The organism is Georgenia sp. H159 (assembly GCF_035607575.1).
Classification (GTDB): domain Bacteria; phylum Actinomycetota; class Actinomycetes; order Actinomycetales; family Actinomycetaceae; genus Oceanitalea.
Genome location: NZ_JAYDZY010000019.1, coordinates 1 through 50678 on the forward strand (window position 1 = coordinate 1; position 50678 = coordinate 50678).

Annotated in this window: 56 protein-coding genes and 1 riboswitch; of the genes, 36 read left to right on the plus strand and 20 right to left on the minus strand. The window is 73.1% G+C overall.

Features of this window, described 5'->3' with window-relative positions:
- The first annotated feature begins 242 nt into the window (after positions 1-242).
- Together metK and VR894_RS18375 are read left to right on the plus strand one after the other, a co-directional pair.
- Positions 243-1448 (plus strand): methionine adenosyltransferase, encoded by a 1206-nt coding sequence (gene metK, locus VR894_RS18370; RefSeq protein ID WP_324653886.1) that lies wholly within the window; start codon positions 243-245, stop codon positions 1446-1448.
- Between the two features lie 75 nt (positions 1449-1523).
- The gene (locus tag VR894_RS18375; protein ID WP_324653887.1) at positions 1524-3554 is read left to right on the plus strand and encodes a primosomal protein N'; all 2031 of its coding nucleotides are present in this window, start codon (positions 1524-1526) and stop codon (positions 3552-3554) included.
- Positions 3555-3754: 200 nt separating this feature from the next.
- On the opposite strand, the gene VR894_RS18380 is transcribed toward VR894_RS18375, so the two are convergent.
- On the minus strand, positions 3755-4825 hold the full coding sequence (locus tag VR894_RS18380; protein WP_324653889.1) for a YeiH family protein: 1071 nt from the start codon (positions 4823-4825) through the stop codon (positions 3755-3757).
- Between the two features lie 115 nt (positions 4826-4940).
- On the opposite strand from VR894_RS18380, the gene VR894_RS18385 reads away from it, so the two are divergent.
- The 9 genes from VR894_RS18385 to VR894_RS18425 all read left to right on the plus strand — a co-directional run bounded on the left by VR894_RS18385 (position 4941) and on the right by VR894_RS18425 (position 12839).
- A complete protein-coding gene (locus VR894_RS18385; RefSeq protein ID WP_324653891.1) occupies positions 4941-5582 on the plus strand; it encodes an HAD family phosphatase in 642 nt (213 codons plus the stop codon).
- 53 nt (positions 5583-5635) lie between these two features.
- On the plus strand, positions 5636-6577 hold the full coding sequence (fmt, locus tag VR894_RS18390) for a methionyl-tRNA formyltransferase (protein ID WP_324653894.1): 942 nt from the start codon (positions 5636-5638) through the stop codon (positions 6575-6577).
- Positions 6574-8253 carry an RsmB/NOP family class I SAM-dependent RNA methyltransferase gene (locus VR894_RS18395; RefSeq protein ID WP_324653896.1) on the plus strand — a complete coding sequence of 560 codons (1680 nt, stop codon included), beginning with the start codon at positions 6574-6576 and terminating at the stop codon, positions 8251-8253. Before fmt ends, VR894_RS18395 begins: the two co-directional genes overlap by 4 nt.
- Before the next feature lie 59 nt (positions 8254-8312).
- The gene (gene rpe / locus VR894_RS18400) at positions 8313-8972 is read left to right on the plus strand and encodes a ribulose-phosphate 3-epimerase (protein ID WP_324653898.1); all 660 of its coding nucleotides are present in this window, start codon (positions 8313-8315) and stop codon (positions 8970-8972) included.
- 94 nt (positions 8973-9066) lie between these two features.
- A riboswitch (FMN riboswitch) is annotated at positions 9067-9190 on the plus strand.
- 84 nt (positions 9191-9274) lie between these two features.
- The gene (locus tag VR894_RS18405; RefSeq protein ID WP_324653900.1) at positions 9275-10138 is read left to right on the plus strand and encodes an ABC transporter permease; all 864 of its coding nucleotides are present in this window, start codon (positions 9275-9277) and stop codon (positions 10136-10138) included.
- A gap of 31 nt (positions 10139-10169) precedes the next feature.
- Positions 10170-11177, plus strand: a complete 1008-nt coding sequence (locus VR894_RS18410; protein WP_324653902.1) for an ABC transporter substrate-binding protein — start codon at positions 10170-10172, stop codon at positions 11175-11177.
- An 85-nt stretch (positions 11178-11262) separates the two neighbouring features.
- Positions 11263-11526: a phosphoribosyl-ATP diphosphatase gene (locus VR894_RS18415; RefSeq protein WP_324653904.1), complete on the plus strand. Its 264-nt coding sequence runs from the start codon at positions 11263-11265 to the stop codon at positions 11524-11526.
- Between the two features lie 21 nt (positions 11527-11547).
- Positions 11548-12390, plus strand: coding sequence for an ATP phosphoribosyltransferase (gene hisG, locus VR894_RS18420; protein WP_324653906.1), 843 nt, complete (start codon positions 11548-11550; stop codon positions 12388-12390).
- Positions 12387-12839, plus strand: coding sequence for a PH domain-containing protein (locus VR894_RS18425; RefSeq protein WP_324653907.1), 453 nt, complete (start codon positions 12387-12389; stop codon positions 12837-12839). The genes hisG and VR894_RS18425 overlap by 4 nt, the downstream gene beginning before the upstream one ends.
- 111 nt (positions 12840-12950) lie before the next feature.
- On the opposite strand, the gene VR894_RS18430 is transcribed toward VR894_RS18425, so the two are convergent.
- Positions 12951-14066: a DUF3866 family protein gene (locus VR894_RS18430; RefSeq protein ID WP_324653908.1), complete on the minus strand. Its 1116-nt coding sequence runs from the start codon at positions 14064-14066 to the stop codon at positions 12951-12953.
- Between the two features lie 242 nt (positions 14067-14308).
- Here VR894_RS18430 and VR894_RS18435 point away from each other — a divergent pair, with 242 nt between their 5' ends.
- The 9 genes from VR894_RS18435 (at position 14309) to VR894_RS18475 (ending at position 24256) form a co-directional block, all read left to right on the plus strand.
- Positions 14309-15280, plus strand: a complete 972-nt coding sequence (locus tag VR894_RS18435) for a helix-turn-helix transcriptional regulator (RefSeq protein ID WP_324653910.1) — start codon at positions 14309-14311, stop codon at positions 15278-15280.
- Positions 15273-16244, plus strand: coding sequence for a helix-turn-helix transcriptional regulator (locus tag VR894_RS18440; protein WP_324653912.1), 972 nt, complete (start codon positions 15273-15275; stop codon positions 16242-16244). Before VR894_RS18435 ends, VR894_RS18440 begins: the two co-directional genes overlap by 8 nt.
- The gene (locus tag VR894_RS18445) at positions 16241-16567 is read left to right on the plus strand and encodes a hypothetical protein (RefSeq protein WP_324653914.1); all 327 of its coding nucleotides are present in this window, start codon (positions 16241-16243) and stop codon (positions 16565-16567) included. Before VR894_RS18440 ends, VR894_RS18445 begins: the two co-directional genes overlap by 4 nt.
- A 29-nt stretch (positions 16568-16596) precedes the next feature.
- Positions 16597-16914 (plus strand): twin-arginine translocase TatA/TatE family subunit, encoded by a 318-nt coding sequence (gene tatA / locus VR894_RS18450; protein WP_324653916.1) that lies wholly within the window; start codon positions 16597-16599, stop codon positions 16912-16914.
- Between the two features lie 9 nt (positions 16915-16923).
- Positions 16924-17724 (plus strand): twin-arginine translocase subunit TatC, encoded by an 801-nt coding sequence (gene tatC / locus VR894_RS18455; RefSeq protein WP_324653917.1) that lies wholly within the window; start codon positions 16924-16926, stop codon positions 17722-17724.
- Complete coding sequence (locus tag VR894_RS18460; RefSeq protein ID WP_324653919.1) at positions 17721-18653, plus strand: diacylglycerol/lipid kinase family protein; 933 nt, start codon at positions 17721-17723, stop codon at positions 18651-18653. The genes tatC and VR894_RS18460 overlap by 4 nt, the downstream gene beginning before the upstream one ends.
- Positions 18650-21604, plus strand: a complete 2955-nt coding sequence (locus VR894_RS18465; protein WP_324653920.1) for a DEAD/DEAH box helicase — start codon at positions 18650-18652, stop codon at positions 21602-21604. Before VR894_RS18460 ends, VR894_RS18465 begins: the two co-directional genes overlap by 4 nt.
- A 352-nt stretch (positions 21605-21956) precedes the next feature.
- Positions 21957-23501 (plus strand): apolipoprotein N-acyltransferase, encoded by a 1545-nt coding sequence (gene lnt / locus VR894_RS18470; RefSeq protein WP_324653922.1) that lies wholly within the window; start codon positions 21957-21959, stop codon positions 23499-23501.
- Positions 23498-24256, plus strand: coding sequence for a polyprenol monophosphomannose synthase (locus tag VR894_RS18475; protein ID WP_324653924.1), 759 nt, complete (start codon positions 23498-23500; stop codon positions 24254-24256). The genes lnt and VR894_RS18475 overlap by 4 nt, the downstream gene beginning before the upstream one ends.
- A gap of 135 nt (positions 24257-24391) precedes the next feature.
- Here the strand turns inward: VR894_RS18475 and VR894_RS18480 are convergent, their stop codons facing one another.
- A complete protein-coding gene (locus VR894_RS18480) occupies positions 24392-24742 on the minus strand; it encodes an RNA polymerase-binding protein RbpA (RefSeq protein ID WP_324653926.1) in 351 nt (116 codons plus the stop codon).
- A 153-nt stretch (positions 24743-24895) separates the two neighbouring features.
- Here VR894_RS18480 and VR894_RS18485 point away from each other — a divergent pair, with 153 nt between their 5' ends.
- Positions 24896-25846 carry an aldo/keto reductase gene (locus tag VR894_RS18485; protein ID WP_324653982.1) on the plus strand — a complete coding sequence of 317 codons (951 nt, stop codon included), beginning with the start codon at positions 24896-24898 and terminating at the stop codon, positions 25844-25846.
- 133 nt (positions 25847-25979) lie between these two features.
- Here the strand turns inward: VR894_RS18485 and VR894_RS18490 are convergent, their stop codons facing one another.
- Positions 25980-26513, minus strand: coding sequence for a hypothetical protein (locus VR894_RS18490; RefSeq protein WP_324653928.1), 534 nt, complete (start codon positions 26511-26513; stop codon positions 25980-25982).
- Between the two features lie 202 nt (positions 26514-26715).
- On the opposite strand from VR894_RS18490, the gene VR894_RS18495 reads away from it, so the two are divergent.
- The 4 genes from VR894_RS18495 (at position 26716) to VR894_RS18510 (ending at position 30492) form a co-directional block, all read left to right on the plus strand.
- On the plus strand, positions 26716-27045 hold the full coding sequence (locus tag VR894_RS18495) for a single-stranded DNA-binding protein (protein ID WP_324653929.1): 330 nt from the start codon (positions 26716-26718) through the stop codon (positions 27043-27045).
- Between the two features lie 179 nt (positions 27046-27224).
- Positions 27225-27674: a helix-turn-helix transcriptional regulator gene (locus VR894_RS18500; protein ID WP_324653931.1), complete on the plus strand. Its 450-nt coding sequence runs from the start codon at positions 27225-27227 to the stop codon at positions 27672-27674.
- A gap of 5 nt (positions 27675-27679) precedes the next feature.
- Positions 27680-28093, plus strand: a complete 414-nt coding sequence (locus VR894_RS18505; protein WP_324653933.1) for a VOC family protein — start codon at positions 27680-27682, stop codon at positions 28091-28093.
- Between the two features lie 23 nt (positions 28094-28116).
- Positions 28117-30492 (plus strand): excinuclease ABC subunit UvrA, encoded by a 2376-nt coding sequence (locus VR894_RS18510; protein ID WP_324653935.1) that lies wholly within the window; start codon positions 28117-28119, stop codon positions 30490-30492.
- 148 nt (positions 30493-30640) lie between these two features.
- On the opposite strand, the gene VR894_RS18515 is transcribed toward VR894_RS18510, so the two are convergent.
- The 3 genes from VR894_RS18515 to VR894_RS18525 form a co-directional block, all read right to left on the minus strand.
- On the minus strand, positions 30641-31270 hold the full coding sequence (locus VR894_RS18515; protein WP_324653936.1) for a hypothetical protein: 630 nt from the start codon (positions 31268-31270) through the stop codon (positions 30641-30643).
- 113 nt (positions 31271-31383) lie between these two features.
- Complete coding sequence (locus VR894_RS18520; RefSeq protein ID WP_324653938.1) at positions 31384-31758, minus strand: hypothetical protein; 375 nt, start codon at positions 31756-31758, stop codon at positions 31384-31386.
- A gap of 184 nt (positions 31759-31942) precedes the next feature.
- Entirely contained in the window at positions 31943-32236 is a 294-nt protein-coding gene (locus VR894_RS18525; protein WP_324653939.1) for a DUF4287 domain-containing protein, read from the minus strand.
- Positions 32237-32314: 78 nt separating this feature from the next.
- Here VR894_RS18525 and VR894_RS18530 point away from each other — a divergent pair, with 78 nt between their 5' ends.
- Positions 32315-32950 (plus strand): TetR/AcrR family transcriptional regulator, encoded by a 636-nt coding sequence (locus tag VR894_RS18530; protein WP_324653940.1) that lies wholly within the window; start codon positions 32315-32317, stop codon positions 32948-32950.
- A 10-nt stretch (positions 32951-32960) separates the two neighbouring features.
- Here VR894_RS18530 and VR894_RS18535 read toward each other — a convergent pair whose 3' ends face one another.
- On the minus strand, positions 32961-33200 hold the full coding sequence (locus tag VR894_RS18535; protein ID WP_324653942.1) for a PspC domain-containing protein: 240 nt from the start codon (positions 33198-33200) through the stop codon (positions 32961-32963).
- A gap of 190 nt (positions 33201-33390) precedes the next feature.
- On the opposite strand from VR894_RS18535, the gene VR894_RS18540 reads away from it, so the two are divergent.
- On the plus strand, positions 33391-34320 hold the full coding sequence (locus VR894_RS18540) for a GNAT family N-acetyltransferase (RefSeq protein WP_324653944.1): 930 nt from the start codon (positions 33391-33393) through the stop codon (positions 34318-34320).
- Positions 34321-34413: 93 nt separating this feature from the next.
- Here VR894_RS18540 and VR894_RS18545 read toward each other — a convergent pair whose 3' ends face one another.
- The 3 genes from VR894_RS18545 to VR894_RS18555 all read right to left on the minus strand — a co-directional run bounded on the left by VR894_RS18545 (position 34414) and on the right by VR894_RS18555 (position 36823).
- Positions 34414-34935 (minus strand): hypothetical protein, encoded by a 522-nt coding sequence (locus tag VR894_RS18545; protein WP_324653946.1) that lies wholly within the window; start codon positions 34933-34935, stop codon positions 34414-34416.
- A gap of 407 nt (positions 34936-35342) precedes the next feature.
- Positions 35343-36107, minus strand: a complete 765-nt coding sequence (locus VR894_RS18550; protein WP_324653948.1) for a DUF3626 domain-containing protein — start codon at positions 36105-36107, stop codon at positions 35343-35345.
- Between the two features lie 137 nt (positions 36108-36244).
- Positions 36245-36823 carry a CGNR zinc finger domain-containing protein gene (locus VR894_RS18555; RefSeq protein WP_324653950.1) on the minus strand — a complete coding sequence of 193 codons (579 nt, stop codon included), beginning with the start codon at positions 36821-36823 and terminating at the stop codon, positions 36245-36247.
- 112 nt (positions 36824-36935) lie between these two features.
- On the opposite strand from VR894_RS18555, the gene VR894_RS18560 reads away from it, so the two are divergent.
- Positions 36936-37127, plus strand: a complete 192-nt coding sequence (locus tag VR894_RS18560) for a hypothetical protein (protein ID WP_324653952.1) — start codon at positions 36936-36938, stop codon at positions 37125-37127.
- A gap of 87 nt (positions 37128-37214) precedes the next feature.
- On the opposite strand, the gene VR894_RS18565 is transcribed toward VR894_RS18560, so the two are convergent.
- From VR894_RS18565 to VR894_RS18605, 9 genes are all read right to left on the minus strand, one after another.
- On the minus strand, positions 37215-38657 hold the full coding sequence (locus tag VR894_RS18565; RefSeq protein WP_324653954.1) for a DUF2510 domain-containing protein: 1443 nt from the start codon (positions 38655-38657) through the stop codon (positions 37215-37217).
- Between the two features lie 99 nt (positions 38658-38756).
- Positions 38757-39275, minus strand: a complete 519-nt coding sequence (locus VR894_RS18570; RefSeq protein ID WP_324653984.1) for a MerR family transcriptional regulator — start codon at positions 39273-39275, stop codon at positions 38757-38759.
- Positions 39276-39532: 257 nt separating this feature from the next.
- Positions 39533-40003, minus strand: coding sequence for a bifunctional nuclease family protein (locus VR894_RS18575; RefSeq protein ID WP_324653956.1), 471 nt, complete (start codon positions 40001-40003; stop codon positions 39533-39535).
- 73 nt (positions 40004-40076) lie between these two features.
- Positions 40077-40745, minus strand: coding sequence for a MerR family transcriptional regulator (locus VR894_RS18580; RefSeq protein WP_324653958.1), 669 nt, complete (start codon positions 40743-40745; stop codon positions 40077-40079).
- Between the two features lie 83 nt (positions 40746-40828).
- Positions 40829-41278 (minus strand): FHA domain-containing protein, encoded by a 450-nt coding sequence (locus VR894_RS18585; RefSeq protein ID WP_324653960.1) that lies wholly within the window; start codon positions 41276-41278, stop codon positions 40829-40831.
- Positions 41279-41378: 100 nt separating this feature from the next.
- Positions 41379-42191, minus strand: coding sequence for a DUF881 domain-containing protein (locus tag VR894_RS18590; protein WP_324653961.1), 813 nt, complete (start codon positions 42189-42191; stop codon positions 41379-41381).
- Positions 42188-42520 carry a small basic family protein gene (locus tag VR894_RS18595; RefSeq protein WP_324653962.1) on the minus strand — a complete coding sequence of 111 codons (333 nt, stop codon included), beginning with the start codon at positions 42518-42520 and terminating at the stop codon, positions 42188-42190. Before VR894_RS18595 ends, VR894_RS18590 begins: the two co-directional genes overlap by 4 nt.
- 62 nt (positions 42521-42582) lie before the next feature.
- A complete protein-coding gene (locus tag VR894_RS18600; protein ID WP_324653964.1) occupies positions 42583-43428 on the minus strand; it encodes a DUF881 domain-containing protein in 846 nt (281 codons plus the stop codon).
- Entirely contained in the window at positions 43425-44030 is a 606-nt protein-coding gene (locus tag VR894_RS18605) for a CDP-alcohol phosphatidyltransferase family protein (RefSeq protein WP_324653966.1), read from the minus strand. The genes VR894_RS18600 and VR894_RS18605 overlap by 4 nt, the downstream gene beginning before the upstream one ends.
- An 87-nt stretch (positions 44031-44117) precedes the next feature.
- Here VR894_RS18605 and VR894_RS18610 point away from each other — a divergent pair, with 87 nt between their 5' ends.
- From VR894_RS18610 to VR894_RS18645, 8 genes are all read left to right on the plus strand, one after another.
- Positions 44118-45107, plus strand: a complete 990-nt coding sequence (locus tag VR894_RS18610) for an LLM class F420-dependent oxidoreductase (RefSeq protein WP_324653968.1) — start codon at positions 44118-44120, stop codon at positions 45105-45107.
- 352 nt (positions 45108-45459) lie between these two features.
- Positions 45460-46380: an ectoine/hydroxyectoine ABC transporter substrate-binding protein EhuB gene (gene ehuB, locus VR894_RS18615; RefSeq protein WP_324653970.1), complete on the plus strand. Its 921-nt coding sequence runs from the start codon at positions 45460-45462 to the stop codon at positions 46378-46380.
- A gap of 13 nt (positions 46381-46393) precedes the next feature.
- Positions 46394-47116, plus strand: a complete 723-nt coding sequence (gene ehuC, locus VR894_RS18620; protein WP_324653971.1) for an ectoine/hydroxyectoine ABC transporter permease subunit EhuC — start codon at positions 46394-46396, stop codon at positions 47114-47116.
- The gene (ehuD, locus tag VR894_RS18625) at positions 47113-47763 is read left to right on the plus strand and encodes an ectoine/hydroxyectoine ABC transporter permease subunit EhuD (RefSeq protein ID WP_324653972.1); all 651 of its coding nucleotides are present in this window, start codon (positions 47113-47115) and stop codon (positions 47761-47763) included. Before ehuC ends, ehuD begins: the two co-directional genes overlap by 4 nt.
- Positions 47750-48529 carry an ectoine/hydroxyectoine ABC transporter ATP-binding protein EhuA gene (gene ehuA / locus VR894_RS18630; protein WP_324653974.1) on the plus strand — a complete coding sequence of 260 codons (780 nt, stop codon included), beginning with the start codon at positions 47750-47752 and terminating at the stop codon, positions 48527-48529. Before ehuD ends, ehuA begins: the two co-directional genes overlap by 14 nt.
- A 58-nt stretch (positions 48530-48587) precedes the next feature.
- Complete coding sequence (locus VR894_RS18635; protein WP_324653976.1) at positions 48588-49286, plus strand: MSMEG_4193 family putative phosphomutase; 699 nt, start codon at positions 48588-48590, stop codon at positions 49284-49286.
- A 1-nt stretch (position 49287) separates the two neighbouring features.
- A complete protein-coding gene (locus VR894_RS18640; RefSeq protein ID WP_416380872.1) occupies positions 49288-49848 on the plus strand; it encodes a DUF3090 domain-containing protein in 561 nt (186 codons plus the stop codon).
- Positions 49845-50609, plus strand: coding sequence for an SCO1664 family protein (locus VR894_RS18645; protein WP_324653980.1), 765 nt, complete (start codon positions 49845-49847; stop codon positions 50607-50609). The genes VR894_RS18640 and VR894_RS18645 overlap by 4 nt, the downstream gene beginning before the upstream one ends.
- Positions 50610-50678: the final 69 nt, after the last annotated feature.

Sequence of the window (50678 nt, forward strand, 5' to 3'; positions counted from 1 at the left end):
CGAGCAAGCCCACTACGCTGCAGTCAACCAAGAGCCGCAACCCGCATAGAAGCGGCAGAGAAGCCGTGACGGTTCATACTTCCACGACCGCAACGGCTGGCTCCTCACCGCCCACGGCCCCGACTGACCCTGACCCACCCTCCAGGGCACACCCCTGCCCACCGACAGGAGAACCGTCCACGACCAGCGCGGCCGGCGACGTGCCCGCGGGACGCCCACTGCATGGCCATTAGGATCGGGCGGTGACCTCCAACCCACGCCTCCGCCTGTTCACCTCCGAGTCGGTGACCGAGGGCCATCCCGACAAGGTGTGCGACCGCATCTCCGACTCCATCCTCGATGCGATCCTCCGGGAGGACCCGGACGCCCGCGTCGCCGTCGAGACGCTCGTGACGACCGGTCTGGTGACGGTCGTCGGTGAGGTCACCACCTCCGCGTACGTCGAGATCCCGCAGATCGTGCGCGCCGAGGTCAACGCCATCGGCTACACCTCGTCCTCGATCGGTTTCGACGGCCACTCCTGCGGGGTGCAGGTCTCGATCGGCCAGCAGTCGCCCGACATCGCCAGCGGCGTCGACAAGTCGTGGGAGAACCGTGCAGGGGAGGGGCGCGACCAGTTCGACGAGCAGGGCGCCGGGGACCAGGGCTTCATGGTCGGCTACGCCAGCGACGACACCCCGCAGCTCATGCCGCTGCCCATCTGGCTCGCCCACCGCCTCGCGGAACGCCTCGCCCGGGTACGCAAGGAGGGGATCGTCCCCGGCCTGCGCCCGGACGGCAAGACCCAGGTGACCATCGGCTACGACGGTGACCGGCCGGTCGCACTCGACTCTCTCGTCGTCTCAACGCAGCACGACGCGGACGTCACCGCGGAGTGGCTGCGGTCCGCCGTCGCAGCCGAGGTCGTCGCACCTGTGCTCGAGGAGCACGCGGCCGAGCTCGACACGGCCGGGCACACGCTCTACGTCAACCCGACCGGCCAGTTCGTCGTCGGGGGACCGATGGGCGACGCCGGCCTGACGGGACGCAAGATCATCGTCGACACCTACGGCGGCATGGCACGTCACGGCGGTGGGGCGTTCTCCGGCAAGGACCCATCGAAGGTCGACCGTTCGGCGTCCTACGCCACCCGATGGGTCGCCAAGAACGTCGTCGCTGCCGGCCTGGCCCGGCGCTGCGAGGTCCACGTCGCCTACGCGATCGGCAAGGCCCACCCCGTGGGGCTGTACGTCGAGACCTTCGGCACCGAGACGGTCCCCGTCGAGCGGATCAACGCCGCGATCGGTGAGGTCTTCGACCTGCGGCCCGCCGCTATCGTCGACGCCCTCGACCTGCTGCGCCCCATCTACCGGGACACCAGCGCGTACGGCCACTTCGGTCGCGAGCTGCCGAGCTTCACCTGGGAGCGGACCGACCGCGTCGAGGAGCTGCGCCGCGCCGTCGGCTGAGCGGAACCGGCAGGGCCTGTGGACGGCACCCGTGTGTCACCGGCGAGTGGTGGGATGGGAGCGGAGGTGAGACAGGTGCACCAGCCGACACTCCTCGACGGCACGTCCGGCGTGCGCACGGTCTCCGGGGCCGAGGCCGCCGGCGTCGAGCTGCCCGTCGCCCGGGTCGCGGTCGACGTCCCGCTGCCGCACCTCGACCGTCCCTTCGACTATCGCGTCACGCCCGAGCACGACGACGCCGCCCAGCCGGGCACCCGCGTGTCCGTCCGGTTCGCGGGCAAGGACCGCGCCGGCTACGTCCTCGAGCGGGCGGCCACCACCGACCACCACGGCACCCTCGCGCCGCTGCGTCGCGTCGTCTCCTCCGTCCCCGTGCTCAGCCCCGAGGTCGCCACTCTGTGCCGCGCCGTCGCCGACCGGTACGCGGGCACGCTGATGGACGTCGTCCGGCTCGCGGTCCCACCTCGCCACGCCACCACCGAGAAGGCCGTCCTCGACGCAGCGGCCGCCGACCGCACCGGGATGACCGCCGCACACCTCCCGGGCACAGCGTGGGACGACTACGTCGGCGGCCCCGCTTACGTCCGCCGGCTCGCGGCAGGGGAGTCGCCCCGAGCGGTGTGGTCGCCACTGCCCCAGCACGGCTCCGGTGCCCCGGACCGGTTCGCCGCCATCGCCGAGGCCTGCGCCGCAACTCTCGCCTCGGGGCGTGGAGTCCTCATCGTCGTCCCGGCCGCGCCCGACGTCGAGGAGATCGTCGACGTGCTCAAGGGCGAGCTGCCGGGGGAGCCGGTCGTCGCGCTGCAGGCCGACCACGGCCCCTCCCGGCGGTACCGCGCCTTCCTGCGAGCGCTGACGGGCCAGGCCCGCGTCGTCGTCGGGACCCGCGCAGCGGCATTCGCCCCCGTGAAGCGGCTCGGGCTGCTCGTGTGCTGGGACGACGGCGACGACCTCCTGGCCGAGCCACGCGCCCCCTACCCGCACACCCGCGAGGTGCTCACCCTGCGCTCGGCGCAGGAGCACGCGGCACTCCTGCTGGGCGGGTGGTCACGCAGCGTGGAGGCCGGACTCCTCGTCGCGACGGGCTGGGCCGCATCGGTCATGGCGTCCCGTGACACGGTCCGGGCCCGCACGCCGCGTGTGGAAGCGCCAGGGGAGCTCGACCTCGCGCGTGAGGGACCGGCGGCCGCAGCGCGCATCCCGACGCCCGCGTGGCGCCTGGTCAACACCGCTCTGGAGAACGGGCCGGTGCTGGTCCAGGTGCCGCGGGCCGGCTACCTGCCCGTCGTCGCCTGCCAGACGTGCCGGGAGCCCGCCCGGTGCCGCGAGTGCCACGGGCCCATCCAGCTCTCCGGGCGCAGCAGCGTGCCGTCCTGCCGCTGGTGCGGACGCCCCGACCGAACCTGGGCCTGTCCCACCTGCGGCGGCAGCACCCTGCGGGCCGCCCGCGTCGGCTCGGCGCGTACCGCCGAGGAGCTCGGACGCGCCTTCCCGAAGGTCCCGGTGGTGCTGTCGGGGGCGCGAGCCGACCACGGCGTCGTGCGCGAGGTGGACGACCGGCCCCGCGTCGTCGTCGCCACGCCCGGTGCCGAGCCGATCGCTCGCGGCGGCTACCAGGGTGCGCTCCTCCTCGACGCGGCCGCCGTGTCCGGCCGGCAGGAGCTCGCCGCCCCCGCCGAGGCGCTGCGTCGCTGGATGGCCGCCGCCGCATTGGTGCGCCCCGCATCCGCCGGGGGCAGGGTCATGCTCCTCGGGAACCCGGCCCCCATCCCGGCGCAGGCCTTCGTCAGGTGGGACCCCGCGGGGTTCGCCGAGCGTGAGCTGGCCGAGCGTCAGGAGCTGCAGCTACCTCCCGCGACCCGGATGGCGGCGATCCGCGGGACCTCCCGGGCCGTGGCAGGCCTGTTGCGGCACCTCGAACGCCCGGACGGTGCCGAGGTCCTCGGCCCCGTCCCGTGGTCGGAGGAGGAGGTCCAGGCGCTCGTCCGCGCGGATCTTGCGCAGGGCAGCCGGCTCACCCGTGCGCTGGCCCAGGCCGCCGCGGTGCGCAGCGCCCACAAGGAGCCCGACTCCATCCGCATCCAGGTCGACCCCACCGAGCTCTGAGCACCGCCCGCCCCCATGTGTCGCCGACAGCGGAGTTGTGTCGAGCACGACCGCCCGGGACGGTGAGCCCCCCGGTCGCCGAGAGCGGAGTTGTGTCGAGCACAGCGGCCTCCGCCGGCGCACCCCTTCCCACAAAGCGCAGGATTGTCCGCAATCCCTCGCGGTCGGAATGCAGCGCACGCCGGCTCCGCGGTGTCCCGTCAGAGCATCCCGGTCGCCGCCATGATCGCGAGCGCACTCCCGGTGACCAGCACCCAGAGCATGCCACCGAAGGCGAGCGGGCGGAGCCCGGCGGCGCGGAGGGCGGGCAGGTCGGTCGACAGGCCGATCGCGGTGAGCGCGACCGTGATGAGGAACGTCGCCGCTGTCGCCAGCGGCCCGTGCCACGAGTCGGGGACGGCTCCGAGACTGTTCGCCGTCGCCAGGATCAGGAAGCCGACGAGGAACCACGGCACCAGCCGGAGGACCGACGGGCGGGAGCGCACCGCGCCGGCTTCCCCCGCAGACCTCCTGTCCCGGCGTGCCACGAGCACCGCCAGTCCGACGACGATGGGGATGATGAGCAGCGTGCGGACGAGCTTGACGACGACGGCGTAGTCGGCCGCCACCGGGCCGTACGTCGTCGCCGCGGCCACGACCGAGGAGGTGTCGTTGACCGCTGTCCCGGCGAACAGACCGAAGGCCTCCTCGCTCATGCCGAGGAGCTGACCGAGCGGCGGGAACAGGAGAACTGCGGCGATGTTGAACGCGAACACGGTCGACAGCGCGTAGGCGACGTTCGTGCTGGACGCGCGCAGGACCGGGGTGACGGCCGCGATCGCCGAGGCTCCGCAGATGGCCGTCCCGGTGCCGATGAGCGCCCGGAGCTCGCCGTCGATCCCGAGCAGGCGTCCGAGCACCGCCGCGCCGGCGAGGCAGACGACGACGGTGCCGAGCATTACCGGGAGGGAGTCCAGACCGACCTCGGCGACCTGGGCCAGGGACAGCCGCGCTCCCAGGAGCACGACGGCGATCTGCAGCACGAGCTTGCTCGCCACCCTGAGACCGGGGCCGAGGGCGGTGCGCGTCCGCGGGCGGCGTCGTAGGAACGCGCCCACGAGGACACCGAGGACGACGCCGCTCACCGGCCCCCCGACCATCGGCAGCGCCGTCCCGACCGCAGTCGCGACCAGGGCCAGCGCGACCGCCGCCGCCAGGCCCGGCAGCCGCGCCCGCCAGGTGGCGACGGCAGCGGAGGTGCGGGCGGGCGTGTCGGCTGCTGAGGCGGGCATGGTGCCATGATCCGCCGTCGCGGCCCGAGCGGGCGAATCGCCGTCGGGCACCGGCAGGCGGGTCCGGCCGGCGGATCGTCTAGGGTCGAGCCGTCCCCTCCGAAAGGCATCGAGCGTGCAGTCAGCGAGCCCGGCCGACCGGCCGACGATCACCACCGTCGTCTTCGACCTGGGGAAGGTCCTCGTCAGATGGGACCCCTACGACGCCTTTGCCGGCCGGTGGACCCGCGAGGAGTTCGATGCCTTCGCCGCGGAGATCGACTTCCCCACCTTCAACCACGAGCAGGACGCCGGCCGCACCAACGCCGACGCCCGAGCAGCGCTCATGGCCACCCACCCGCACCGCGTGCCTGACTTCGACCACTACATCGCCAACTTCGCCGGGTCGCTCGGCGGCCCCGTGCTCGGCACCACCGAGATCGTCGACGAGCTCCTTGACGCCGGCATCCGCGTGCTGGGCCTGACGAACTGGTCGGCCGAGACCTTCCACGAGGCCGCTCGCTCGGCGCCGGTCATCGACCGGCTCGAGGACGTGCTCGTCTCCGGTGAGGTCGGGCTCGCGAAGCCCGACCCGGCCATCTACCGGCTCCTCATCGAGCGCTTCGGGCTCGACCCCGCCCGCACCGTCTTCACCGACGACTCGCCTGCCAACATCGAGACCGCCTCGAATGCCGGCCTCGTCGCCCTCCACTTCACCGACGCCGCCCGACTGCGCCGGGACCTCAGCGAGGTGGGCCTGCCCGTCGCGGTGAGCTGACCGCTCGCCACCCGGACAGGTCCCTCCCGCCGCGCGACCTAGACTTCACGATCATGCGCCTCCTCTTCGCCGGCACCCCCGAGGTCGCCCTGCCCTCCCTCCGCGCCCTCGTGGAGTCCTCGCACGAGGTCGTCGCCGTCCTCACCCGCCCGGACGCCCGCCGCGGCCGCGGACGCACACTTCACCCCAGCCCGGTGGCGGCGTGGGCGGCGGAGCAGGGGCTCCAGGTGCTCACCCCACGGACCCTGCGCGATCCCGAGGTGCAGGACCAGATCCGGGCGCTGAAGGTGGACGCTGCTCCCGTCGTCGCGTACGGCGCCCTCATCCCGCCCGCCCTGCTCGACGTCCCCGCGCACGGGTGGGTCAACCTCCACTTCTCGCTGCTGCCGGCGTGGCGGGGCGCCGCCCCCGTGCAGCACGCCCTCATCGCCGGCGACGATGTCACAGGTGCCACGACGTTCCGCATCGAGGAGGGCCTGGACACCGGCCCGGTGCTCGGCACGCTCACCGAGTCGGTCCGACCCGGGGACACGGCCGGCGACCTCCTCGCGCGGCTCGCGGAGTCCGGCGCGCCGCTGCTGCTCGCCACCCTCGACGCGCTCGAGGCCGGCACGGCGGTGGCCGTCCCACAACCTCCCGACGGCGTGAGCCAGGCGCCGCGGCTCGAGGTCGCCGACGCCCGGGTGGACTGGGCGGCGCCGGCCGCCGCCGTGGACCGCCTCGTCCGGGGTACCACCCCGGCCCCCGGTCCGTGGACGACGGCGCCGGACGGCTCCCGGCTCAAGCTCGGCCCGGTCCGGGTCCGCACCGACATCACCGACCTGGCGCCGGGCGCGCTGCGACCGGGGAAGCAGGACGTGCTCGTCGGGACAGGTCAGGGTGCGGTCGCGCTGGGACGGGTCGCGCCCGCGGGACGCTCGTGGATGCCCGCAGCCGACTGGGCGCGCGGCGCGCGCCTGAACGAGGACGCACGCCTCGGCGTGGATGCCCGATGAGCGGGCACGAACCGGCGGACCGGGACCACCGGGGGAGAGGTCCGCGGGGGCAGCGGCGCGACGGCGCGCCCCGGGACGGTGACCGACCGGGGAACGGTGACCGACCGGGGAACGGTGACCGACCGGGGAACGGCGACCGACCGGGGAGCGGCGGGCCGCGGCGGGCTGCCGGGGCACCCAGCGACCGGGGACGGCCGGGGAACCGCAACGCCCACCGCCCGGGCGGCGCGCGCCGCTCCGGAGGCCGCGGCGGCGCGGAGGGCCCGGACGCCGCGCGGACCGCGGCCGCCGACACGCTCGAGGCGGTCGCCACGAGCGACGCGTACGCGAACCTTGTGCTGCCCAAGGTGCTCCGCGAGCGAGGACTCACCGGTCGCGACGCCGCCTTCGCCACCGAGCTCGTCTACGGCACCCTGCGGCTGCGTGGCCGCTACGACGCGATCCTCGCGCGGTGCACCAAGGACCGTCCCCTCGAGCAGATCGACCCACCGGTGCTCGACCTCCTGCGCCTGGGCGCTCACCAGCTCCTCGGGATGCGCGTCCCGCCGCACGCCGCCGTCTCCCAGACGGTGGCCCTCGTGCGTGCCCGCGTCGGCCAGGGCCCCTCGGGCTTCGTCAACGCCGTCCTGCGCGCCGTCGGCCGCCAGGACCTCGACGCCTGGCTGGCGCAGCTCGCGTCCGAGACCGACGACGACGGCGCGCGGCTGGCCGTCGTCGAGTCCCACCCCGCGTGGGTGGTGCGGGCCATGCGGTCCTCGCTGCGGTCCCACGGTCGCCCGGCCGACGAGCTCGCCGAGCTGCTCCGTGCCGACAACGCCCCGCCCTCGGTGACCCTCGTGGCCCGACCCGGCCTCATCTCTCCCGACGAGCTCGTCGAGCAGGTCGGCGGCACGCTCGGCCAGGACGCCACCCCGGGCCGGTGGGCACCGACCGCGCTGCGTCTTCCGGCCGGCGACCCCGCCGCCCTGCCGGCCGTCCGTGAGTCGCGGGCCGGCGTTCAGGACGAGGGCAGCCAGCTCGTCGCGCTGGCCCTCGCGGCCGCCCCGGTGACGTCCGCCGACGACGGTCCACCGCAGGAGCGCCGGTGGCTGGACATGTGCGCGGGACCCGGCGGCAAGTCCGCCCTGCTCGGGGCGGTCGCCGCGCAGCGGGGCGTCCACCTCGTCGCCAACGAGGTCGCCCCCCACCGCGCGCGGCTGGTCCGGCAGTCCGCCGCCGGTCTCCCGCGGGACAGCATCGAGGTCCGGACGGGTGACGGACGCGACGTCGGTGCCGAGGAACCGGGTCTCTACGACAGGGTGCTCGTCGACGCCCCGTGCACCGGCCTCGGCGCCCTGCGCCGGCGACCGGAGGCCCGGTGGCGACGCAGGCCCGAGGACCTGCCCGTGCTCACCACCCTGCAGCGCGAGCTCCTCGAGTCTGCCCTCCAGGCGGTCCGTCCCGGCGGCGTCGTCGCCTACGTCACCTGCTCGCCCCACCTGGCCGAGACGAGCGCCGTCGTCGCCGACGTGCTGCGCGGTCGGGACGACCTCACCCGCCTGGACGCGCGCGCCGCGCTGACCGAGGCGGCGGGCACGGACGTCCCCGCCCTCGGCGAGGGGCCGGACGTCCAGCTGTGGCCCCACCTCCACGGCACCGACGCGATGTTCCTCTCCCTCATCCGCCGCGACCGGTAGCGGGCGGCCACCGGACTCGCGGGCGGGCGACGGCACCCGTGCCGGGTAGGCTCGGGCTCGTGGCCGTACGCATCACTCCCAGCATCCTCAACGCCGACTTCGCCGACCTCACGGGCGAGCTGGCCCGGATCTCTGGCGCGGACCTTGTCCACGTGGACGTCATGGACAACCACTTCGTCCCCAACCTCACGGTCGGCCTGCCCGTCGTCGAGCGCATCGTCGCCGCGAGCCCGGTGCCGGTCGACGCGCACCTCATGATCGAGGACGCCGACCGGTGGGCGACCGGCTACGCCGAGGCCGGCTGCGCCTCGGTCACCTTCCACGCCGAGGCGTCGGTGGCCCCGATCCGCCTGGCCCGGGAGATCCGCTCCGCCGGCGCCCGAGCGGCCATCGCGGTGCGCCCGACGACGGACATCACGCCCTACCTCGAGTACCTCGAGGAGCTCGACATGCTGCTGGTCATGACGGTCGAGCCCGGCTTCGGCGGCCAGCGCTTCCTCGAGGCGACCACGCAGAAGATCGCCGCCGCGCGCCGGGCCATCGACGCCACCGGCCGAGACGTCTGGCTCCAGGTCGACGGGGGGATCTCCCGCGAGACCATCGCCGTCGCCGCCCGCGCCGGTGCCGACACGTTCGTCGCCGGCTCGGCCGTGTACGGGGCCGAGGACCCGGGTGCCGAGGTCAGCGCCCTCCGCGAGCTCGCCCAGGCCGCTCGCTGACCGGCGCGCACGGACCGGCGCTGCGCGGCGAGCGGCGCGCCGGCCGGGCCCATCCCGGGAATACCTGCGCGTGTGGCAGACTTGAGCCTGCAAGAACGTGCTCCGGGGTCGGTGAGATTCCGAACCGGCGGTGACAGTCCGCGACCCGCCTTCCGAGGCGGTTGACCTGGTGGAACTCCGGGACCGACGGTGAAAGTCCGGATGGGAGGATGCACGGGCGTGCACCGAACGTCGGTGCGCGCCGCGGACGCACACGCGTCCGGCGACCCCGGTCCACGCCGCAGCGGACCGGAGGGACGACCATGGAGGCAGCACGGCGCACGCCGTCGCTCGCGCGCACCCTGGCAGCCCACCGTCGGACCCGCCGCCTTGTCCTGCTCACGCCGGTCGTGCTCGGCGTCGCGGTCCTGCTCGCGTGGGAGGCGGTGAGCCGTGCCGGTCTGGTCTCCGCCTTCTTCCTGCCCGCACCGTCCGCCGTCGCGGCCCGCCTCTGGTCCGACCTGAGCACCGGACTCCTCGGCTACACCTGGGTCACCTGGGTGGAGGCGGTGCTCGGCAGCGTCCTGGGGACGTCGGTCGCCTTCCCGCTCGGCTACCTCATCGCCCGCAACCGTTGGGCCGCCGCGGGCCTGCAGCCGTACGTCGCGGCGTCGCAGGCGCTGCCCGCGGTCGCCCTGGCGCCACTGCTCGTCATCTGGGTCGGCTACGGGCTGCTGCCCATCGTGCTCCTGTGCGCGCTGCTCGTCTTCTTCCCGATCCTGCTCGCCACCATCCTCGGGCTGCGCACCCTCGACCCGGAGGTGGTCGACGCCGCCCGCCTCGACGGTGCCGACGGGTGGACGATGCTGCGCCACATCGAGGTCCCCATGGCCCTGCCGACCCTGCTCACCGGGCTGCGCAACGGCTTCACCCTCTCGGTGACCGGTGCCGTCGTCGGGGAGTTCGTCATGGGCGGCCGCGGGCTCGGGATGGTCCTGTCGGTCCAGTCCAACTCCGCCGACACCACCGGCCTGTTCGCCACCCTCGCCGTCCTGTCCGTCCTCGCCGTGGCGATGTACGCCGCCCTGCGCGTCGTCGAGCGGCTCGCGGTGACCGAGGGCCCCACCGTCCGACCCAGGTTCGCCGTCCGGCGTGCCACCCGCAGCATCACGAGCAGTACCCGATGAGTCCCACCCGCAGCACCACGAGGAGTACCCGATGAGTTCCACCCGCCGCGCCGCAACCGCCGTCGTCCTGGCCACCTCCGCCGTCGTCCTCGCGTCGTGCGGTGATGCCGGTGTCCAGCCCGCCGAGGAGATGGACGCCGCCGCCACCGAGCGCGTCATCGGCCTCACCTACACGCCGGACGTCCAGTTCGCGCCCTTCTACGTCGCCGAGGCCAAGGGCTACTACGAGGACGCGGGGGTCGACGTCACGCTGCGCCACCACGGCGCCTCGGAGTCGCTCTTCGGGGCGCTCGAGGCGGGGGAGGAGGACCTCGTCGTCGCCGGCGGCGACGAGATGCTCCAGGCCCGCTCCGCCGACGTGCCCGTCGTCAACGTCGCCACCCTCTACGAGGAGTACCCCGTCGTGCTCATCGTGCCCGCCGACTCCGACATCACCTCACCTGCCGACCTCCCCGGCCACACCGTCGGCATCCCCGGCCCGTTCGGGGAGACGTACTTCGGGCTGCTCGCCCTCCTCGACGGCGCCGGGCTCACGGAGGAGGACGTCGACGTCGAGCACATCGGCTTCACCCAGCAGGCGGCGCTGTCCGCCGGGCACGTCGACGCCGTCATGGGCTATGCCAACAACGACGCCGTCCAGTTCGCGCAGGCCGGGCTGGACGTGCGGACCATCCCGCTCGAGGGCGCACCCCTCGTCGGCATCGGCATCGGCGCGCACGCGGACCTCCTCGCCGACGACGACGGCGCTACCTCCGCCGTCGTCGCCGCGACCCTTCGCGGGGTCCGGGACGTCATCGAGGACCCCGCGGGCGCCGTCGAGATCGCGGCCGAGCACGTCCCCGGCCTCACCGACCCCGCGGCACACGAGGCGGCGCTGGCCACCGTCGAGGCCACCGTCCCGCTCTACGGCTCGGCCGACGGTGCGAGCGACCTCGCACGGTGGGAGGAGATGGCCGCGTTCATGGCGGACCAGGGCCTGCTCGAGGGCACGGTCGAGGTGGGCTCCGCTGTCACCAACGACCACCTCGGCGCCGGCTGACCGCCCGCCACGCCGGGGAGCCCGCCGCCGGCGTGGACGTGGACGCGTCGGCGGGCACGGAGCCCGGGGGCCTATCCTGAGGAACGTGAAGACCTTCGACGACCTCTTCGCCGAGCTGCGGCACAAGGCAGACACCCGACCCGAGGGCTCCGGGACGGTCGCCCAGCTGGACGCCGGGGTCCATGCGATCGGCAAGAAGATCGTCGAGGAGGCCGCCGAGGTGTGGATGGCCGCCGAGTACGAGGGCGAGGACGCCACCGCGCTGGAGATCTCCCAGCTGCTGTACCACGTCCAGGTCCTCATGCTCGCTCGGGGCGTCAGCCTCGAGGACGTCTACCGCAAGCTCTGACCAGACCGACCCGGAGAACCCGTGCTGCGCATCGCCGTCCCGAACAAGGGCTCGCTGTCCGAGCCCGCCACCCAGATGCTCGCCGAGGCCGGCTACCGCCGCCGCCGCGATCGTGAGCTCGTCCTGCCCGACCCGGACAACGACGTCGAGTTCTTCTTCCTCCGGCCCCGCGACATCGCCGTCTACGTCGGGCACGGCACCGTCGACGTCGGCATCACCGGCCGTGACCTGCTCCTCGACTCCGGGACGTCGGCGGTCGAGCACCGCGCGCTCGGCTTCGCCCGCTCGACGTTCCGCTTCGCCGCCCCGGAGGGCACGGTGAGCTCGGTCCAGGACCTCGCCGGGAAGCGGGTCGCGACGAGCTACGACGTCCTCGTGGGTGACTACCTCGCCGAGCGCGGCATCGAGGCGAGCGTCGTCCACCTCGACGGCGCGGTCGAGTCCTCCGTCCAGCTCGGCATCGCCGACGCCGTCGCCGACGTCGTCGAGACGGGCTCCACGCTGCGCGCCGCGGGGCTGGAGGTCTTCGGCGAGCCCATCCTCCAGTCCGAGGCCGTGCTCATCCGTCCCGCGAGCCGGCCCGAGGACGACGCCGTCGCGGTCCTCGACCGCCGGATCCAGGGCGTCCTCGTCGCCCGTCAGTACGTCCTCATGGACTACGACGTCCCCGTCGAGCACGTCGACAGAGCTGTGGCGGTGACGCCCGGTCTCGAGTCCCCGACCGTGTCCCCGCTGCACGACGGCAACTGGCGTGCGGTCCGGGCGATGGTGCGGCGGGAGGACACCCACCGGACGATGGACGAGCTGTACTCCGTCGGGGCGCGCGCGATCATCGTCACGTCCATCCACGCGTCGCGGCTGTGAGCATCCCGGCCGAGCTGCTGCGGCCGTTCCGTCCCCGGGCGGCACGGTGGGTGGCCTCGGTCCTGTTCGTGCTCAGCGTGCTCGCGCTGCCGGCGCTGCTGCTCGTCATGGCGGTCAACCGGCTCGAGATGCCCTGGACGGACGTCGTCGGCTTCACCGTCACGGCCGCCGCTCTCGCGTGGCTGTGCTTCCGGCAGGCGGCCGTGCGTGCCGTCCCGGACGACACCGGCATCACCGTGCGGAACTTCATCCGGGTCCGCCGGCTCGACTGGGCACAGGTCGTCTCCGTGCGCTTCGGCCCGAACAGCCCCTGGGCGCAGCTCGACCTCTCCGACGGGACCACGCTGGCGGTCATGGCCGTGCAGTCCGCCGACGGCGACCACGGCCGCCGCGAGGCCGGCCGCCTCGCGGCACTGGTCCAGCTCCACGAGCCCGGCCAGCCGGGCTGAGCGGGTCGGACGTCCCGCGCCGGCGCGGAGGCTGCCGGTCAGGCTCGCACGGGTCGGAAGGTTCCCCCGACCGGTCAGGTCTGCAACGGGGCGGGAGCTCCCCCCGACCGGTCAGGCCTCCAGCGCGAGCCGGGCGGCGTGCACCCCCGCCGCGGCGGAGGCGATGAACGCGGCCGGGTCCTCATCGAGGCCGCGACCCATCGTCGACAGCCGGACCGGGGACGCGGCGAGGGCCTCGGTGAGCCCGTGGGCCGGGACCTCGACGAGCCGGTGGCGGCCCACCGGCTCGCACAGCGCCGCCGCCTGCTCCCGGACGCGCTCCCAGCCCGCGCCGCCCAGGTCGGGCACGACGACGTCGGCCGGCCGGAGGGCGACCCGCCCGTAGGCGGTCGTGCTGTGGTGCGACACGCCCCGGTGCCGCTCGCGTGGGTCCGCCTCCGACACCCGCAGGGCAGCCACCGGCCGGCCGCCGAGCACCGCCGCGGCGTTGACGACCTCGCCTGCCGCGACACCCGAGAAGCCCCACCTCGTGCCCGTGCCGAGGTTGCCCGGGCCCTGCGTGACGACGACGACGTCGGCCTCGACCACCGTCCGGGCAGCGAGCAGGGCGGTGTGTACGCCGACGGCCTCGAGGTCACCGCCGTAGGCCTGCCCGGCGGTGACGGTCGCCGCGAGCCAGCCCGCCTCGCGCAGCGTCGCCACCGAGCGGGAGAACGCCAGCGGCAGCGCCCCGCCGTCGGTCATCACGTACGCGACCCGCGGCGCGGGGCGTCCCAGACGCTCGGCGCCGGCGCGCACGCCCGCGAGCACGGCCGGCAGCGCCGAGTGGAGGTCCGCCACGACGACGGCCAGCCCGGCGACGTCGTCGGCGTCGCGCAACCGGTCGTGCCAGGGCGACTCCTGCTCGTCGACCCCGAGCACCATCGGCTGAAGTGGCGTGTACCGGGCCTTGACGACGTGCCCCGGCCCGGGAGCCGGGTCGGCGGGCAGCCGGTCGGGGAGGGCGACCACCATCGCGTAGCCACCGGTGCCCAGCCCGCGCACGAGCGCGGAGACGGTCAGGGTCACCCGGTCGCCCTCCCGCGGCTCCCCGACGACGTCGGTGTAGGCCAGCGCGCGGACGGCGGTCAGCCCACCGGCCGGGCGGTCCAGCTCGACCTCGAGCTCGACGGCGCCGGCCCACGAGCCGCGCACCGCCCTCACCACACCGTCGCGCCAGGAGATCACCCAGCGCACGCTACCGCGCGTCACCCGGGCGGGCGCAGTCCGGCGGGCCTCCGGCCGCTCCGTGCCGACCGGGCCGACGGTCACCGGCGGGTGCCCACTGGGGTCGCCGTCGGGACCGTGCGTCCGAGCGGGTCCGGCGGGTCGCCGCGACCCGGCAGGAGGGCCCGGGACCTCCCGCCGGCGACGCCGCCGCAGGTCGGCGGGTCCCGCGTTCCGCCTGGTCAGCGGTTACCGTGTGACCCGTGGCTACGCGTGTCGACCCGGCCGAGCGACTGCTCGACCTCCTCATCGCGCTCAGGCACGCGCAGGGGCGGCTCACCAGGTCCGACGTCCGCGCGTCGGTCAACGGGTACCGCGACGCCGCGAACGACGTGGCCTTCGAGCGGATGTTCGAGCGCGACAAGGACCTCCTGCGGCAGCTCGGCGTCCCCATCATCACCGAGGTGGACCCCGTCCACGAGGACGCCGTCGGCTACCGCCTCGACACGGCCGGCTACTCCCTGCCCGAGGTCACGTTCACGGCCGCCGAGATCGGCGTGCTGTCGCTGGCCGCGACCGTGTGGCAGGACGCCCACCTGCACGGCTCGGCCCACCGCGGGCTGACGAAGCTGCGGGCGGTCGCTGCCGGCGCGGAGCCGGACGCGCACCTCGGTGTCGCGTTGCGCCTGCAGCCTGCGGAGACGGCGCTGGGGCCGCTGCTCGACGCGATCGGTGCCCGTCAGGCGGTCACCTTCACCTACCGGACGGGCTCGACGGGCCGGGAGGCCACGCGCCACGTCCAGCCCTGGCGGCTGCTGTCCCGCGACCGCGGCTGGTACCTCATCGGGCACGACGTCGACCGCGACGCCCCGCGTGTCTTCCGGCTCTCCCGCGTGGTCGGCACCGTCCGGACCACCGGCCCGACCGGTGCCTTCGAGGTGCCCGAGCACGACGCCCAGAGCCTGCTCGCGGTGGGCGCGGGGGTTGGCGTCCAGGCCGTCCTCGCGGTCCTCCCCGAGCGGGGTGCGGCGCTCCGGGCCCGGGCGGTCGAGCGACGCGGGGAGCGCGACGGGCGTGACGTCATCGTCGTGGAGACCGACGACGACGCCTCCCTCGCCGCCGAGATCGCCTCCTACGGGGCCGCGGTCCTCGTCATCGACCCACCCGAGCTGCGTGAGTCGGTGCTGCAGCGGCTGCGGGCCGTCGCCTCGCTGGGGGAGGTTCCCCGTGGCTGAGACGACAGGCGAGCGCCTCACCCGGCTGCTCGCGCTCATCGCCTACCTGGGCGACCACCCCGGGGTGCCCGTCGCGGACGTCGCCGCGCACTTCGCCGTCAGCCCCGAGCAGGTCATCGCGGACGTCAACCTGCTGTGGGTCACCGGCACGCCCGGCTACCTGCCGGACGACCTCATCGACTTCGCCGCCGACGAGTACGACCGCCAGGTCCTCACCCTCACCAACCCGCGGGGCATGGACCGGCCGCTGCGGCTGGGCGTCCACGAGGCCCTCGCCCTCCTCGTCGCGCTGCGGCCGCTGGAGTCGCTGAGCGCCGACGGCGGCATCGACGACGACGTGCTGCGCAGCGCGACGGCCAAGCTCACCGCGGCCGCGGGGGAGGCCGCTCGGGCCGCGGAGGCGGTCGACGTCCACGTGAGCGACGCGAGTGCCGCCCTCGCCCCGGCACGGCAGGCGATGGCCGAGGGCCGGCAGCTCCACCTGCGCTACGTGTCGGCGGCCGACGTCGTCACCGAGCGGGACGTCGACCCGCTGGAGCTCGTCTGGGACGGCAGCGCCTGGTACCTGCGGGCGTGGTGCCACCGCGTCGACGGGCTGCGTCACTTCCGCCTCGACCGGGTGCTGGCGGCTGCGGTGCTCGGGACACCGGCCGTGCACCCGCCCGAGGCAACCGGCCGCACGACGGAACCGGAGCTCGCCGAGGACGACCTCCTCGCCGAGCTCGAGCTCGCACCGCGCGCCCGGTGGCTGGCCGAACGGGTACCGGTGGTCGGCCACGAGGACCTGCCCGACGGCGGCATGCGGGTGCGCCTGCGGGTGGCCGACCCGGCGTGGCTGACCAACGTCGTCCTCGGGCTGGGGCCGGATGTCCGCGCCGTCGCCCCGCCGGAGCTCGCCGCCGCGGTCGCCACGCGAGCCGCCGACGCCCTGGCGGCCTACGAGGACCTATCCTCGGGCTCATGACCTGGTGGCTCTGGCTCGTCCTCGTGATCGCGGCGCTCGCCCTGCTCGCGCTCCTCGGCCTGCGCCTGTGGCGCAAGGGTAAGGTGCTGCTCGCCGAGCTGGAGGCACTGTCCGTGCTGGGGGAGCGGCTGTCAGCCGTGACGGGCAGCGAGCCACCGCCGCCGATCGTCCCCGCCTACCTCGCTGCGCCCGGCGTCATCGCCGAGGCCCGGCACCGGCGGGCGGAGAACCTGCGCGAGCGGCGCCACCGTCGTCACGTGCGCGCCGCGGCGGCCTTCGCCCGCTGGCGGCGGCTCGGCCTGACCTCGGCCCCCCGCGCGTAGACTCAAGGTTCCCGACCCGAAGGCACGTCATGCGACCCCCATCACTGTGGCAGATCCTCATCATCGTCCTCATCATCGTCATCATCTTCGGCGCCAGGCGGCTGCCGGACGTGGCGAGCAGCATCGGCAAGTCGCTGAAGATCTTCAAGAAGGAGGTCACCGAGCTGCGGGAGGACGACGGCACCGCAGCCCGTGGCGACGACGGGCAGCAGACCTACGGCACCAGCCAGCAGCAGCCCCACGGCACGAACCAGCCCGGAGGCACCCCGCCGCCCGGTGGTAGCACGCCACCACCGTCGGCTCCGGCGCCCGGCCCGAGTGGTGGCACCGGCACCGACCAGCGATAGCCGGTCGGCGTGGCACTGAGGAAGGGGCGAGCCCGCAACCCCGAGGGCCGGATGCGGCTGGTCGAGCACCTGCGGGAGCTGCGTCGTCGGGTGCTGCTCGCCCTGGCCGGGGTCGCGGTCATGACCGTCCCGGGCTGGTTCCTCTACACGCCCGTCTTCGACGCGCTCCAGGCGCCGGTGCTGGCCGTCGACGACGCCGCGCTCACGGCCGCCCTCATCTTCACCACACCGGCCGCCGCCTTCGACATGCGCGTCCGCGTCGCGCTGTGGGTGGCGACCTTCATCGCCAGCCCGTGGTGGCTGTACCAGGTCTGGGCCTACATCGCCCCGGGCCTCACCCGCACCGAGAAGCGGCGCAGCCTGCTCTTCGTCGTGGCCGGGGTCCCGCTCTTCCTGGCCGGCGCCGTGCTCGCCTGGCTGGTGCTCCCCAACGCGATCCGGGTGCTCATCCAGTTCACGCCCGAGGGCGCCCTGAACTACATGCCGGCCACCGACTACGTCCGCTTCGTCATGCGGGTGATCCTCGCGTTCGCGATCGCCTTCCTGCTCCCGCTGCTCATGGTGCTCGTCAACGCGCTCGGGCTGGTGTCCGCACGGACGCTGCTGGCCGGGTGGCGCTGGGCCGTGCTGCTCATCTTCATCTTCGCGGGGATCGCCAGCCCGACCCCCGACCCGTGGACGATGATCGCTCTGGCCCTGCCGATGTGCGCGCTCTACTTCGGTGCCGTGGGGATCGCCGCACTCCACGACCGCAGGGTCGACCGGCGGCTGGCCGCCCGGGACGCCGAGCTCCTCGGGCCGGAGGCGTGAGCGACCGCGTCGGGGTCGTCTGCAACCCGACGGCGGGCCACGGCCGGGCGGCACGGGCGCGGGCCGACGTGCTCGCCGGCATCACGGCGACCGGCCGGGAGGCGCTCGACCTCACCGGCCGCGACTTCGCCGAGGGGCTCGCCCGCGCCCGTGCCGCCCTCGCCGACGGACTGGACGCCGTCGTCGTCGTCGGGGGCGACGGCATGGTCCACCTCGGTGCGAACGTCGTCGTCGGCACGGGGGTGCCGCTGGGCGTCGTGGCCGTCGGCTCGGGCAACGACATCGCCACCGCCCTCGGCCTGCCGGTCCACGACGTCGCGGCGTCGGTGAGCGTCCTCCAGGACACCCTCGGGACGGGCGGCCGGCTCATCGACGCGGTCGCGGTGAGCTCACCGGGGGAGGCGGCGAGCCGCTGGTACGTGAGCTCGCTGTGCGCCGGCCTCGACGCCGCCGTCGCCGACCACGCCGCCAGGCTGCGCTGGCCCCGGGACGGCGGTCGCTACGTCCGGGCCATCTTCGCCGAGCTGTCCGCGTTCCGCCCCTACGGGTTCCGGATCACCGCGGACGGCGAGACCTGGGAGCAGGACGCCACGCTCGTCACCGTCTCCAACACCCCGCTCTTCGGGGGCGGGATGAGGGTGGCGCCCGACGCCGTGCCCGACGACGGCCTGCTCGAGCTCGTCACCGCCAGGGGCCTGCCGCGGCACGCCGTCGTGCGCCTGTTCCCGCTGCTGTTCTCCGGGCGCCACGTCCACCATCCCGCCGTCCAGGTCCGGCGCGTCCGCAGCGTGCGGATCGAGCCGTGCACCCCGCTGGGAGCGAACCCTCCGGTGGCGATCGTCGACGGCGAACGCCTCGCGGCGCTCCCGCTCCAGTGCGACGTCCACCCGCGCGCGCTGCGGGTCCTGGCGCCTACAGTCGAGGCGTGAGCCCACGACGCAAGCGCCGTACCGAGCCCGCTCCGGAGTCCCTGGTGGCCGAGCCCAGTCCCGCCGAGCGCTACGCGGCCGCGCGCCGTCGGGCCCGTGCCGAGCGCACCGAGCTCGCCACCTTCGCCGCCGGCCTCGGCTTCCAGCTCGACGACTTCCAGCGCGACGCGTGCGAGCAGCTCGAGGAGGGCCGCAGCGTGCTCGTGGCGGCACCGACGGGCGCCGGGAAGACGGTGGTCGGCGAGTTCGCCGTCCACCTCGGGCTGCGCACGGGCCGCAAGACCTTCTACACGACGCCGATCAAGGCGCTGAGCAACCAGAAGTACACCGACCTCGTCGCGGCGCACGGCGCGGACAGGGTGGGCCTGCTCACCGGGGACACGACGATCAACGGCGAGGCCCAGGTCGTCGTCATGACGACCGAGGTGCTCCGCAACATGCTCTACGCGGGGTCGGCCACCCTCGGCGACCTCGGCTACGTCGTCATGGACGAGGTCCACTACCTTGCCGACCGCTTCCGGGGACCGGTGTGGGAGGAGGTCATCCTCCACCTCGCCGAGGACGTCCGGCTCGTCTCGCTGTCCGCCACCGTGTCCAACGCCGAGGAGTTCGGTGACTGGCTCTCCATGGTGCGCGGGGACACCGCCGTCATCGTGTCCGAGCACCGCCCGGTCCCGCTCTGGCAGCACGTCATGGTCCGCAACCGGGTGCTCGACCTCTACAGCGCCCGGGTCGACCCGACGGACCCGGGACCGAACCCGCCCATCAACCCCGACCTGCTCGAGGCCGTCCGGCGTGCCCGCCACACCGGTTCCGCGCCCGCACGGCGCGGCCGCGAGCCGCGGGGACGGCGCCGGCCGCCGATGCGGTTCGGCCAGGTCCGCCCGCCCGCGCGACCGGTGGTCGTCGAGCGGCTCGACGAGGAGGGCCTGCTCCCGGCCATCGTCTTCATCTTCTCCCGGGCGGGCTGCGAGGCCGCCGTGGAGCAGACGGTGCGCTCGGGCATCCGGCTGACCACCTCGACCGAGGCACGCGCGATCGCCCAGATCGTCGAGGAGCGCTGCTCGGCCCTCCCTCCGGAGGACCTCGCGGTCGTCGGCTACCACGCGTGGTCCCAGGCCCTGCAGCGGGGCGTCGCCGCCCACCACGCGGGGCTGCTGCCCGTCTTCAAGGAGACCGTCGAGGTGCTCTTCGCCGCCGGGCTGGTCAAGGTCGTCTACGCGACCGAGACCCTGGCGCTGGGCATCAACATGCCGGCGCGCTCGGTGGTGCTCGAGCAGCTCGACAAGTGGAACGGCACCACCCACGCCCCGCTGACCCCGGGGGAGTACACCCAGCTGACGGGACGTGCGGGGCGGCGCGGCATCGACGTCGAGGGCCACGCCATCGTCCTGTACCGCGACGACGTCGACCCGGGCGCCCTCGCGGGCCTGGCGTCCCGCCGCACCTACCCGCTGCGCTCGAGCTTCCACCCGACGTACAACATGGCCGTCAACCTCCTCGGCGCGGTCGCCTACCCGCAGGCGCGGGAGATCCTCGAGACGTCCTTCGCGCAGTTCCAGGCCGACCGGGGTGTCGTCGGGCTCGCGCGGCAGGCCCGCCGCAACGAGGAGGCCCTCGCCGGCTACGCCGAGGCGATGACCTGCCACCTCGGGGACTTCCGCGAGTACGCGCGGATCCGGCGGCGCATCGGCGAGCTGGAGAAGGACCACTCCCGCGAGCGGTCGGTCGCGGCCCGGCGTGCCGCCCACGCCTCGCTCGCCTCCGTCCGGCGCGGCGACGTCCTGGAGTACCGCCGGGGACGGCGCACGCTGTGGGCCCTGGTGCTCGACGTGGACGCCGACCGCCTGGACTCCCCGATCGTGCGCGTCCTCACGCCCGAGCCACGCGTCCGCACGCTCACCACCGCCGAGCTGCCGCGGGGCGCCACCTCGATCGCCACCGTGCCGATCCCCAAGCACGCCAACCTGCGTGACGCCGGGCAGCGGCGCGACCTCGCCGCTCGCCTGCGCAGCGCGGTCCAGACGGCCGCGCCGCCGGTGGCGGACGACGGGCGTGCCCGGGCCCGCACCGGGACGGAGGACGAGATCGACGAGCTGCGCCGCGCACTGCGCGCCCACCCGTGCCACGGGTGCAGCGACCGCGAGGAGCACGCCCGCTGGGCCAACCGGTGGGCGACCCTCGACGACGAGCACCAGCGCCTGCTGCAGCGCATCGAGAACCGCACCTCGTCCATCGCCCGCGACTTCGACAAGGTCTGCGCCCTGCTCACCGAGCTCGGCTACCTCGAGGAGGCGGCCCACGGGCCGGTGGACCACCACGTGCCGGTCGGCCCGGACGGCATCGCCCTGGGTGTGGACGCTACCGAGCCCACCGACGGTGCGGTCCCCTCGCCGGCGCCCGTCGGCGAGGAGCCGCTGCCCGACCCCGGGACGACCGACCTCGCCGTCACGGACAACGGCCGCTGGCTCGCGCGGCTCTACGCCGAGAAGGACCTCGTCCTGGCGGAGTGCCTGCGGCGCGGCCTGTGGCGGGGGCTCGACGCCGCCCAGCTCGCCGCCGTCGTCTCCACCGTCGTCTACTCCGCGCGGACCGACGCGGCCAGCTCTCCGCGGGCCGCCGGGGGAGGCGCCCTGGGCGAGGCCGTCCGCGCGACCGTCCGGGTCTCCGACGAGGTCACCGAGCGCGAGTCGCACTACGGCGTCCAGCTCACCGAGCCCGTCGACGCCGGCATCGTCCCCGCCGTGCACCAGTGGGCGCGCGGCGCGGCCCTCGACTCGGTCCTCGAGGGCACCGAGCTGGGGGCGGGCGACTTCGTGCGCTGGTGCAAGCAGGTGCTCGACGTGCTGGACCAGCTGGCGACGGCAGCGCCCGACCCGGAGGGCCGCCGGACGGCGCGGCGCGCGATCGACCTCGTGCGTCGCGGTGTGGTCGCCTGGTCCAGCGTGTGAGACAACTCACGCCTCGTTTCCGTACTTCCACCACGCCGGTGACGACACGCCACGGCGACACGCCGAGAGGGCGCCGGAGCGGAATGTTCGCGCCACCACTGCTGACCTGCATCCATGCCTCTGACCTGCGACGTCAGGGGCTTGATGCCGTCGCGCCGGGCCGTTAGGTTCGGGTCCCATACCGCCGGCGCGCACCCACCTCCACAGCGGGTCGGGAAACGCCGCGGCGGACAGTGGCCAGACCCGCGTGTTCAGTAGATAACGCAGCTGCCCCGCAGCTGCGGTCCGAAGGACACGCGGGTCGGTCACGTTCGGGGCCGGGAGTGCCCGGCCGGGCACCTATCCTTGTCGGGTGCCCCCGCGTCGCCCCTCTGTCGCCATGCTCCTGTGCATCCTCGGCGCTCTGACCACCGAAGCGGCGTTCCCGGGACGCTCGTGGTGGCCGCTGGCCCCCGTCGGCATCGCGCTGCTGCTCCTCGCGCTGGGCGGCGCGACCGTCCCGCGGGCACTGGCGTACGGGTGGCTGTGGGGTGCGGTCTTCTTCCTCATCCACCTGTGGTGGGCCGAGGAGGCCGCCGGGGCGGCGCCGTGGGTGCTCCTCGGCATCGCGGAGGCCGGGTTCGTCGCGGTGTTCGCCGCGGCGTGGGTGCTGGTCCGGCGCTGGGGGCCGGTCGAGCGCCACCCCGCACTGGCCGTCGTCGCCGTCGCGAGCCTGTGGGTGGCCACCGAGACCGCGCGCGGCCTCGTGCCCTTCGGCGGCATGCCGTGGGGCAAGCTCGCCTTCTCCCAGACCACCGGGCCGCTGCTGCGGCTGGCGTCGCTCGGCAGTGAGACCCTCGTCAGCGGTGTCGTGGTCGCCGTCGGCGCGCTCGTCGCCCTGGCCTTCGCGCACCTGCGGCACGCCCGTGTCGGGCGGGCGAGCGGCGCCGTCGTCGTCGCTGCCGGGCTCGTCGGCGTCGGCCTGGTCGTTCCCGTCGACACGCGCGCCGAGTCCGGCACGCTGCGGGTCGGTGCCGTGCAGGGCAACGTCCCGGGGCCGGGCCTGGACGCCTTCGCCGTCCGCCGCGACGTGCTCGAGCGACACGTGACCGGGACGGAGGCACTCCTCGAGGAGGTCGAGCCGGGGGAGCTCGACGTGGTGCTCTGGCCCGAGAACTCCACCGACATCGATCCCCGCGTCGACGCGGAGGCTGGGCAGCTGGTGGAGCGGGCCGCGACCGCCGTCGGTGCTCCCATCCTCGTCGGAGGTCAGCGGTACACCGACAACCACCGGTACAACGAGGCCATCCTCTGGGCGCCCGGTGAGGGACAGGTCGACGTCTACGCCAAGCAGCGGCCCGCACCGTTCGCCGAGTACATCCCGCTGCGGGAGGTCGCACGCATGGTGACCGACGCCGTCGACCTCGTGTCGATCGACATGCTGCCCGGTGAGGAGGTCGGCGTCGTCGAGCTCGACAGTGCCCGGCTCGGCCGGGTCGTCGACCTCGCGGTCGGGATCTGCTTCGAGGTCGCCTACGCCGACCTCATCCGCGACTCCGTCCTCGCCGGGGGTGAGCTGCTCGTCATCCCGACGAACAACGCCTCGTTCGGGTACACCCAGGAGTCCTCCCAGCAGCTGGCGATGTCGGTCTTCCGGGCTGTCGAGCACGGGCGCTCGACGGTGCAGATCTCCACCGTCGGCATCTCCGGCATCGTCGCCCCCAACGGTGTCGTCACCCAGTCCTCCGGACTGTTCACCGCGGACCGCTTCGTCGCCAGCCTGCCCCTGCGCACCTCCCTGACGGTGGCGGACCGGCTCGGCGTCTGGCCGACCGTGACCGTGGCGGCCTTCGCCGTCGTCCTGGTCGTCGCGGGAACGGGTGCCACCATCGCCCGGCGCGGACGGAGGGCCCGGTGAGGACGCTCGTCATCATCCCGACGTTCGACGAGCGGGAGTCGCTGCCGTCGGCCCTGGAACGCACCCGGCGGGCCGTGCCCGACGCCGACATCCTCGTGGCCGACGACAACAGCCCCGACGGCACGGGCGCCGTCGCCGACGCAGCAGCCGCCAGGGACGAGCGGATCCACGTCCTCCACCGGCCGGGCAAGCAGGGGCTCGGGCGGGCGTACGTCGCGGGTTTCCAGTGGGCACTCCAGCGGGGCTACGACCTCGTCGTCGAGATGGACGCCGACGGCTCGCACCAGCCCGAGCAGCTGCCCGCCCTCCTGGCACGGGTGCGGCGCCCCGATGCTCCGGCCCTGGTCATCGGCTCCCGCTGGGTGCCCGGGGGAGAGGTGGTCAACTGGCCGCGTCACCGCGAGCTGCTCTCCCGCGGCGCGAACACCTACGTGCGGCTGGCGCTCGGCCTGCCGGTCCGGGACGCGACGGCAGGCTTCCGGGTCTTCCGCGCCCCCACGCTCGCGGCGCTGCCGCTCGAGGAGATCGAGTCCCAGGGCTACTGCTTCCAGGTCGACATGACGTGGCGGGTGCACCGCGCCGGCGGCCGGGTCGCCGAGGTGCCGATCAGCTTCGTCGAGCGCACCGAGGGCGTGTCGAAGATGAGCCGGTCGATCATCACCGAGGCGCTCGTCCGGACGACCTCGTGGGGCCTGGCGCACCGTGGCAGGCAGCTCGCGGGGCTGGTCCGCCGCGTCCTGCCGCCGCGACGCTGAACCGTCCGCTGCGGGTCCCTGCCACGGCGCCGGGCTCGCACGCGGACTCCGACCGCGCGTGGAACCGGGCCGGCGAGCGTCCCGGCACGCGAGACGGCCCGCAGGCGGTGCCTGCGGGCCGTCTCGGTGGATCTGTCAGGCGCTGCGCCTGCGGAGCTGGCCGCTGCGGAGCAGCTCCAGCCGCTCGGCGAGCAGCTCCTCGAGCTCGGGGATGGTGCGGCGCTCGAGCAGCATGTCCCAGTGGGTGCGGGGCTTCTTCACCGGCTTCGTGGGCTCGGGGCGGCTGGCGTCGCGCAGCAGCGCCTCCTCACCGCACCGGCACTCCCACAGTGCGGGCATCTCCGCGTCCGCCGCGAAGGGCAGGACGATGGTGTGTCCGTTGGGGCACTCGTAGTGGGCCTCGGTGCGGTCGGCGTACTGGACTCCGACCTCGCTCTCCAGGCTCTTCGCGCCGATCCCGACTCCACGCAGTGATCGATCTGCCATGACGCGTCTCCTCTCGGGCGCGCTGCGGCGCGCCGGTGTGCAAGCTTCTACTGGTCCCAACGACCGATCGTGCCGAGTTGTTCCACGGTCGCGGTGAACGTCCTGTGAAGGTCCAGCAGCCCGTCCCGCCGATAGGGTGCCGGTGTGACTGAGATGACTTATCGCCAGCTGGGCCCCAGCGGTCTGGTCGTGTCCGCCGTCGGCCTCGGGTGCAACAGCTTCGGGGCGACCTTACCGCCGGAGGACGTCCCGCGCGTGGTGGGGGAGGCGATTGAGGCAGGTATCACCCTGTTCGACACCGCCGACACCTACGGGGGCGAGCCGGGTCAGGGCGAGGAGCTGCTGGGGGCGGCACTGGCCGGGCGGCGCGACGACGTCGTCGTCGCCACGAAGTTCGGCATGGACACCGGTGGCCTCAACGGCGAGGACTACGGGGTGCGTGGCTCGCGCAGGTACATCCGCCGCGCCGTCGAGGGCTCCCTGCGGCGCCTGCGTACCGACCGCATCGACCTGTACCAGCTCCACCGCCTCGACCCCGTCACGCCCCTCGAGGAGACCCTCGGTGCGCTCGACGAGCTCGTCCGGGAGGGCAAGGTGCTGTACGTCGGGTGCTCGCACGTGACCGGCTGGCAGCTCGTCGACGCGGACTGGACGGCGCGCAGCGAGGGCCTCACCCCGTTCATCTCGGTGCAGAACGAGTACTCGCTGCTGGCGCGTGGCATCGAGGCGGAGGTCGTCCCTGCTGCGGCTCACGTCGGTGCCGGCATCCTGCCGTACTGGCCGCTCGCCTCGGGGCTGCTCACCGGCAAGTACCGCCGTGGGGAGCCGGCTCCCGCCGGCAGCCGCCTCGAGCACAAGCCGGAACGGCTCGAGGCCGCGGACTTCGACCGGATCGAGGCCCTCCGGGCCGTGGCCGAGCAGGCGGGGGTGTCGCTGCTCACCCTCGCGATGGGCGGACTCGCCGCCCAGCCGGGCGTGGCGAGCGTCATCGCGGGCGCCCGGACGCCGGAGCAGGTGCGCGCGAACGTGGCCGCCGGGCTGTGGGAGCCCGGCCCCGAGACGTTGGTCGCGATCGACGAGGCGTCGCCCAGCCCTGCCGGCTGAGCGCTTCCGTCGCCACCCACGGTGTGCTCACCCGGCGGTGCCGTGCTCGATGACGGCCCGTCGGCGCGAGGGTGCGCGCCGCCGTCCCGGATGACGTCGCAGGCCGGGCTCGCCCGCGTCCCGCGCCGCGCCGTCAGCGACGTCCACGGTCGACGTGTCCCGCTGAGTGCAGCAACCGCGAACGGTGCGCTCCGACCGCGACGACGCCGCGCACGGTGAGCCCGCACTCCTCGGCGGCGTCGAGCACCGCGCGCGTCCAGGCGACCTCGCGGGGAGCGTGGTCCCCGCCGTCGGGGTCGGCGATCGCGACGACGAGGGAGCACCCCGGGCTCGCGGCCGTGAGGCCTCCGGCGGCCTTCCGGACGATGTGACGTGCCCCGGCCGGCGGCGGCCGCTGGGGCATGTCGAGCAGCTCGGCAGCGGCCTTGGTGGTCCAGCCGGACGCGTCGACGGCGAGCAGCCAGATGGTGAAGAAGTACTCGCTGCTGAACGCGCGGCAGAACTCCGTGGCACAGGTGACGACGTCCTCGTCGTCGAGCACGAGCATCGGGCTGGCGGGCCAGGAGGAGTCCTCGCCGTCGAGCGGGCCGTAGCGGGCCTCGCCGTCGAGGACCGGGCGCCCCCACCGGTCCGTCGTCGTGGAGCGAACGGTGTCGTCGGTTGTCATGGGCACACCGTCACAGGACCGCTCCGCTGGTGCGGGGCCCGGCGTCGGCTGCTGTGGACCGTGGCGCGGTGGCCGACCCCTGTGCGGCAGCGCCGGCGCTGCTGCACGGCGACGGGCTCGCGGAGCCCGGTCCACAGGCGGTCCGCCGTCGCCGCAGCGCGTGGGCGGGGACCGGCATGCTCGGGCACGGAGAGGAGCGGCCATGGAGGACGAGCGCATCGGGCACAACGTCGTCCGTCTCATCGGGCGGGTGAGCGGTGAGGTTGTCGCGCGGGAGCTGCCCAGCGGGGACCACCTGGCGACCTTCCGGCTCGTCGTGCCCCGACAGGACCCGGCGCCCGGACGGCCACGGGTGGACACCATCGACGTCGCCTGCTGGAGCGGGCGCACGCGACGTGTGGCGGGGCGTCTGGAGGAGGGCGTCGTCGTCGCGGTCGAGGGGGCGCTGCGCCGACGGTTCTTCGTCGCCGGCGCCGGTCGTGCCTCCCGGTACGAGGTGGAGGCCCAGCGTCTGCGTCGCGTCCCGGGCTAGCGACACGGGCGGTGACCGGCGGCGTCGCGGCGGAGAAGCGGGAGCGCGAGGCCGTGGCCCGCGCACGCGCGCGAGCGAGACGCGCGGCCGACTGAGGTCGCCGGGACGTGCCGTGAGCAGTGGCGGGCAGCCGACTCGGCACCCTAGGCAATGTCGGAGGGGCGTGGCACCATCACGCCATGACCGGCACACCCGTCCCGGAGCAGCGACTGCGCGACCTCGCGCTGCTGCGTCGCGTACGTGACCGGATCGACCGGGAGTACGCGCAGCCGCTCGACGTCGAGGCCCTCGCGCGCGGCGTGCACATGTCCGCCGGGCACCTGAGCCGGCAGTTCCGCCGCGCGTACGGTGAGTCGCCGTACTCCTACCTCATGACGCGCCGCGTCGAGCGGGCGATGACCCTGCTGCGCCGGGGGGAGCTGAGCGTCACCGAGGTGTGCTTCACTGTCGGCTTCTCCTCCCTGGGCACCTTCAGCACCCGCTTCACCGAGCTGGTCGGCATGCCGCCCAGCGTCTACCGGCGCCGCGCCGCCGACGCGACCGCAGGCATCCCGCCCTGCGTCGTCAAGCGCGTGACCAGACCGGTCAGGAATCAAGAAGCCCGCGGCGCCGCGGCGCAACTAGCGTGACGGCCATGGACATCACCATTCACTCCAGCTTCCTTCCCACCACCGACCCGGAGGCGTCCCTCGCGTTCTACCGCGACGCCCTGGGCTTCGAGGTCCGCCAGGACGTCGGCCAGGGCACCATGCGCTGGATCACCGTCGGCCCGCCCGACCAGCCCGGCACCTCGATCGTGCTCTACCCCCCGACCGCCGACCCGAGCATCACCGAGGACGAGCAGCGCACCATCGCCGAGATGATGGCCAAGGGCACCTTCGCCAGCATCATGCTGGCCACCGCCGACGTCGACGCCGCCTTCGAGCGCGTCCAGGGGGCCGCCGACGTCGAGGTCATGCAGGAGCCCACCGACCAGGACTGGGGCAGGCGTGACTGCGCCTTCCGTGACCCGGCGGGCAACACCGTCCGCCTTCAGCAGGTTCCCTGACCCGAGACGGAGACACGACACGCATGGCCACGACGACAGACTCCGCGGTGACGGCCGGACGGGCAGCGGACACCCACGACGTCATCCGGGTCCAGGGGGCCCGGGAGAACAACCTCAAGGGCATCGACGTCGACATCCCCAAACGCCGGCTCACGGTGTTCACGGGCGTGTCCGGCTCGGGGAAGAGCTCACTGGTCTTCGACACGATCGCCGCCGAGTCGCGGCGGCTGATCAACGAGACCTACAGCACCTTCCTCCAGACCTTCATGCCCACGCAGGCACGCCCCGACGTCGACGTCCTCGAGGGCCTGACCACGGCGATCATCGTCGACCAGGAGCGCCTGGGTGCCAACCCGCGGTCCACGGTCGGGACCGTCACCGACGCCAACGCCTTCCTGCGGATGCTCTTCAGCCGGCTGGGGGAGCCACACGTCGGGTCGCCCAACGCGTTCTCCTTCAACGTGCCCTCCGTGACGTCGTCGGGCGCGATCTCGGTCGGCGGGAAGAAGGCCGTCAAGGCGACCTTCAACCAGCTCGGGGGCATGTGTCCGCGGTGCGAAGGTCGGGGCGCGGTGACCGACATCGACCTCTCCCAGCTCTACGACGACTCCAAGTCCCTCGCCGAGGGCGCCATCACCGTCCCGGGCTACGCGCCGGACGGGTGGTACGTCAAGCTGTTCAGCGAGTCGGGGTTCCTCAAGCCGGACAAGCCGATCCGTGACTACACCAAGCGCGAGCTACACGACTTCCTCTACAAGGAGCCCACCAAGGTCCCGGTCGGCGGCGCGAACATGACCTACGAGGGCCTGGTCCCGAAGATCAAGAAGTCGATGCTCGCCAAGGACCGGGACGCGATGCAGCCGCACATCCGGGCCTTCGTCGACCGTGCCGTCGTCTACCAGACCTGCCCCGACTGCGAGGGGACGCGGCTGGCGGAGCACGCCCGGCGGTCGACGGTCCGGGGGATCAGCATCGCCGACGCCTGCGCGATGCAGATCAGTGACCTCGCGGCGTGGGTCCGCGACCTGGACGAGCCCTCCCTGGCCCCGCTGCTGTCCAACCTGCGCCACCTGCTCGACTCCTTCGTCGGGATCGGGCTCGGCTACCTGTCCCTGGACCGACCCTCCGGCACTCTGTCCGGCGGCGAGGCGCAGCGCACCAAGATGATCCGCCACCTCGGGTCCTCGCTCACCGACGTCACCTACGTCTTCGACGAGCCCACCATCGGCCTGCACCCGCACGACATCGAGCGGATGAACGCCCTGCTGCTCCAGCTGCGCGACAAGGGCAACACGGTGCTCGTCGTCGAGCACAAGCCCGAGACGATCGCGATCGCCGACCACGTCGTCGACCTCGGGCCCGGAGCGGGCACGGCCGGCGGAGAGCTCGTCTACGAGGGGTCGCTCGACGGGCTGCGGGGGAGCGAGACGCTCACCGGCCGGCACCTCGACCCCCGGGTCGCACTGAAGGAGGCCGTCCGGGAGCCGACCGGCGCCCTGGAGATTCGCGGGGCACGGCAGAACAACCTCGTCGGTGTCGACGTCGACGTCCCCACCGGGGTCCTCACCGTGGTCACCGGCGTCGCCGGCTCCGGCAAGAGCTCCCTCATCCACGGCAACCTCGGAACGCGCGAGGGCGTCGTCGTCGTCGACCAGGGGCAGATCAAGGGCTCCCGGCGGTCCAACCCCGCCACGTACACGGGGCTGCTCGAGCCCATCCGCAAGGCCTTCGCCAAGGCCAACGACGTCAAGCCCGCGCTGTTCAGCCCGAACTCCGAGGGCGCGTGCCCGGTGTGCAACGGTGCCGGCGTCATCTTCACCGAGCTCGGCTTCATGGACACCGTGACGACGATGTGCGAGGAGTGCGAGGGGCGCCGCTTCCAGTCCGCGGTGCTCGACTACACGCTCGGCGGACGCAACATCGCCGAGGTGCTGGAGATGTCGGTCGCCCAGGCCGAGGAGTTCTTCGGGCAGGGCCAGGCGCGCACACCCGCCGCGCACAAGATCCTCGACCGGCTCTCCGACGTGGGCCTCGGCTACATCACCCTCGGCCAGCCGCTGACCACACTGTCCGGGGGCGAGCGCCAGCGGCTGAAGCTCGCGGTCCACATGGGGGAGAAGGGCGGGGTCTACGTCCTCGACGAACCGACGACGGGCCTTCACCTCGCCGACGTCCGGCAGCTCCTGGGGCTGCTCGACCGCCTCGTCGACGCCGGCAAGACCGTCATCGTCATCGAGCACCACCAGGCGGTCATGGCCCACGCCGACTGGGTCATCGACCTCGGTCCCGGCGCCGGGCACGACGGCGGACGTGTGGTCTTCGAGGGGCCACCGGCCGAGCTGGTGGCGAGCCGCTCCACGCTGACCGGGGAGCACCTGGCCGCGTACGTCGGGGCGTGAGCTCCTGCTCAACTGACGGCGGGAGGCAAGGGGGCGGGCGACGTCCTCCGCTGAGTGACGAGCTCTGCGGTGGACGTCCCTCGGCCTCGTGCTCGCCGCCGGCGCCGTCGGCGCGCTGAGCGCCGCGGCGGTCGTGGATCGCCTCGGGTCACGAGCCGGTGGCGCGTCGGTAGGAGTCGACGGCGGTCGGTCCGGTGCGCCGCCAGCGGGACGAGGTGGTCGGCTCCGTCCCGTCGAGGCGGACCTCGCACCGCCACGCGTAGGTGGTTGGCCACCGCCGGAAGACCGGCACGACCGTGGTGACGACTCGCATGAGCCAGGGGAGGGGCCCGGGACACCAGCGTTCGTCGACGTCGAACAGCAGCCGCACGCCGGACGCGGTTCCTGTCGTCGACCACGTCCCGCCGGTCAGCCGGGCACCGTCCACCTCGACGTGCCATCGGCCGCTGCCGGTCGAGGGGCCCGGCGGCGTCGTCCACGCATTCGGAGGCCGCAGTGCGGGGTCGAGGACGAGCCGTGCCCGGTGGTCGCCGCGCTCCGCGACGAGCGCGGTGAGGGCATCCTCGGCGGTGACGGTGAGCCTCTCCCCGGTGGGTACGGGCCTGCCCGGCCCACGGTGCTCACGGTTCACCTCGACGCTGAGCAGCGGTGCGGCGTACTTGATGAGGTGGCGACGGTGGAGTCGTCGCCCGGGCAGCCGGCCCGGAGCAGCGTCGCTGCCGTCGATACGGATGAGCGGGGGTGCGTCGGTGACGCGGACGAGGTCGAAGCGGGGCATCCACACGAGCAGCAGGCCGGCGGGCTTCTCGATGGCCGCACTGACCGGTGCCAGGAGCGGGGCGGGCCGGCGCCGGCGCCGGCGACCGTCACGGTCGTCGACCCGCAGATGGATCAGGCGCCCGTCGATGTCGCGGAACCTCGCCTCGCCTCGGCGTCGACGCCGTCCTGGGCGACGTCGAGCCGCGCGACGTCGAAGTCGCACTCCGTCCACGAGCCGGTGCCGCCGCCGATCCGGTACCCGTCCCGGTCCAGTCGGAGTCCCGGCTGCTGGTAGTAGTCCACGCGCCGGTCACCGCGCCGGGAGAGGAAGGCGAGCATGCCCGTGCCATGGACGTCGTCGTCGAACCACTGGAGCTTGCAGCCGTCGTAGACGGGGTGGTCGGCCAGCTCGAGGTTGAGCATCCCGGCGAGCTCCGTGAGCCTCAGGGACAGCGGCCACGCCGCGTCGGCGGCGACTGCCGCGCTGGTCAGGTGCGGTGACTCCACCTCCACCTCCCTGCCGTTCCCACCAGTAGACGTCCGGCCCCCAGGTCATGGAAGGGGCGAAGGTCCTGGCGTAGAGCGGGCCGGCCGCCGGTCAGCGGGTGGGTAGAACCGAGGCTCGGGTGGCAGCCGCCGGCGAGGTCTCGTCGGGCCGTACGGGACCGTTCGAGCGGCGGGTCGTCCGGAATCACCATTCGGCCGGCATCGACTCCTTGCCGTCGAGCCACAGCCGGTCGGAGGCGTCGGCGTGGCTTCCGTCGGAACCGACGTGCTTCGTGCTGATCCGGTCGCCCTTGGTGATGACATGGACCATCGCCATGGCATGACCGCGGCCGAGGTCGTGATCCTCCTTGAGCCACTGGATGATCGGCGTTGCCTTGGTTCCCGGTCCGAAGCCCCGCGCGGTGGCCTCGTCGAGAAGCTGGCGTGGCGTGAGTCCGGTCTTCGTCTCGATGGCGTCGAGGTAGGCCTGGAACGACATGTGGCAACCCTTTCGGTACGGACGGCCTGACGTACCGTCTCGTGGAGTACAGTACCGTTCAGTACTGAGGAGGTCCAGATGGTTGCAGCGGCACATCGGCGGAGTGAGAACGGGTCCGATGCCAAGCGCCGGCAGATCCTCGAGCGATCGCTCGAGGAGTTCGTCGCTCACGGCTACGTCGGGACGTCCACCGACCGGCTGGCAGCGGCCGCGTCGGTGTCCAAGCAGACGATGTACCGGCTGTTCGGCGACAAGGAGGGCGTGTTCGTCGCACTCATCACCGAGGAGTGTGATCGTGTCGTCGATCCCTTCGCGCCGCTGGTCGAGGAGATGGGCCGGGTGCCCGATGCCGAGGCCGGAGTCATGCTCCTCGCGGAGCAGTTCACCGCCTCGATCCTCACGGCGAAGGTCCAGCAGCTGCGCAGACTGGTCATTGCCGAGGCGACGCGGTTTCCGGAGCTGGGACGCCTGTACTGGGAGCGGGGCTTCCTCCGCACGATCTCGTCGGTCGCCCGGTGCCTGGAGGTGCTGGACAGCAGGGCCCTGCTCGAGGTCGATGACGCCGAGCTCGCTGCCCATCACTTCGCCGGGCTCATGCTGTGGATCCCGGGCAACCAGGCGATGTTCGCGGGTGCCACGGTCACCGAGCGACAGGTCGCGACGAGCATCCGGGCCGGTGCGCGAACATTCCTGCGCGCCTACGCCGCAGGGTGACGCCGAGACCTCACCGGGAGAGCAGCCGCTCGAGCGGGATGCTGCCGTCCTGCCAGGGGAGCAGCGCCCACAGGACGAGGTAGAGCCCGAGCCCGATGCCCGGGAGCAGGAACGCGAGCAGCACGAGCAGCCGGATGATCCCGACGCTGGCGCCGAGGCGGTGGGCGATCCCGGAGGCGAGGCCGCCGAGGATCCGCTCGGGGCCGCGGCGGAAGCCGAGGCGTCGGATGGTCTCGAAGAAGGAGTGCATGGCGCCACGCTATGGCTCACCGCCGCGCCAGGGATATCCGGCATCACCCTGACTCGCCCCGGAGTGTGCGAACGGCACGGTCGTCGTGGGCACGTGCGCCAGGCCGACTCGCGGCGGGACCACACCTGTCGAAATGCGGTGGACCCGGACCGGGGAGAGGTGGTCGGGTGAGACCAGGGAGGCGCAGCGCATGCGGGAGGTCAGGGCGGCAGGACGTACCGCACTACGGCTGGCGACGGAGCTGCTGCAACGGGCCCGCCTGGCGGATCCGAGGGCAGGGGTGTGGGAGGCCGCGGACGTCCAGTGGTGGTGGCGCAGTCCGCGGCGGTCCGACGTGGTCGACCAGCTGTTCTGGGTCGACGACGAGGGCCCGGCTGCGGGTGTCGTCGTGACCAGCTGGGCGGGCGGCAGGTGGCAGTGCGACCCGGTCCGGGTCCCCGGCGTCCAGGGCGTCGACGTCGAGCAGCTGTGGCGCCGGGCGCTTGCGCACGCCGGTCAGCACGCGCCGCGTGGGTTCGACGTGCCGGTGGACGACGACGACGGCACGTTCGGTGAGCTCGCGCGGCGGTCCGGCCTCAGCGCCGGCGACCAGGACGGCACCGCCTGGATGGACACGAGTACCCGGCCCGCCGTCGTGCCGACTGCAGCGGGCTTCGTCCTCGTCGACCGCACACAGCGTGCGGGAACGCCCCACCCGATGCGACGCCGCAGCGGTGACACCGTGGCCGAGCGCCTGCGGGAGTGCTCGCTCTACGACCCGGCGCTCGACCTCTGCGTCGAGACGGCGGACGGTGAGACTGCCGGTTACTCGCTCTACTGGTTCGACCCGCGAACGAAGGTCGGGCTCGTCGAGCTGGTCCGCGTCGAGGACGGGTTCCAGCGACGTGGCCTCGCGCGGGCGATGCTCGCCGCCGGGCTCGAGCGACTGGCTGCCCGAGGTGCTGAACGGGTGAAGGTCTCCTTCGAGGCCCTGGCGGCCGAGGCGCTGTACACGGGGATGGGGTTCGGGCCTTCGTCGACGACGACGTGGTGGCACACCGGCCCTTCGACCGAGGGGGAGGACCGGGAGCAGCGGGGCGGAAGGGCCGACGGCGCGGCGGCCCGGACAGCGGACGGCTGATGTGCGGACGGCGGCGCTGGTAGCGTCCGATCGTCGTCGCGCGTCAGAGTGATACGCGCCGGGTCTGCCCGGGTTTGGCGCTCACCCGCTGGTTTAGCTGGGCGGCCCAGGTGAAGCTACGTCCCATGGTGGTGGCCCCTCAGTGAACGCTTGCAGCGCCGCGACACTCGTGTCCCCGCTGGGCGCGCACTCCTCCGGGAACGTTGGCACTATCGGCTCGCCGGATCCGGGATTGATATAGCCACCACCCGCCCAGACCTCATCGCCAACGGTGACCGTGCCGAAATCCGGAACGTCAACGCTCATGCCATCCGCGCTGAGGGTTGCCCCATGAGGCCACAGCACCGGTATGTCGGTTGGGTCGTCCGTGAGTGCGAGGCATCCAGGCTCGGTGCGGACGATGACGCCGGAGAGCGACGCGTCCATCACGCCGTCCACTTCCGCCGAAAGCAGGATGACGCTGCCGTTCTCGTGCTGCACCGACGGACCTGCCGTGCTGGTCGTGCTCGGGCTGCGGGCTGCCGTGGCCGGGTTGTCGGGCGCTGAGCCGGCGCAACCAGTCGTCAGGGTGAAGGCGACAATTCCTCCCGCGACGGCCAGAGCGCGGTTCTCCATACCTTCACTATGTCTTCCCAGCGCGTCTCCTTGCTGTGGAATGAGCAGGCGTGCCTGCGCGAAAGGGATTCCCGCAACACCCGGGGCGTCCACGTCTCAGCAGATCTAGCGGTGGGTGGGCGGTGTTGTAGCGGAGGATCTCGGCGAGGACGGGGATCGGGCTCGTCTTCATGAGGTCGGTTCACGCGCGCCGCCCGGATCGAGCACACCGTCTTGAGCAGTGGGCTAGGTGTGCCGCACTCAGGTGCTGGCCAGGAACCGGGAGTCGTGCATCTCCTGCCACTTCCGCTGGTCCACCATCCGTTGGCTCAACGCCGATAATGCACATTATGTCATTTTGAGGCGCGCGAGCCCCGTGGGCGACCCTGCGGGTGGCCCGGCGGATCGAGCGTCCCCCCTTCCCCGTCTCACCGGGCGGTCCTGCCGAACCGGGCAAGGCAGTGCCACACCTGCTTGACCGACTGCGCGGGATGACGACCGGCTCGCGCGGCGTCGCCGATGACCCTCGGCGTCAGCTCCTCACCGATCGAACGCGCGAGATCGACGATGTGCGCACCGCGGTACTCCGGGTCGAGGACGTCCGGCGATGCCCGGAAGCCGGGATGGAACTCGATCGCACACCCCAGCAGCTCCGCCGTCGCCTCGACGTCCGTCCCGACGAAGCACGGATCCAGGACGAGGGCCTCGACATCCCTGTCGAAGCGGACCGGGCCGTGGACGTGCGCCTCGACGCACTCGTCCAGGTCGTCGAACCCCGACTCGTCGGCCATCCGGCACAGGTGCGGGAGCAGCGCCGCGTCGCCGACGTCGACCGGCTCCAGGACGGAGTCGGGGAAGCAGAACGTCGCCCGGGTGACCGCCTCCGGGCGAAGGCGGACGTATGACGACCCGAACCGGATGGCACCGCCGTACGGGTCCGCCCTGCGGTTCCAGGCCCCGTACACGGGTCGGTCGGACGGCAGCCCGTGGTCGTACCGGCCGGCGAAGAGGCGGCTCTCCCAGCGCCAGCGGTCCCCACCGGGAAAGGCGGTCAGCCCTCCGTTGGAGATGCCGGTCGCGAACTGCGAGCGGTACTGACCGTCCGCCGCCATCGACTCGATGACCTTCCCGCCGCGGTGGGGCCAGTCGGGATGGAACTGCAGCGTGACGGCCGCGACGCGCGCCGCCGACACCGGCACGGCTCCCCCGCGGCGTCGACCGTCCTCAGCGGGCTGAGACACGCGCCCGTGAGCACCGACGTCCGCCCCGGCCGTTCCTGCCGCCTGGCCGGCCGGCCCTGACGCGCCGTCCGGTCGCGGCCGGGGCCCGGTCACGGAGCGGTCCGGGAGCCGCCGGACTCCCGCTCCTTGCGTGCCGCGTAGGCCCGCTTCATCTTCACGTGGTTCCCGCAGCCGGCCATCGAGCACCATCGCCTGGCCTGGTTGCGCGACGAGTCGTAGAAGGCCCACCGGCAGGTGTCGCGGGCGCACACCTTGAGCCTGGTCCAGGTCCCGTCCTCCGTGCTCATGCGGATGGCGTCGAGCAGTCCGGCCAGCGCGCGGTGCCACGGCTCCCCCGCCGCTGCTTCGAGCCGGTGCCCGCCCCCCGTGAACGACATGCGCACGGGCGCAGCGGCGAGCTCGCGGTTGAGTGCGTCGATCGCGGCGTCGTCGGCGTCGTGCCCGGCATGGTCCAGCAGCACCTGGCGCAGCCCCTCCCGCACGGTGGTCGCACGCTCGACGTCCGCCGCCGACAGGTCGTCGCCGTCCGTGATGACGCCCCGCCCGACCAGCCACTCCCCCAACGCGCGCGCGGTCGCGATCGTCTCCTCGTCCACCTGCGGCTCGTAGGTGTTGACGAAGTCGCGCACCAGCCGCACGCCACGTGGGACGTCGGGCCCCTCGTCCATCGTCACCTCCCGCTCTTCACACCAGCATACCCACTTGACAGGTGTGAGGTGTGGTGCCACCGTCACTTACACCAGCAAACGCCTGTTGGTGGTGTAACGAGAGGTGTCGCTCATGACGACGACCCTGCGACCCGCGGGCCGCGCAGCTGCCCGTTCGGTCGAGACGCACCCGGACCGTGGGACACCGGGCGGTCCGCGCAGCGGCACGGTCCGCCGGGTCGGCCGCGAGGTGGCACACGGCGCCACCGAGCTCCTCCGCGCACTGGAGAAGCACTGGTCGACGATGATGCTGTGGCGCTTGTGAGCCGCGTCATGGACGGTGGCGAGGCACGCGCCTGGGAACGACGACGCCGCCCCCGCGGTGCGGGGGCGGCGTCGGCCGGTCCGGGTGCTACTGCGCGGTCACGCTGAGCTCGCTGACCAGCGGCTCGCCCCAGTAGTCACCGAGGCTGACGAAGTGCACGCCGGCAGGCAGCTCGATCTCCAGGTAGGGGTCGCGCGAGGATCCGGCTCCCTCGTCGCTGTCGTCGGCTCCGTCGCTCTCGCCGGTCGCGGTGAAGACCCCGAGGACCGCGTCACCCTCGGCCGAGACGGCATCGAGGACCAGGGTCGTACGGTCCGCCAGCTCGATGGCGGCGACCCAGCTCTCGTCGGGTCCGTTCTCGACGCTGATGGTGTCGCCCGGTGCCACCAGGTCCACGGCCGTCGTCGTGACGGTGAAGTCGGCTCCGGTGGAGCTGCTGTAGGCCGAGACGGCGACCTGGTACTCCCCCGGCTCGAGGTAGGCGCCGACCGCCGGGTCGAGGGAGCTCGCGGAGCCGCTCTTCATGAACTGGCTGCGGTCGTCGTTGTCGAGCTCGACGGCCCCGCCCGTCACAGCGAGGGTGAGGTCGCCGCTCTCGGCGACGACGTCGAACACGACGGGCGTCGCGTCGGCGACGGTCAGTGTCCCGGTCCACGTCTCGCCCGGGGCGATGGAGCCGGCGACGGTCGCGTCGAGCTCGAGCTCGCCACCGCTGACGGCCCCGGCGGGCGCCTCGGTCGGCTCCTCGCTGGCGTCCGGCGTGGAGCCCTGCGTGGGGGCGTCGGTCGTCGGTGCCTCGGTGGCCGCCTGGGTGGGCGTGCTCGTCGGCACCGTCCGCGGCTCCGGCTCGTCGTCCCCGCCGAGAAGCAGGACGACGGCCGTGATGGCGGCGGCGATGAGGACGACGGCGGCGACGACGATGCCGATGACGAGGCCCTTGCCCGAGCCGCCCCCCTCGGTGCCGGCCGGCTGCTGGCCGTAGCCCTGGTCCTGCGGGGCGCCATAGGGCGACTGGCCGTAGGGCTGCTGGCTGCCCGGGTACTGTCCGTACGGCTGCTGCCCGTAGCCCTGCTCCCCCGCCTGCTGGCCGTAACTCGCCTGCTCGCCGTAGCCCGGCTGCTGGCCGTAGCCCGGCTGCTGGCCGTAGCCCGGCTGCTGGCCGTAGCCCGGCTGCTGGCCGTAGCCCGCCTGCTGGCCGTAGGGCGACTGGCCCTGCGCCGCGGGGTAGGCGGCCGTGGCTCCGGGCTGCGCCGGGAACTGCTCGGTCGCGCCGGACTGGCCCGCTCCGGGCTGCGCCGGGAGCTGCTCGGTCGGCCGTCCGCCGTGGTCCGCGGCGGCGGTGGGCGACTCAGGCTCGCCCGCCCCGCCGTCCTGGCCCGCGGTGCCGGAGTGCTCCGGCGTGCCGCCGGCGGCCTGGGCGGCGCCGTGGGCGGGGGCGAAGTGCTCGGTCCAGGACGTGCCGTCCCAGTAACGAAGCTTGCTCTGGTCTCCTGAGGGGTCCGGGTACCAACCGGCGATGGGATTGCTCATGGTCCGATGGTAGGAGAGACCGTGACCACCTCATGACCAACGACCCGCCGTCGAGATGGGGACATCTCCCCTACCTGCGGGTGCCGCGGTCGGACGAGCTCAGCCGGCGTCGCGTGCCCGACGACGGCGCGCGAGCTCGTCCTCGACGGCGGTGCTCTCGCGCTCGGCACGCTCGGTCGGAAGCTCGGCCAGCGAGCCCTCGACCTCGCGCCACACCCTGCCGACCGCGATGCCGAAGACACCCTGACCACCCTGGACGAGGTCGATGACCTCGTCCGCGCTCGTGCACTCGTACACGCTCGCGCCGTCGCTCATCAGCGTGATGCCGGCGAGGTCGTCCACGCCGCGCTCGTGCAGGTGGTGCACGGCGGACCGGATCTGCTGGAGGGAGACCCCGGTGTCGAGCAGCCGCTTGACGACCTTGAGCACGAGGATGTCGCGGAAGCTGTAGAGGCGCTGGGAGCCGGACCCGCTCGCGTTGCGGATGCTCGGCTCGACCAGCCCGGTGCGGGCCCAGTAGTCGAGCTGGCGGTAGGTGATGCCGGCGGCGCGGCACGCGGTGGGACCGCGGTACCCCGTCTCGGTGTCGAGGTCCGGCAGGGAGTCGCCGAAGAGCATCCCCTGCGCCCGCTGGGGGATCCCGCTCGCCGCGCCGGCCGTTGCGTCGCTGCCGCTCACGTGCACTCCCGTTCGTCCACGCCGCGCACGAGATGTGCTCCGGCCCTGATGTCCCCCACGCTATGACCAGGCGAGACCACAGTCAACGACACGCGCGGCGCGGCGCCGTCGGCGTGTCGTCCTCGCGTGTCTCAACCTCAACTTGAGGCATAGTCGGGCCTCGTGGCGCGGGTCGACCCCGGCTCGGGACCCACCGCTCAGGCCTCGAAGTCCTCCGGCTCCACGTTCTCCAGGAACGCCTGGAAGTCCGCGACGACGTCGGCCTCGTCCTCGGCGTCCATCACCACCCCGGCGGTGGTGAGCACCGCCTCGTCGCACAGCACCGGGCACCGAGCGCGCAGCGCCAGGGCGATCGCGTCCGAGGGGCGGGAGTCGAGCCGCTGGCCCGAGGACAGCACGAGCTCGGCGTGGAACGTGCCCTGCTCGAGCTTGGTCACCCGGATCTCCTCCAGGTTCACCCCGGTCGCCTCGAGCACGGAGATGAACAGGTCGTGGGTCTGGGGACGCTCCGGGACGATCCCCGCCTGCGCCGTGGCGATCGAGGCGCCCTCGCGCGGGCCGATGACGATGGGCAGCACCACCCGTCCCCCGTCGCGGGCCGCGAGCACGACGACGACCTCGTTCTCCGGGATGCTCACCCGGACGCCGAGCACGTCCATCTCTCGCATACGGGCAACGGTACGACCATCGCGCGTGCGGTGCTCGCGGATGGTTCGCCGGTGGGGCGCAGGCGGTGCGACGTCAGCCGAGCTCGTCGATCGCCGCGCGGAGCAGCTCCGCGTGCAGCCGGCCGTAGAGCTCACCGAGCTCCTGCGCCCGCGCGGCGGCGCGCTCCCGCCCGGCGCCCGACCGCTGGGCCCGCTCGGGCGCAACGACCTGCTCGATCGTGTCGACCTGCCGCTCGGCGGCGCTCCGGACGGTGCGCAGGTGACGCGGGCTGATGCCCTGGCGGGCCAGCGCTGCGGCGTGCTGGACGATGTCCACCGACCGGCCGGGGTACCGGCCGCGCGCGTCCGCGGCGATGAGGCCGGCCCCGGCGATCTCCTCGATCTCGGCGAGGCTGACGCCGGTGAGGTCGGCGATCTCCTCGGCCCGTACGCGGGCGGAGGGTCGCGGCCGCACGAGCTCACCGTCCCGCGCCACGACGCGGGTCCCCGGCGCCGTCGCCACGGGTCGGCCGGCGTCGAGGTCCTCGAGCTGGTCGCGGATGACCCGCAGCGGGAGGAAGGAGTCGCGCTGGGCGGTCAGCGCGAAGCGGAGGCGCTCGACGTCGGCCTGGCTGTACATGCGGTAGCCGGAGCCGCTGCGGCGCGGGGTGACCAGCCCCTGCTCCTCGAGGAAGCGGAGCTTGGAGATGCGGACCGCGGGGAACTCCGGCTGGAGGATCGACAGGACGGCGCCGATGCTCATCGACGGCTCGGTCGAGGCACCGGGAGGCCACGGCCGGGGCTCCTCCTCGGGCTCCCGCCCGGCTGCGCTGCGTGCCGACGACGTCACGGGGCCGGGGCGTCGCCGCGGTTCGGGCTGGGGTGGTAGGTGAGCCGGTACTTGCCGATCTGCACCTCGTCACCCGCGTTGAGCACGGCGGAGTCGATGCGCTCACGGTTGACGTAGGTGCCGTTGAGCGAGCCCACGTCACGCACGACGTACCCGTTCTCGTGGGCGATGAACTCCGCGTGCCGGCGCGAGACGGTGACGTCGTCGAGGAAGATGTCCGCGGTGGGGTGGCGCCCGGCAAGGGTGCGCTCGGTGTCGAGGAGGAAGCGGGCTCCCGCCGTCGGGCCGCGCTGCACGATGAGCAGCGCGTGACCCGGGGGCAGGCCCTCGATGGCCGCGAGGTCCGGCGGGACGTCGGCGCGCGCCCCGGTCTCCTCGGTGGCCCCGATCGCTCCGAACCGGGCTGTTGTACTCGACGTGTCCTGCGGTTCCGGCTCGGTTCCCATTGCGTGTACTCCCCTCAGCGCCCGCCGGGTTGCCCGGCTCAGGGCTCCACCATAGTTCCCCGTGGGGTGGGTGTGACAGACAGTGGTGGACCGGTCGCCCTCAGCGGTCGTCGACCGGGACCGGGGTGGCCCACTCCGGCTGGCTCAGCGGCCGCACGGAGGTGATCTCCAGCCGGTCGTGCTGCGTGACCTCGGCGGCGGCGCCGGCCGCCCTGATCGAGGCGAGCGCGCCGCCTGGGATGTCGAGGGCGACGGCGAGCGTCTGCGGGTCGCCGATGACCCGCCAGATGTACGGCGGGGTGATCTCCTCGCCGCTGACGACCAGTCCCCCGGTCCGGGTGCCCAACCAGCTGGAGGCCGTGATGCGCTGGCCGTTGAGCTCGATCGACTCCGCTCCGGCGTTGCGCAGCTCCTCGAGAACGGTGACGAACGTCGGGGCGGTGAGCTGGGCCCCCGGGTCGTGGACGACGACCTCGATGCCCGGCCCCGCGACGGGCAGCGCACCGGCGAGGATGCCCTGGACCTGTGCCTGCTGGGCCGCCGCCTCCTGGGCAGCGGCGCGCGAGCTCGAGCCCGACTCGAGCTCGGCGAGCTCGCGCCGCAGCGTCAGCCCCTCCTCGGTGAGCTCACGGTTGCGCACGCTGAGCTCGTCGAGCAGCCGGACGAGGTCGTCCTGACGCATCGAGGCGTAGGTGTCCTCGTGCGTCTGGCGCACCTGGACGGCGAGGGCGAAGCCGAGCGCGACGCACAGCAGGACGATGACGACGTGCACCCAGCGCGGGTGGCGCCCCAGGGCGAGGTGACGCAGCCGGGCAGGGCCGGCCGTCGCCGCTCCCCTCCCCTCTCCGGTGGGGGCGTCGTCGGCCCGAGGTCCGTCGTCCCCGGGCTGCGCGCGGTGCTGCACGGCCTTCACGCCTTGAAGATGTGGCGGCGGATGGAGGCCGCGTTGGAGAAGATGCGGATGCCGAGCACGACGACCACCGCCGTCGTCATCTGGGCACCGACTCCCAGCTGGTCACCGAGGAAGACGAGCAGGGCGGCGATGAGCACGTTGAAGAGGAAGGAGACGACGAAGACACGGTCGTCGAACACGCCGTCGAGGTAGGCCCGCAGGCCGCCGAACAGGGCGTCGAGAGCGGCGACGACGGCGATCGGCAGGTAGGGCTGGAGCGCCGCGGGCACCGTCGGCTCCACGACGACGCCGACGACGACGCCGATGACGAGTCCGATGACAGCGAACATTCAGCGCTCCTCCTCACTCGGTGCTCGCCCGGGTCGACCCCGACCGCCTGGCAGAGTGCTCATCATCGGTCGTCCTGCGTCCCGACGGCCGCCAGCGGCTCGGCGTGGCGCAGGGTCCGTGCGGTGGTCCCGGGGAGCACGAGTCCCTCGGCCTCCTCGATCTCCACGGCGATACCGAAGGACTCACGCAGGATGTCCAGGTGGGAGCCCCCGGTGCTGCGGGTGAGGCGCGCACGCATGTCGTCGGGGTCGCCCACCGCCTCGACGACGTAGGGCCGGGCGAGCGGGGTGAGGTCGACGAGGATCGCGGGACCCGCCGAGCGGATCGCGCTGACGCTGGAGAGCCGGTGGCCGTTGATCGCCACCGCCTCGGCGCCGGCGGACCACAGCGCGTTCGTCACCACCTGGAGGTCGAGGTCCTGGACGCGGCCGAGGTCGGAGTCGGGCTCGCCGGCCTGCGCGTCGCGGGAGTCGTCGAGCGTGATGGTCAGGCCCGGACCACGCACCCGGGCACCCCCGGCGCTGAGGGTCAGCAGCCGCACGCGGTCGAGGAACTCGGGGTCGCTGCTCAGCGACTCCTGCTGGATCCTGTCGATCTCGGCGGCGAGGTCGGCGTTGTCCTCACGCTGCTGCTCCGCGCGGTCCACGCGCTCCTCGATCTGCGACAGGAGCAGCGCGCGAGCCTCACCGCCGGTCTCGCTCGGCACCCGCAGCTCGCGCGCGGCCCAGACAGCACCCGTGCCCAGGGAGGCGGCCACGAGGAGGATGATGAGCTTGCGCCACCACGGCAGCACCGGTGCCGACCCCTCGGCGCGGCGCTGCGCCGCCTCGGCGTATCCCGGGTCCAGCGGCCGTTCGATGACCTCGCGCAGCAGTGTCATCGACTCGTCGGGGCGCGTCCGGCTCATGCCGCACTCGCCGCTCGGCGGTCGCGACCCACGATCCGGGCCACCTGCTCGAGGTAGAGCAGGCAGGCGAACCAGTACAGCCCGACGCCCCACAGGGCGGACGCCCACCCCACCATCCAGGCGACCTCGCCGACGACGCCAGGGACGGAAGCGACCAGCAGGAGCGGGAAGGCGTACATGAGGCAGAAGGTGCCGGCCTTCCCGGCCATGTGGACCGGCAACGTCCCGTAGCCGTGGCGCAGGAGCACCGGGATGGTCCCGGCGAGGACGAGCTCACGGGCGACGATGACGATGACCAGCCACCACGGCACGAGCTCGCGGTAGGCCAGCCCGATGAGCGTGACGAAGATGTAGAGCCGGTCGGCGGCCGGGTCGAGCATGCGCCCGAGGCGGCTCGCCTGGTTGAAGCGCCGGGCGACGAAGCCGTCGACCCAGTCCGACGCACCCGCGACGGCGAGGACGATGAGTGCGGCGGCGTCGTGCCCGGAGACGATCAGCCATGCGAAGACGGGGATGAGGGCGAGACGGAGGAGGCTGATGGCGTTCGGGACGGTCCACACGCGTTCCTCGGCCGTGCGTGCCGTCTTGTCCCCGGTGGTCACGTGGTCCAGGGTACGCACGGGACCCGCGTGGCGGGCCGGGCCGCGCCCGGCGTGACCAGGCCGTGACCCGACCGTACGCTCCCCGGTATGCGATTCGGACTCTTCATTCCCCAGGGCTGGCGTTTCGACCTCGTCGGCATCGACGACTCGCGGCAGTGGCCGGTCATGCGTGACCTCGCCCGCCGCGCCGATGCGGGGCCGTGGGAGTCGGTGTGGGTCTATGACCACTTCCACACCACCCCCGTCCCCAGCGAGGAGGCGACGCACGAGGCCTGGTCGCTCATGGCGGCACTCGCGGCGAGCACCGAGCGGGTGCGCCTCGGCCAGATGTGCACGTGCGTGGCCTACCGCCCACCGATGTACCTCGCCAAGGTCGCGGCCACGGTCGACCACGTCAGCGGCGGGCGGCTGGAGATGGGCATCGGGGCCGGCTGGTACGAGCACGAGTGGCGCGCCTACGGGTACGGCTTCCCACGTGCCGGCGAACGGCTGGCCATGCTCGACGAGGCGGTGCAGATCATGCGGCAGGCTTGGCGGGAGGGCCGCGCCACTTTCGCGGGCACGCACTTTGAGGTCGACGACGCGATCTGCCGCCCTCTCCCCCTCCAGGACGGCGGCGTGCCGCTGTGGATCGCCGGCGGCGGGGAGAAGGTCACCCTCCGTATCGCCGCCCGGCACGCCGATTACACCAACTTCGACGGCACCCCTGGGGGCTTCGCGCGGAAGTCCGCGATCCTCGCCGAGCACTGCCGCGAGGCGGGCACGGACTTCGACCGCATCACCCGGTCGGCCGACTACAACGTGGCGATCGGTCGCGACGAGGCCGAGGTGTCCGACCGGCTCGACCAGCTCGCGGACCGCTTGCGGACGGCCGGGGTGAGCGAGGACGACGTCGAGGGGCAGCTCCGCTCGGTCCGCGGCACGCCCACCTGCGGCACCCCCGAGCAGATCGTGGAGAACCTCAGCGGCCTGCAGAAGCAGGGCATGAGCTACGCGATCTGCTACTTCCCCGAGGCCGCCTACGACGCCAGCGGAATGGAGCTCTTCGAGCGGGAGGTCGTCCCGGCCCTCCAGTGACCACCCCGCGGCGTGTAATGCACACGGCGTCCCACGGTAAAGCGAGCGCAATCTCCATCACGTTGCGGTAACGATCCGGCGGCCCGCTCCACCATCACTCGGGCAGCCGGCGACGAGCGCGTGGACCGCGACCTCTGCGCGGGTTCTCGCGGATCGCGGGCGCACCCACCGTGGTCCGACGCCGCCGCGATCTCGGGGTTCGAGGTCCTTGTGGTCTGCCCCCGACTTCTTTAGCGTGGCTGGACACCATGACCACTCGGGGCGCCTGGCCGTCTCCGTGCGTCGCAGCATGCGGCCGGGAGGCGGTTACGGGAAGCACTGCCTCGTGCAAACCGAAGGGACCATGATGACCATGACTTCTACCCGCCGACGGGTGGCACTCCCGGCAGCTGTGGCGGCGGTGGCCCTCGGGCTCGCAGCATGCGGCAGCGATGACAACGGCGACGGTGGCGAGGCCGTCTCCCCGTCCGAAGGCCAGAGCACGCTCGAGGCGCTCCAGGAGGAGGGCACCATCACCGTCGGCTTCGCCGGTGAGGCGCCCTACAGCTTCGAGAACGACGAGGGCGAGCTCGTCGGCGCCTCCGTGGCGCTCCAGGAGCGGATCTGGGGCGAGCTCGGCATCGAGAACGTCGAGGGCGTCCAGGCCGAGTTCGGCCAGCTCATCCAGGGGCTGAACGCCGGCCGCTGGGACGTCGTCGCCGCCGGGATGTCGATCCTGCCCGAGCGTTGCGAGCAGGCGATCTTCTCCGAGCCGGAGTTCCAGTACACGACCGCGCTGCTGGTCCCCGAGGGCAACCCGGACAACCTCAGCGACATGCAGTCCATCGCCGAGGCGGAGGACGTCCAGATGGCCGCGATGACCGGTGCGATCGAGGCGACCTACGCCGCGGACCTCGGCATCGACGCCATCGAGGTCGGCAACCCGCAGGACGGGATGGACGCCGTCACCGGCGGACGCGCCGACGTCTTCGCGCTCACCGGCATCTCCCTCAACTGGATGGTCGACAACGCCGGGGAGGACCCGGGCGTCGAGGTCACCGACACCTTCGTCGCCGTCATCGACGGCGTGGAGCAGCTCGGGGCCGGCGGCACCGTCTTCCGCACCGAGGACACCGAGCTGCGCGACGCCTACAACGAGCAGCTCGCACCGATCGTCGCCGACGAGGACGAGTACCTCTCGGTCGTCGGGGACTGGGGCTTCACCGCGGGTGAGCGTCCCGCCGGCGACTTCACCCTGACCACCGAGGACCTCTGCGCCGGCGACCTCGGCTGATCGTCCACCACGCATGAGCGACAACCTGGACGCACTGGCGACGGTGCTGCCGCGGCTGCTGGACGGGATCCTCGTGACCCTCCAGCTCACCGTCGGCGGCTCCGTGCTCGCCTTCCTCCTCGCCGCGATCCTGGGGATCACCGCGCGCCACCACAACGTGGTGGTGCGCGGTGCCGCGCGCGTGTTCGTCGAGTTCTTCCGCGGGACGTCGTTGCTGGTCCAGCTGTTCTGGCTGTTCTACGTCCTGCCGCTCTTCGGCATCGAGCTCAGCTCCTTGTTCACCGGCATCCTCGCCCTCGGCCTGAACTACGGGGCCTACGGCGCCGAGGTCGTGCGCGGCGCGCTCAACTCGGTGCCCAAGGGCCAGTGGGAGGCGAGCGTCGCGCTCAGCCTCTCCCCCGCGCGGCGACTGTTCCGCATCGTGTGGCCGCAGGCCTGGGCGATCATGATCCCGTCACTGAGCAACCTGGGGATCATGCTCCTCAAGGGCAGCGCGGTGGCGTACGTGATCGTCATGCACGACATCACCTTCGTCACCAACCAGCTGCGCCAGATGACCAATGACACCTTCTTCTCCTACGGCGTGGGCATGGTGATCTACTTCCTCATCGCCTACGTCCTCGTCCTCGTGGCGAACCTCGCCGAGGTCCGCGCGAAGAGCCGGCTCGGCACCGGTCCGCCGCTGCGAAGCATCTTCCGCCCCCGCGCCGCCAAGGCGGGGGTGGTGAACTCGTGAACGACATCTGGAGCTGGGAGCGCGCCGCCGACGCCCTCCCGCAGCTGCTCTCCGCGTTCTTCGAGGTCACGCTGCTCGCCACCGTCCTCGGCTCGGCCATCGCGGCCGTGCTCGGGCTCGTCGTCGCCGTCGTGCGACGGTCGGCGCCCGCGCTCATCGCCCGCCCCGTGCACTGGGTGATGGAGTTCATCCGGATGACCCCGGTGGTCATCCAGCTGCTGTTCGTCTACTACGCGTTCACCAGCTGGGAACCGCTGTGGATCGGCATCGGGGTGCTGGGCATCCACTACTCCACCTACATGGCCGAGGTGTACCGCTCGGGGATCGACAACGTCCCCAAGGGGCAGTGGGAGGCGGCAACCGCCCTGTCCCTGCCCCGGCAGCGCACGTGGACGCGCGTGGTCATCCCGCAGGCGCTGCGCACGACCGTCCCGGCACTCGGCACCTGGGTCATCTCGATGTTCAAGGACACCCCGTTCCTCTTCGTCATCACGGTGCCCGAGCTGGTGAGCGCGGCGGAGAACTACGGCTCGCGCACCTTCACGTACGTCGAGGCCTTCACCCTGGCCGGCCTCATTTTCCTCGCGGCCAGCTACCCCACGTCCATCCTCGTCAGGAAACTGGAGGCCCGCCTTGCCCGCTACTGACTCCTCGCCGGTGATCCGCTTCGAGAACGTCGTCAAGCGCTTCGGCGACAACACGGTGCTCGACAACCTCAACTTCGAGGTCCGCAGGGGTGAGCGCGTGACGCTCATCGGCCCCAGTGGGTCCGGCAAGACGACCATCCTGCGCCTGGTGATGACCCTCGAGGACCTCACCGACGGTTACATCTACATCGACGGTGAGCCCTTCACCTACGAGGAGCGCGGCGGCAAGCGGGTGGCCCGCAAACCGAAGGAGGTCGCGAAGGTCGCCACGAAGATCGGCATGGTCTTCCAGCAGTTCAACCTCTTCCCCAACATGACCGTGATGGAGAACATCGTCGAGGCCCCGATCCACGTGCTCGGCAGGAGCAAGGAGGAGGCTCGCACCCGGGCCCACGAGCTGCTCGAGCTCGTGGGGCTCTCGGACAAGGCCGATGCCCACCCCAGCCGGCTGTCCGGCGGGCAGCAGCAGCGGGTGGCGATCGCCCGGGCGCTGGCGATGGACCCCGAGATCCTGCTGCTCGACGAGGTCACCTCCGCGCTCGACCCCGAGCTCGTCGGTGAGGTGCTCAGCGTGCTGCGGAACATCGCCGAGACGACGAACATCACCATGCTCATCGTCACCCACGAGATGCAGTTCGCCCAGGAGGTCTCCCACCGGGTCCTCATGTTCGACCAGGGCCGCATCATCGAGGACGCCGAGCCGCACGTGATGTTCTCCGCCCCCCGCGAGCCCCGGACCAAGGCCTTCCTCCAGGCGGTCCTCTGACCTCGGCGAGTGCTGAGCCCGACGCCCGGCGCGCACCCCAGCCCTAGGATCGTTCCCCATGGCCACCGTCATCCTGGTCCGGCACGCCCGGAGCACGGCGAACACCGCCGGCGTGCTGGCCGGGCGCACGCCGGGTGTCGAGCTGGACGCGACCGGACGCGAGCAGGCGGAGCGGAACGGCGCGCGTCTCCGGGCGGTGCCGCTGGTCGGTGTCCTCTCCAGCCCGCTCGACCGATGCCGGCAGACCGCACAGGCCATCGTCGACCACCAGGACTCCGGCCTGACCGTCCGGGTGGAGGAGGAGCTCACCGAGTGCGACTACGGCCGGTGGCAGGGCCGCGCCCTCACGGACCTCGCGCGGGAGGAGCTGTGGTCGGTGGTCCAGCGGCAGCCGTCGGCCGCGGTGTTCCCCGGTGGGGAGTCGCTGCCGGCGATGGCCGCCCGGGCGGTGTCGGCCGTCCGGCGCGTCGACGCGGCTGTCGAGGCCGAGCACGGGCCTGGTGCGGTGTGGGCCGCGGTCACCCACGGTGACCTCGTCAAGGCGATCCTCGCGGACGCCCTCGGGCTGCACCTCGACCTGTTCCAGCGCCTCCACGTCCATCCCGCGTCGGCCTCCATCGTGCGCTACACACCGACCCAGCCCCACGTCGTCGCGATGAACACGGATGCCGGGGACCTCTCGTGGCTCCGCGCCCGGGCCAACGAGCCACCGGTCGGCGGCGGCGCCGGCCCGGCGGCACCCGCGCCCGCCTCGTAGCATGGACGACGTGCCACCCACCGTTCACACCTTCGACTGGCCCGACCGACTCGTGATCGGCACGGTAGGCCGGCCGGGCGCCCGCACGTTCTATCTCCAGGCCCGCACCGGGTCCCGGCTGCTCAGCGTCGCCCTGGAGAAGGAGCAGTCGGCCGCCCTCGCCGACAAGATCGACGCGCTCCTCGACGAGCTCATGGCCACCGAGGGCAACCCCTTCAGCGTGCCGGCCCGGGCGCCGGAGGAGCTCGCCGACACCGACGCCCTCGACCAGCCCGTCGCGGAGCAGTTCCGCGTCGGCATCATGGGCCTGGGGTGGGACCCGTCGACCGCGCAGTTCGTCATCGAGGCCGCGCCCGTGCAGCCGGTCGACCCGCAGACGCTCGAGCCGGTCGGGCCGGACCCCGAGGACCTGCTCGTCGTGCGGATCCCGGTCGGCGCTGCCCGCGCCTTCGTCCAGCGCACCCGCGACGTGGTCGCGGCGGGCCGGCCGCTGTGCCCGCTGTGCGGTGCGCCGATGGACCCGGAAGGGCACGTCTGCGACCTCACCGACGAGCCGCGGTGACGGCCGGGCCGCCGGAGGCCGAGCTCGTCCTGGACGGCCGGATCATGACGGCCTCGAACGCTACCTTCGTCGGTCACCTCGGGGAGGTGACGGTCGTGTACAAGCCGGTCGCCGGTGAGCGTCCCCTCTGGGACTTCCCGGACGGCACGCTGGCGCGCCGGGAGGTCGCCGCGTACCTGCTCGCCGTGACGTCCGGCTGGGACCTCGTCCCGCGCACCTGGCTCTGCGACGGTCCCCTGGGCCCCGGGATGGCCCAGCTGTGGTGCCAGCCGGACCCCGAGCAGGACGCCGTCACCCTCGTGCCCGCCGACGACGTGCCGGCCCGGGGCTGGTGCCACGTCCTCGACGGCGTCGACGAGCAGGACCGCGAGGTCGCCCTCGTCCACGAGGACTCCCCCGCGCTGCGGCGGATGGCGGTCTTCGACATCCTCACCAACAACGCCGACCGCAAGGCCGGGCACGTCCTGACCATGCCGGACGGGCACCGGTACGGCGTGGACCACGGGCTCACCTTCCACGTCGAGCACAAGCTGCGGACCGTGCTGTGGGGGTGGGCCGGCCGGGAGCTCGACGCCCCCGAGGTGGCCGGCGTCCAGCGCGTCCGCCACGGCCTGGACGGGGACCTCGGGACCGCCCTGGCCGACCTCCTCACGGCAGCGGAGGTCGCCGCCCTCACGGCGCGCTGTGACCGACTGCTCGCCGCTGGGCGGTTCCCCGCCCCGCTGGACGGGTACCCGGCCATCCCCTGGCCGCCCTTCTGATATGTAGTGGCTCTCTGTCAAGAGGCAGGGTGAGGCGCCCGTCCCCGGTGGTTGGGGCGGGCGCCTCTG

Coding starts and splice junctions, on each gene's coding strand:
- VR894_RS18380 (WP_324653889.1), bottom strand. CDS start 4,825: ATGCCCGCCTCAGCAGCCGACACGCCCGCCCGCACCTCCGCTGCCGTC.
- fmt (WP_324653894.1), top strand. CDS start 5,636: ATGCGCCTCCTCTTCGCCGGCACCCCCGAGGTCGCCCTGCCCTCCCTC.
- VR894_RS18395 (WP_324653896.1), top strand. CDS start 6,574: ATGAGCGGGCACGAACCGGCGGACCGGGACCACCGGGGGAGAGGTCCG.
- VR894_RS18405 (WP_324653900.1), top strand. CDS start 9,275: ATGGAGGCAGCACGGCGCACGCCGTCGCTCGCGCGCACCCTGGCAGCC.
- VR894_RS18410 (WP_324653902.1), top strand. CDS start 10,170: ATGAGTTCCACCCGCCGCGCCGCAACCGCCGTCGTCCTGGCCACCTCC.
- VR894_RS18445 (WP_324653914.1), top strand. CDS start 16,241: ATGACCTGGTGGCTCTGGCTCGTCCTCGTGATCGCGGCGCTCGCCCTG.
- tatA (WP_324653916.1), top strand. CDS start 16,597: ATGCGACCCCCATCACTGTGGCAGATCCTCATCATCGTCCTCATCATC.
- VR894_RS18480 (WP_324653926.1), bottom strand. CDS start 24,742: ATGGCAGATCGATCACTGCGTGGAGTCGGGATCGGCGCGAAGAGCCTG.
- VR894_RS18485 (WP_324653982.1), top strand. CDS start 24,896: ATGACTTATCGCCAGCTGGGCCCCAGCGGTCTGGTCGTGTCCGCCGTC.
- VR894_RS18490 (WP_324653928.1), bottom strand. CDS start 26,513: ATGACAACCGACGACACCGTTCGCTCCACGACGACGGACCGGTGGGGG.
- VR894_RS18495 (WP_324653929.1), top strand. CDS start 26,716: ATGGAGGACGAGCGCATCGGGCACAACGTCGTCCGTCTCATCGGGCGG.
- VR894_RS18500 (WP_324653931.1), top strand. CDS start 27,225: ATGACCGGCACACCCGTCCCGGAGCAGCGACTGCGCGACCTCGCGCTG.
- VR894_RS18505 (WP_324653933.1), top strand. CDS start 27,680: ATGGACATCACCATTCACTCCAGCTTCCTTCCCACCACCGACCCGGAG.
- VR894_RS18510 (WP_324653935.1), top strand. CDS start 28,117: ATGGCCACGACGACAGACTCCGCGGTGACGGCCGGACGGGCAGCGGAC.
- VR894_RS18515 (WP_324653936.1), bottom strand. CDS start 31,270: ATGCCCCGCTTCGACCTCGTCCGCGTCACCGACGCACCCCCGCTCATC.
- VR894_RS18525 (WP_324653939.1), bottom strand. CDS start 32,236: ATGTCGTTCCAGGCCTACCTCGACGCCATCGAGACGAAGACCGGACTC.
- VR894_RS18530 (WP_324653940.1), top strand. CDS start 32,315: ATGGTTGCAGCGGCACATCGGCGGAGTGAGAACGGGTCCGATGCCAAG.
- VR894_RS18535 (WP_324653942.1), bottom strand. CDS start 33,200: ATGCACTCCTTCTTCGAGACCATCCGACGCCTCGGCTTCCGCCGCGGC.
- VR894_RS18540 (WP_324653944.1), top strand. CDS start 33,391: ATGCGGGAGGTCAGGGCGGCAGGACGTACCGCACTACGGCTGGCGACG.
- VR894_RS18545 (WP_324653946.1), bottom strand. CDS start 34,935: ATGGAGAACCGCGCTCTGGCCGTCGCGGGAGGAATTGTCGCCTTCACC.
- VR894_RS18555 (WP_324653950.1), bottom strand. CDS start 36,823: ATGGACGAGGGGCCCGACGTCCCACGTGGCGTGCGGCTGGTGCGCGAC.
- VR894_RS18560 (WP_324653952.1), top strand. CDS start 36,936: ATGACGACGACCCTGCGACCCGCGGGCCGCGCAGCTGCCCGTTCGGTC.
- VR894_RS18565 (WP_324653954.1), bottom strand. CDS start 38,657: ATGAGCAATCCCATCGCCGGTTGGTACCCGGACCCCTCAGGAGACCAG.
- VR894_RS18570 (WP_324653984.1), bottom strand. CDS start 39,275: ATGCTCTTCGGCGACTCCCTGCCGGACCTCGACACCGAGACGGGGTAC.
- VR894_RS18575 (WP_324653956.1), bottom strand. CDS start 40,003: ATGCGAGAGATGGACGTGCTCGGCGTCCGGGTGAGCATCCCGGAGAAC.
- VR894_RS18580 (WP_324653958.1), bottom strand. CDS start 40,745: ATGAGCATCGGCGCCGTCCTGTCGATCCTCCAGCCGGAGTTCCCCGCG.
- VR894_RS18585 (WP_324653960.1), bottom strand. CDS start 41,278: ATGGGAACCGAGCCGGAACCGCAGGACACGTCGAGTACAACAGCCCGG.
- VR894_RS18595 (WP_324653962.1), bottom strand. CDS start 42,520: ATGTTCGCTGTCATCGGACTCGTCATCGGCGTCGTCGTCGGCGTCGTC.
- VR894_RS18600 (WP_324653964.1), bottom strand. CDS start 43,428: ATGAGCCGGACGCGCCCCGACGAGTCGATGACACTGCTGCGCGAGGTC.
- VR894_RS18610 (WP_324653968.1), top strand. CDS start 44,118: ATGCGATTCGGACTCTTCATTCCCCAGGGCTGGCGTTTCGACCTCGTC.
- ehuB (WP_324653970.1), top strand. CDS start 45,460: ATGACTTCTACCCGCCGACGGGTGGCACTCCCGGCAGCTGTGGCGGCG.
- ehuC (WP_324653971.1), top strand. CDS start 46,394: ATGAGCGACAACCTGGACGCACTGGCGACGGTGCTGCCGCGGCTGCTG.
- VR894_RS18635 (WP_324653976.1), top strand. CDS start 48,588: ATGGCCACCGTCATCCTGGTCCGGCACGCCCGGAGCACGGCGAACACC.
- VR894_RS18640 (WP_416380872.1), top strand. CDS start 49,288: ATGGACGACGTGCCACCCACCGTTCACACCTTCGACTGGCCCGACCGA.